Below are 57,671 nucleotides of genomic sequence, written 5' to 3'. Positions count from 1 at the left end.
TAATATTAAAAAGGTCTGATGCTTATATAGGCGTGCTGATAGACGACTTGGTGACTAAAGGTACTGAAGAACCTTACAGGATGTTGACATCCCGTGCCGAGTACAGGCTGTTATTGAGGAATGATAATGCAGACATAAGACTGACGGATATAGGTTACAGAGTTGGATTGATAACAGAGGAAAGATATCAAAAATTCATAAAGAAAAAGATAATGATTGAAGAAGAGATAGAAAGATTGAGGTCGACAAAAGTGACGCCTACTTCAGAAGTAAATATGGCTTTGGAAGAAATCGGATCAACGCCATTGAATACCCCTGCGACTCTGGAAGATCTTTTAAAAAGGCCAGAAATAAGTTATGAGCTTTTAAAAATTATTGACAAAGAAAGACCCGAACTGCCGAATGAGGTAATTGAACAGGTGGAGATAATGGTTGCATTCGATGGGTATATAAAGAGGCAGTTAAAACAGGTGGAAAATTTCAAGAAGATGGAAAACAAAAAAATACCTGAGGATATAGATTACGATAAAATTTACGGTCTTAGAATGGAGGCAAAAGAAAAATTGAAAAAGATAAGACCGGAATCCATTGGACAGGCATCGAGGATTTCCGGAGTAAATCCTGCAGATATTACAATCTTATTGATATACCTTGAAGCGGAAAGAAAGAGGAAGAAGCATGAAAAATAACTTTAAAAAAAAATTGATCGAAATAGCTAGATGGGTAAATATCGAAATAGAAGAAAATAATGCTGCGAAATACGAACAATACAGAAACGAAATTGAAATTTGGAACAAGAAAGTAAATTTAACTTCTGTAAAAGACGAAGAGGAATTTATGGTAAAGCACATAATAGATTCGTTAATGGTATTAAAAATGATTGAAATTCCTTTTGGTGTAAAAATTATAGACATAGGGACAGGTGCAGGATTTCCCGGAATACCGATCAAAATATCAAGAAGGGATTTAGAAATCTATTTATTGGATTCAAATAAAAAGAAGACGATTTTTCTGGAAAATACAATTAAGAATTTGGGATTAAAAGAAACTTACGTTTTATGTGGGCGAGCTGAAAATTATGGAAAAAATATGCAATTCAGAGAAAAATATGATTATGCCTTTGCGAGGGCTGTATCAGCTTTAAATGTTCTGTTGGAATTGTGTTTGCCTTTTGTAAAATTAGGAGGATTTTTCGTGGCATTAAAAGGTAAGGAGCCGGAAGAGGAAATTGTGCAATCAAGGGGTGTATTTGAAATATTAGGAGGAAGGTTAGAGGATGTAATATATTACGAACTGCCGATTGGAATTAAAAGGAGTCTTGTGGTTGTGGAAAAGGTTGGAAAGACGCCGATAGAATACCCAAGAAGAGAAGGAATACCTGAAAAAAAGCCTCTTTTTATGAAATAATTTCCAAAAAAAGAAGGAGTTTGAAAAAGTTGTATAGAATAATACACTAAAAAAAAGAGGCGGTGGTTGTTTGTGTGGGGGGGAAGGAAAAGCGAGATTATAAATATTCCTGTAGATGCTATAAAACCAAACCCTTACCAGCCTAGAAAAAATTTTGACGATAAATCATTGCAAGATCTAATTGATTCGATAAAAATATACGGAGTACTTCAACCTATAGTGGTAAGAAGGATGGGGAAAAACGAATATGAATTAATTGCTGGGGAGAGAAGATGGCGAGCATGCCTGCAGGCGGGACTAAAAGAAATCCCAGCAGTAGTGCGCGATGTTAAAGAAACTGACTCAGCAATTATGGCATTAATTGAGAACTTGCAGCGAGAGAATTTAAATTTTATAGAAGAGGCGGAAGGTTATAGGCAACTGATTGACGAGCACGGACTAACACAAGAGCAGCTTGCTGAGCGATTGGGAAAAAGCCAATCGACCATAGCAAATAAGATTAGAATATTAAAAATGCCTGAAGATATTTTAAAAATTATTTCCCAGGAAAATTTAACAGAAAGGCACGCAAGAGCTTTGCTGAAACTACCTGAAGAAAGTCTTCAAAGGGAAATACTGAAGAAAATAGTTGAAAAAAAATTAAATGTCAGGCAGACTGAGGAATTAGTGGAAAGAACATTACAGAAATTACATGAAAAAAAGGATAAGATAGGAAATAAAAGGATGTTGAAAGTTGCAATAAAAGATATAAGAATATTTATCAATTCCGTTAAAAAGCTTGTGAGCAATATCAAAGAGACAGGATATAAAGCTGAATATAAGGAATATGATAGAGGAGAATATATTGAAGTGGTGGTTCAGATCCCTAAAAGGTGATGAACCATTTTTTTGTGCCAGAAAGAAGGAAAAAAAGCGAAAAAAAAGAAATGATTAAAAATGGGAAAATAAATTTTGTAATTAATTAGAGAAGTATTCGATAAAAATTCGCGGGAGTGATTTGATGGCAAAGGCAATAGCTATTGCAAATCAAAAAGGTGGAGTTGGTAAAACTACGACGGCTGTAAATCTAGCTGCTTGTATTGCATCTTTCGAGAAAAAGGTTTTGCTGATTGATATTGATCCGCAGGGGAATGCAACAAGCGGTTTAGGGTTAGATAAGTACAAAACGGAAAATTCAATCTACAAGGTACTTGTTGACGAAGAGAGCATAAAAAAGAACATAGAAAAGACAAGATACGAAAACCTTTTCATACTGCCTTCAAATATTCAACTTGCAGGGGCAGAAATTGAACTAGTTATGATGATATCAAGAGAATATAGGTTAAAAAATGCTATAAAAGAAATAAAAGATGAATTCGACTATATTTTTATAGACTGTCCTCCGTCGCTTGGACTGCTAACATTGAACGCTTTAACGGCTGCAGATACAGTTTTAGTTCCAATACAGTGTGAGTATTACGCTTTAGAAGGCTTGGGGCAGTTGATGAATACTATAAGTTTGGTAAAAAAGCACTTGAATAAAAACTTAGAAGTAGAAGGAGTATTACTTACAATGTTTGATCCCAGAACTAACCTATCCATACAAGTAGTAGAGGAGGTAAAAAAATATTTTAAGGATAAAGTTTACAGGACAATAATTCCTAGGAATGTAAGGTTAAGTGAGGCTCCTAGCCATGGAAAACCTATAATAATTTATGATTCTAAGTCGAAAGGAGCGGAAGTTTATATGGAACTTGCAAAGGAGGTGTTGGGAATTGAGTAAGAAAGGATTAGGGAAGGGGTTGGGAGCTCTTATTCCGATGATTGATGAAAAAGATGAAGGAAGCATACAGGAGGTTGATATAGAAGAAATAAAGCCGAACAAAATGCAGCCTAGAAAGGATTTTGATGAAGAAAAGATAAGGGAACTGGCTTCCTCAATAAAAGAGCACGGAGTCCTACAGCCTGTGATTTTAAGAAAAGCTAAAGAAGGATACGAACTGGTGGCTGGTGAAAGGCGATGGAGGGCAGCAAAATTGGCCGGGATAAAAAAGATTCCGGCGGTAGTAAAGAACTTGACGGATGCAGAAGTAATGCAAATTGCTTTAATAGAAAATCTACAAAGAGAAGACTTGACACCGATGGAAGAAGCAATGGCGTATAAAAGATTAATGGAAGAATACGGAATGACTCAGGAGGAACTGGCGTCTAAGATAGGGAAAAGCCGCTCTCAAATTGCAAATACGGTGAGGCTATTAAATCTTGAGAGCGAAATCCAAGAAATGATAAACCAGAAGAAAATAACAGCAGGACATGCTCGGGCGATTTTGGCGATTGAGGACCCTAAAGAAAGGATAAAAATCGCAAAAAAAATTATTGAGGAAAATATGTCAGTAAGAGAAACGGAAGAAGTAATAAAAAGAATATCTATTAAATCCGGAAAAACTATGAGAAAGAATAATAAAAATGAAATTAATCCGGCACTGATCCATGTAGCAGAGCAACTCCAAAGGGCACTGGGCACTAAAGTAAGGATTAAGGGCAGCGAAAGAAGAGGAAGGATTGAAATCGAATATTACTCAGAAGACGAACTGGAGAGGATATTGGAAGTAATTGTGAAATTTTAGATTTTTAATAACGCAATTGTTTCACGTGAAACATCTTATTTCAGTTGGAGGGATTTTAATGCTGAGCATTGGAATCGTTGGAGCGGGCAAGGGAGGTACGGCTATTTTGAAAGCGGCAGCGGGCCTGCCGGATATAAAAATAGCAGGCATCGCGGATCTAGATTATAATGCACCAGGGATGCTGCTCGCAAGACAATTAGGAATACCGACATTTCATGACTGCATGGAACTTATGCGGGTGCCGCATCTTGATCTCGTGGTTGAGGTGACGGGGAATCAAAAAGTTCGTGAATCAATAGAGGCTAGCAAGCAAAACAATACATCGGTTTTGGATGCTCAAGCTGCACGGTTGATGATGGGCATAATCAACGCAAAAGAGGAGATGATGGAGAAACTTCAGGTCCATGCTCAGGAACTTGCTACCACGGCGGAAGAGCTAGAAAATGCGATTTCCAGAATAGCGGGAGCGACTAAAGAACTCGCAAAGGTAGCCGAAGAACTGGCGTCAAGAGGCCAGGTGCTCAGTGATGCTGCAGGAAACGCTAAAAATCATTTAAGTAAAATAGGTGATATACTGTATTTCATCAAAAAAGTTGCAGCCCAAACTAATCTCCTCGGCCTTAATGCGGCTATAGAGGCTGCGAGAGCCGGCGACTATGGGAGGGGATTTTCCGTGGTAGCTGGAGAAGTCAGGAAGATGTCCACCGATAGCGCAAAAGCAGCCGAGCAGATAGGTGAGACCTTAAGCAACATAGAAAAATCAGTAGGTGAGATAATAAATGGGATACTGGAAACCAGCCAGGTAACGGATCGCCAGGCGTCTGCAACCCAGCAAATTGTCGAGAAAGTAGAGCAAATAAGACAGGTAGCAGAAAATCTGGGAAAGGTTGCCGGTAGATTGGACGCGCTGAAATGATAATGCATATTGATTTTTCAGATTAAAAATAATATAATAGAAAAAAATATACTATCAGGGACCCTGACGCAAGGGGAGTCCTGAGCGAAGGGGGGAAGGCCAAAGAATAGTGGGTTTTGCTGCTTTTCCTCCGGGAAAAGCTTTTTATTTTCTTTTTTCCACCGGGATTTGACAGTGAAGGTGGAATTTTTAAAAGACAAACTCGTGATTATTTTCACTAAAAGGGAGATGATAAAATGTATATCAACAAAAACAACAATTTGGAAGAGCTTAAGGCAGATTTTATTGACGATGAAGCCATTCATAAAGCTTTGGAATCCGGGAAAAAGGCTTCCAGAGAGGATGTAAGGGAAATCTTTCATAAAGCCAGAGAAGCAAAAGGCCTCGACGTGGAAGATGTCGCAAAGTTGCTATATTGTGAAGATGAGGAACTCCTAGAGGAAATGTATTCTACTGCAAAAGAATTGAAGGAAAAAATTTATGGAAAAAGGATAGTAATTTTTGCCCCCCTTTACTACAGCGATTACTGCATAAACAATTGCCGCTATTGCGGCTATAGAAGGGACAACAAGATTGCTCGAAAAAGGCTTACGATGGAAGAGGTAAGGCGAGAAGTGGAGATTTTGGAGGAAATGGGTCACAAAAGATTGGCCCTTGAAGCTGGTGAAGATCCTGTAAACTGTCCCATCGAATATACGCTCGAAGTGATAAAGACAGTATACGACACGCGGTTGAAAAACGGGAGCATCCGCAGGGTAAATATAAATATCGCCGCGACGACGGTAGAAAACTACAGGAAATTAAAAGATGCTGGAATAGGTACCTATGTCCTTTTCCAGGAAACCTACCACAGGCCAACGTACAAATTTATGCATCCTTCAGGTCCGAAGAGTGATTACGATTATCACACGACGGCAATGGATAGAGCGATGGCTGGCGGTATCGACGATGTCGGACTGGGAGTCCTATTTGGCCTTTACGACTACAAATACGAGGTTCTCGCCCTTCTTCAACATGCAAAACATCTAGACGAAGCTTACGGTGTGGGACCCCATACCATATCTTTCCCTAGGATCAAACCGGCTTTGGGAGTTAACGTAAAGGAATTTCCATACCTTGTATCTGACAGTGAATTTAAGAAAATAGTAGCAATAATGCGCCTTGCCGTGCCGTATACCGGCATGATTCTTTCAACAAGAGAACGTCCGGACTTCAGGGAGGAAGTCATATCGCTCGGTATATCGCAGATAAGTGCAGGTTCATGCACGGGTGTCGGTGGATACTATGAAGAAATAGCAAATAAGGGAAAAAAATCAAATACACAATTTCAGGTTGAAGACCACCGCACTCCAAATGAAGTTCTGCTTTCGCTATGCGAAAGGGGATATCTTCCCAGCTACTGCACGGCATGCTACCGGAGAGGGCGAACTGGAGACAGGTTTATGGAACTTGCGAAATCTGGAAATATTCAGAACTTCTGCCAGCCCAACGCTATACTGACATTTAAAGAGTTTATAATGGACTATGCTGACCCAATACTTAGAGAGATAGGGGAAAAGGTAATAGAAAAAAGTCTTGATGACATTCCCAACCGAACTGTAAGGGAAAAAACAGCAGAAAGGCTAAAGAAAATAGAAAGAGGAGAAAGAGACCTTTTCTTTTAAATAAATTTTTGAATGGTATCTGCGAAAGTGCTTTTCGCAGATACTTTTTTGTGGTAAAGTAATTATTGATTTTAATATAAAGGGGTGCTGCAGATGGCGTATTTCGATAATGCGGCTACTTCATGGCCTAAGCCTGAAGAGGTATACAAGACGGTTGAAGATGTAATGAGGAAGTTCGGGGGAAACCCGGGCAGGAGCGGGCATAAAAAGGCTTTAGAAGCTGCACGGCTTATTTATGATGCAAGGGAAGTCATGGCGGATTTTTTGAATGCTGAAAGTCCGAGCAATATAGTTTTTACGATGAACGCCACTGACGCACTCAATATTGCCATAAAGGGGGTCCTGCGCCCGGGAGACCATGTCATAACGAGTTCCATGGAGCACAATTCTGTGGCGAGGCCCATTTACGCCCTGACAAAATGCGGTGTGGAATGGGAGATAGTCAAGTGTGCAAAGGATGGCACACTGGACCCCGAAGATATTTTAAAGGCAATAAAGCCAAATACCCGCCTTATTGCCATAACCCATGCCTCTAACGTGACCGGAACCGTAATGCCCATCGAAGAAATAGGCAGGATTGCTCGAGAAAGGGACATCTTATTTCTTGTGGATGCTGCTCAGACAATAGGCATTCTCGACATAGACGTTAGAAATCAAAATATAGACCTGCTTGCTTTTCCCGGGCACAAAGGCCTTTATGGCCCTCAAGGTACTGGTGGGCTTTACGTCAGAGAAGGGATTAAGCTGACGCCGCTAAGGCAAGGAGGCACCGGAAGTTTTTCTGAGGAACTTTCGCAGCCTGACATACTTCCTGACTTGCTGGAGTCCGGAACTCTCAATACGCCCGGTATCGCTGGTCTGGCTGAAGGAGTGCGGTTTTTAAAAAAGTTAGGCCTTTCGCATGTACGTTCTCATGAGGAAATGCTAACCCGGAGGTTTTTAGAGGGCTTAAAGAAAATCGAGGGGATTACTGTATACGGCTGCCCGCATAAAAAAAGCGAAGTAGCCGTGATTTCATTGAACGTAAGAGGACTTGATTCATCCGAGCTGGCCTTCTTGCTGGACAGCAAGTATGACATTCAAGTTCGGCCAGGACTCCACTGCAGTCCATTGGCACACGAGACTATTGGCACAATTGATAAAGGGACTGTAAGGTTTAGCTTTTCAATATTCAATACGATCGAGGAGATACAAAAGGCCCTTTCTGCATTAGAAGAGATATCTAGCAAATCCCGATAACTTTTAAATATATGAAAGGATGGTGCCATGATTTGCTCGGTACAGTGATAAACTCTATTGCTATCATAATGGGTGCACTTTTAGGCAACCTTTTAAAGGGTCGTTTTTCTGAAAATATGAGCACAACTCTTATGCAAGGCTTAAGCCTTGTGGTGATGCTGATAGGATTGTCTATGGCATTAAAAACGGAAAATTTTCTGATATTGACCCTCAGCATTGTAAGCGGGGCGGCACTGGGCGAGATTATGAAAATTGAGGAAAAGTTGAACCGGCTGGGAGAAGCGCTCGAAAGGCGCTTTGGTGGTGGTGACGGAAATTTTACAAAAGCTTTTGTGTCCGCAAGCCTCATCTATTGCGTAGGGGCAATGGCCATAATGGGGGCAATTGAAAGCGGTCTTACGGGAAATCACAGTATATTACTTGTAAAATCCATATTGGACGGCGTGTCCGCAGTAATTTTTTCATCGACTTTAGGCATTGGCGTCGCTTTTTCTGCAGCAACGGTCTTTCTTTATCAGGGGAGCATAGCCATGGCGGCTGGGTTCATAAAGTCTTACCTTACTGATGTCATAATTGCAGAAATGACTGCAGCGGGCGGACTTTTAATTTTTGGGATTGGAATAAATATGCTGGAAGGCAAATCAAGGGTGAAAGTGGGCAACTTGCTACCTGCCATCTTTACCGCTATTGCGTTTACAATACTGATTTCAAAATTTCCGAAACTGTAAAAAGAGCTGGAGGAATCCTGCGATGACGCAAAATTTTTTTAATTTACTACATGGTTTTTTTAAAGCGAACTTGGACAAGGTTTTAATACTGCTGATTGCGATTTCTGCTGTGAGCCTTATTGTGTTTATAATCATAAATATCAAGTTGAATAAAATTACAAAGAATTATATAGCACTAATGAGAGGTGCTGGTGGTAAAAATTTGGAAGAATTGCTTATAAAATATTTTCAAAGTGTAAAACAGGCTATGTCGGAGGTAGCCGCAATAAAGGAACGAATTAATATCTTGGAAAAGGACATGCTTTTTGCGGTCCAGAAGGTACATATAAAAAAATACAATGCTTTTGCAGATATGGGCGGAAACTTGAGCTTTTCGATGGCATTATTAAACGGTGAAAATAGCGGGGTCATTATCACGAGTATTTATGGCAGAGAAGAGAGCCGCGTATACCTAAAACCGGTGGTAAAAGGGGACCCAGCCTGTGCCTTGAGTCCGGAAGAAAAAGAAGTTCTCGAAAAGGCGATAACAAAAGAAGGATTTTTGAATGCAAAAGGCGAATTTTAAAATTTCGTATAATATCGGCAGAAACCTGAAAGGGGGGCGGTAAATCGGTGAGAAAGGGCAGGAAAAAGCTTGTCACATTTATGATCATACCTCATTCGGAGAAATCAATTTATTCCATCTCTCTTACTGATTCAATTTTAAAGGCAATAAAATACATAGCTACCGCGTCTTTGTTTTCACTGGTAGCGGCTGGTATAGGTTTTTTCGCATCTTATATAGAACTTAAAGCGAAAAATGAGGAATTGTCGTCAAAGGTTCAATGGTATGCAAAGATTGAAGAGAAGTTAAATTATTATGAGGAAAAGACAAAAAGCATGGAACAAAAGGTAAAAGAAATGGAAAAGCTGGATTCAAGCTTGAGGCAACTTTTAAAAGACGACCCAATTTTAAAGGACAAACTCGAGAAAATTAATTCTAGAAGTTCGCCTTCAGAGCTTGCAAGCAGGAGCGGAGTTAACAGAGAAACGGCATTGGAAAGTCTGGAAGACCTAGAAATGAAGTTAGAAGAACAAAAAGGCAGCATAAAGGAACTTATTTCTGTAATAGAGCAAAGAAATTTGAGACTTGCTGCGACGCCTTCTCTATGGCCAGTAAAAGGGAGGATAACTTCCCGCTTCGGATATAGGCGCTCTCCTTTTGGAAAAAGTACAGAATTTCACGATGGGGTAGACATTGCAGCTCCTTATGGAAGCAACGTGAAAGCGGCAGCAGCCGGACAGGTTGTATACTCTGGCTACAAGTCAGGTTACGGCTACACTGTAGAAATAAATCACGGGTACGGATATGTGACATCATACTGCCACCTTTCAAAAATACTTGTAAAAAAAGGCCAATACGTTGATAAAGGTCAGACTATAGGGAGAGTGGGAAGCAGCGGAAGAAGTACGGGGCCTCATGTTCATTATATGGTAAAAGTAAATGGTTCTGTTGTAGATCCAATTGAATTTTTGGAATAACTGAGGGGGTAAGCATGTTCGGAAGAAAAAATGAAAAGATAAAGGTTAATCCTGAAGCGGTAGATACCCTTATAGGGAAGGGTACTGAAATTAAGGGTACGGTGAAAGCTACGGGCGTTCTTCGTATCGAGGGCAAGGTGGAAGGAGAGCTGGAAAGCACAGGGGACATAATAGTTGCCGAAACAGGTGTGGTTAATGCTCAGCTTAAGGCGAGAAATGCGGTAATTGCAGGGGAAGTAAATGGAAATATTTTTCTTTCAGGGAAACTGGAGATTAAGTCTTCCGGCAAGGTGCTGGGGGATTTGAGGGTAGAAGGTATAATAGTTGAAGACGGCGCGTTTTTCCAAGGTAGGTGCGAGATGGACAGAACTAAGGAGGATGAGAGTTGAAAGTTTTTTTTGTAGTTAATCCGAACGCTGGGAAGAAGAAAGCTTTATTACTTTGGAGCGGCTTAAAAAGATTTATAGACATTCCCTATGAGTTTGCGATAACTAAAGGCCCTGGACACGCCACAGACATTGCAATAGAAGCAGTAAAAACGGGCTACAAAAAAATTGTTGCTGTTGGAGGAGATGGTACAGTTAGGGAAGTGGTCCAGGCCCTTGCGTACAGCGAGTCGTTGTTAGGTGTGATTCCTGCAGGAACGGGCAACGATTTTATAAGGTCCGTAGGGATACCTCGAAAACCGGAAAAAGCGTTGGAAATAATAAAAAATGGGAGCGTAAGTTGTATAGACTTATTGAAGGCCGGAGGCAATTTTTTTGTAAATGTGGTCGGAGCAGGATTAGATGCCGAAGTAGCAGATGCAGTCAATAAAAGTATGAGGCTTTTTAACGGCACCATAACTTACGTGGCACAGCTTATAAAGGTTCTGACATTTTATGCGCCTAAAGATGTAATCATAGAAATAGACGGTAATACAATGAAGCGAAGGGCATGGCTGGTCTCCGTAGGGAATGCCAAGTACTACGGCAGTGGTATGATGATATGTCCTGATGCTCGAGTTGACGATGGCTTCCTCGATGTATGCATAGTAAACGAGTTGAGTAAAGCGGAGCTTTTAAGGTTTTTGCCTAGAGTGTTTTCAGGAAAGCACAAAAATCACCCGGCCTACGAAGTCATAAAAGGAAAAAAGGTAAAAATAGAATTTACTCCTTGTGCCAAAGTCCACGCTGACGGAGATGTCATAGGGAACACTCCGGTAGAATTTTCGGTTGAACCTGGAGCTTTAAAAGTGATGACATCAAAAGTATAATTCTGCCAGCTTCCGAGAAAAATAGAATTCGGAGGTGGCAGGATGAAAAGAATAATAGCGGTGGAAGACGGCCTTGAAGACCTTATAGAATATTTGAGAGCGCGGGGGTTTGTAGCCATGCCGTGGAACGAGGCAGTTGGGGAAGTGGATGCTGTAATATATAGAGGAAGGAAACTTAAAGAAATGGCGTCCCTGTCAATTGAAAATATGATGGATAACATGGGTGGGAATTCTTTCGGAGTACTTCTCGTAAATGCTGAAGGCAGAACTAATGAACAAATATATGAGATAATAAAAAACAGAATTTATGATCATTTTATTTAAAAAAGCTGCCCTTAGGCAGCTTTTTATGCAAAGAATTGCTCCATTCCCAAAGCAATTCCTTCGGAAATTACCTTCGCCATCTTCATTACCAAAAATAATCTTGTATTTTGAAGGACGAAGAATTCCATAAATCCACCGACGTTTACTACGCCGGTAACATGGAGCTGACCGACTTCAGGCAGATTTTTTCTGACTCCAGCCCCCGGCTTAATAGGTCCTTTGCCAATCTTTACCGTGCCAACGTTTTCAGAGCGGCCTAGAGATGCATCTACCGCAATAATGTAAGGCTTTTTCAAAATGTCGAGCTCTTGGAGGACATTTTCGAGATTGCCGGCGTGGACTGGTTCGGCAAGGCAGCCTTTAACCTGGGCGTTGAGAAAATTTTTTTCCTTTAGCATGTTTCCCACTAAAGGACCTAGAGAGTCACCGGTAGAGCGGTCAGTGCCTATACACAGGAAAACTATCGGCGAGGGAGGGCAATATGTTTCAGATAAAATTGAGGTGAAACCGTAAGCGATAGCTTCTACCGCATTTGGAGTATCTATGTGAACTCTCATGCCATAAGGTCTTAGTGCGTGGGGGTCTAAAAGCATTATTTTTCCTCCTGAAAACCTTTTTTTACATTATATGTAATTTTTTTGGGTAGTATGCATAAGCTATTTGAAATAAAATTAGAAAGAAAGTTTTTTCGGAAAGAAAGGGGGAATCGGTTATGAATTGGATGGACATACTGCTTTTATTTGTTTTCTTAAAAAGTGCGATAGAAGGTTACACCAAAGGATTTATCCTTTCGGCATTCAGAATTCTAGGTGTTCTGACGGCTATATATGCAGGCCTTTTTTACAGGGATACGGCGGCTAAATACATAGAAAAAAATACAAATGTCAGTGAAGCCCTCAAACCGTTGCTAAATATTACAAGTTCTAAATCGAATCCTGGAGCCCTCCCGGCAGGGGCGGCTATCGATTCACTTATTCAAATGGCCCTATCAGGATTAAGCTTTCTAATAATTTTTTTGGCCGTTCAGCTTCTCTTTGCCTTGGTAGGATTTTTTCTGAATGGGATGTTCAGGTTTTCAGGGCTTTCCCTGACAAATCGGGTATTAGGAGTTTTACTGGGGCTTTTATCTACTTCATTATGGGTTGTGCTGATAAATTCGGTTATTACTCCTTTCTTGATGACATGGCCTGGAAGTGTTCTTGAAAAAGGTATCTCTGGATCGTATATCTTTCAAAAATTAAAGTTCTTGGATTTCATAACTCCAGTTGTGATAAAATTGATATAGGGGGGATGAAATTGGCAAAAGAAGTGGACTGCAGAGGGAAGAAATGCCCCGAGCCGGTTATCATGACGAAAAAGGCTTTAGATTCCATTGAGACGGGACGGGTTGTCGCCATTGTGGACAATGAAGTGGCAAGGGACAATATAATTAAAATGGCAAAAAACAGTGGATGTAATTGCTTTTACGAAGAAGAACAAGGGGAGTACCGTATCTACATCGAAAAGACCCCAGCGGCTAAAAAGACGCCTAAAACAGAAATAAGAGAGGTTAATGAAAAAACGGATTCCTATGTGGTTTTAATTGCGGGCGATGCGCTAGGCAAAGGTTCGGAAGAGCTAGGAAGGCTTCTGATGAGAAATTATATTTATACTTTGAAAGATATCGAGTATTTGCCTGAAAGCATAATATTTTTAAATAAAGGAGTTTATCTTACCACCAATGGCTCGGAAGTTTTGGATGTCTTAAGAGAATTGGAAACTAAGGGAGTGGAAGTGCTTTCCTGCGGAACTTGTTTGGATTACTATGGATTGAAGGAAAAACTTGCTGTGGGGAGCGTAACCAATATGTATGCGATAGCAGAAAAACTATCTAAATTTAGGACTGTTGTAATATGATTGGGAGGACGCCTCCGCTATGAATTTTCAAAGTATGTTGCGCGTAATTTACGAACTTCCGGAAGTTTACAGGTACATTTTCAAAGCATTAATTATTCTAATTTCAGCCGCAGCAGCAATAAAAGCTGGGGCTAGCGTCATAGATAGACTTTTTGCAATGAAGTTTAAGAGGTTGCCAGTTGACGAAAGCAGAATGAAGACCCTGGCAGGACTCTTAAAAAGCGTCCTGAGATACACCGTATACCTTATAGCAGCAGTAGTTATGCTGGATACTTTTGGCGTAAAGACATCATCCATAATAGCAGCAGCAGGCATAGGTGGCCTTGCAATTGGATTTGGTGCTCAAAGCCTTGTGAAAGACGTGATTTCCGGCTTTTTTATAATTTTTGAAAATTATTTTCAGATAGGCGATTACGTTGAGACTGCAGGAGTCTCGGGCGTCGTAGAGGAAATGGGTCTTAGGACCACAAAGCTTCGAGACTTCGGCGGTCAGATACATATAATACCCAATGGAGAAATCACCAGGGTTACTAACTATTCTAGAGGTAACCTCAGAGCTCTGGTGAACGTGAGGATATCCTATGAAGAGGACTTGAATAGAGTGATAGAAATTCTCGAGGAAGTTGCCGAAGAGGTACGCCAAAAAAGGAACGACATTGTGGAAGGGCCTACTGTTCTTGGAGTCAGCGACTTCGGACCTAGCGAGGCTGTTATTACAATATGGGCCAGGACTTTGCCCATGCAGCAGTGGAGCGTTGAAAGGGAATTGAGAAAAGCGATAAAAGAAAGGTTTGACAGGGAGGGGATAGAGATTCCCTACCCCAAGATGATCGTTATAGATGAAAAGAACAAGGGGGCGAAAAATTGAAGTTCCATATCGGCGACGTCGTAGAAATGAAGAAAAAACATCCGTGCGGCAGCTTTGAATGGGAGATCTGGAGGATGGGAGCCGATTTCGGGATAAAGTGTCTCGGCTGCGGGCGCAAAGTAATGATACCCAGGTCCAAGTTCGAAAAGAGCGTCAAAAAGATAGTAAAATGCGTACAGCTTGAAGACCTTGAAAATCCTCCGGATAAATGATATAATACGCAAGAAGCATCTCTGCTCTAGATAAAAATCTAGGGCCGTAAGTCCGAGGAGGTGAAAAAAATGAGGGAATATGAAACGATGTACATTCTCGACCCCACCCTTGACGAGGAAGCAATTAACGGAATGGTGGACAAGTTTAAAAATCTCGTCGAGGAAAGAGGGGGAGAGGTGAAGGAAATCGACCGGTGGGGGAAAAGAAAGCTGGCTTATCCCATCAAGCACCAGAAAGAAGGCTATTATGTGTTGATGAATTTTGCGGCCGACGCCCTAACCGCAAGAGAGATGGAAAGGGTCTTCAGAATAACCCCCGCTGTGCTAAGGCATATTGTCATCCGCAAGGACAAATAAAGGGGTGAAAACTTTGAACAAGGTTATATTGATTGGGAGATTGACCAAGGACCCCGAATTGCGGTTCACCCCTGCTAGTGGAATCGCGGTGACTACTTTTACATTAGCCGTTGACAGGCCTTTCCTAAACCAAAAGGGGGAGAGAGAAACGGACTTCATCCCCGTTGTGGTTTGGAGGAAATTGGCGGAAACCTGTGCCAATAACCTCAAGAAAGGCCGTCTTGTGGGTGTGTCGGGCAGGCTCCAGGTGAGGTCCTACGACACTCCTGGAGGTCAGCGCAGGTACGTAACCGAAGTAGTTGCCGATGAAGTGCAGTTTCTAGACAGGCCGAAATCTGTAGAACAAGATACCGTCTTGGGTGATAACAACGAAGGGATCGGAGATATAGATTTTGATTTCAATTTTGATGATGAAAATTTAAGTGAAGGGGACGATGTACCTTTTTAATGAAAAGGAGGGAAAGAGTTGAAGTCCAGAAAGAACAAGAAGAAAAAGGTCTGCAGTTTTTGCGTGGATAAAATAGATTATGTCGACTACAAGGATGTGGCGAGGCTCAAGAAATTTATAACCGAGCGGGCTAAAATTCTGCCCCGTCGAATAACTGGCAATTGCGCAAGACACCAGAGACAGCTTACGGTTGCTATAAAAAGGGCTCGAAACATGGCACTTTTGCCGTTTACGACTGAATAGGGAGGGGTAACCCCTCTCTTTTTTATAGAAGCGAGGAGGGAAAAATGCACCGCTACAGTACGAAGGCAATTGTTGAAGGGGCACTGCTTTCGGCCATAACAGTTATACTAAGCTTCTTTTCGATATACGTTCCGGGAGTAGGGCTATTGGCTGACTTAGTGCTCCCAGTGCCGGTGATTATCCTTGGAATGAAGCACGGCCTCAGTGTAAGCTTACTTTCTGTGTTGGTTTCAGGTGCCGTTATTGCTGCGTTTTCAGGACCTATCAGGGCGATAACTGGAGTTTTGAGTTTCGGGCTTGTAGGGATGGGCATGGGCTGGGCCTTAAAAAGAAAATACTCTCCATTTAAAGTTTTCGCCGTGGGTACTGGAGCGTCGTTAGTATCAAATATTGCCCTTTTCATGCTTTCACTGGCAATAATGGGTATCAATCCATTTTTGCAGGAGATAGAAATATACAGGGAAAGCCTTAACTCCGCAGCGAAAGTTTACAGCCGCATAGGCGTTGACCCCGAAACCATAAAACCAGCCCTTGAAATGTACGGGAAGATATTAGACTTGATGCCGCTATTGATACCGGCGATGTTAGTTTTGGCTTCGGTGAGCAGTTCGTTTTTATGCTTTCATATTTCAAAAATGATTTTGAGGCGTCTGGGCTACAGCATGGAGGATTTTCCTCCGATTTGGCAGTGGAAAATGCCTCCGTACACACTGCTATTGTTCCTAATGGGACAGCTATCCGTCTTGGTGGAATCTTACTGGCCGGTGGGAATTTTAAAACAAATAGGACTCAACCTTCAGATGATTTTTTCTATCGCGTTTTTTATACAGGGGCTTGCCGTTCTAGCTTTCTTCCTTGGCAAGTACAATGTATCAAAAGTTTTGAGGGTTTTTGTAATTCTATTTCTCTTCTCCAATCCATTTATGGCACAGTTGATATTCCTTCTCGGAATGATAGATACGGCATTTAATTTTCGCAGATTGTAATGGCGGGGAAAGACATGCAAAGACATTTCAACTTCATTAAAAAAAACAGCCTCTTCCTGGCAATTATAATATTACAGCTTTTTGCAGCGTCTTTAATAAACCTTAAGATTGCGTTAGGATTGGGAGCCATTATTTCCTTAGTTTTAATCGGAGCCTATATTTTTTCTAAAAAGAAATTGAAAGAGGAAGGAGAAAAGCTCGAAGAATCAAAGGAGGAGCCCTTTAAATTCCCGGCAAACTCCGGTGTAGCTATTATGTACATTCAGATTGACAATTATGACGAAGTTCTGGCTGCCACACCAGAAGAAAACAGGCCGGAGTTTCTTGCAAGGATTGACAAAGTCATAACTCAATGGGTTCAAAGCTATGAAGGATTTATAAAAAAGTTTGATGATGATAAGTTCTTATCCGCGGTGACTGTAGAAAAATTCCGCCAAATTGAAAAAAACAAATTCAATATCCTTGAAAAAATAAAGGAGATAAAGACTCCCAATGCGCTTGCCGTCACTTTGAGCATAGGCGCATCTTACGGTAAAGATAGTCTCCTAGAACTCAACAAGATGGCGCAAAACGCACTGGAACTATGTCTGGGCAGGGGAGGAGACCAGGCAGTAGTAAAAGCTGAAGGCAGTACTCATTTTTATGGCGGCAGGGCGAGGGAAATGGAAAAATACACTAGAGTGAGGGCACGGGTCATAGCCCATGCCCTTCGCGATTTGATAGAAGAGGCAGATAAGGTGCTAGTGTTGGGACACATATTCTTAGACATGGATGCCTTGGGCGCCGGTATCGGTATGGTAAAAGCTGCAAGGTGCTTAAAAAAGGAAGGGTATTTTGTCTTATCTCCCGATCAGGGCCATTCGGTAGAGGCACTTTTAAAGCTTTTATATGAAGACGATGAAACGCAAAGGTATTTTATGCCAGAGAAAGAAGCCTTAAAAGTTCAAACCAGGGATACTTTGGTGGTTATAGTAGACACTCATAAGCCCTCCTTCTGTTATTCCCAGAAAATCTTACAGCGGGCTGAAAAGGTGGTTTTGATAGACCACCACCGGCGGGGGGAAGAGTTTATCGACAAGGCTATTCTTGTTTATCTTGAGCCGTACGCGTCATCTACCAGTGAAATGGTGACCGAAATGATCCAGTATATGGGTGAAGAGATAAAATTAAGTCCCCGGGAAGCAACAGCCCTTTTGGCCGGCATAAGTGTGGATACCAGAAATTTTTCGTTTAAAACAGGGGTCAGAACCTTTGACGCGGCTTCTTATTTAAAAAGGCACGGTGCAGATCCGACGCTGGTATTCAAACTGTTTCAGGAGGACGTAGGAGAATTTCATAAAAGGGCAGAAGTAGTAAAGCGAATGCAGATTCTTCCCGGTAACATTGCCCTGTCTTATTACGATAAAAAATGCGAAAACCCTCGCCTTACCGCAGCCCATGCCGCTAACGCGCTCCTCGAGATAAAAGGCGTTCACGCTGCTTTTGTACTTGTACCATTTGAGGATGGTGTGGCCATAAGTGGCAGGTCCTTAGGGGAAATTAATGTCCAGAGGATCTTGGAAAAACTGGGCGGGGGAGGGCATTTGACTGTGGCCGGTGCCCAGATTTCCAATGTGACGGTGGAAGATGCGATGAAACGATTAAAGGAGGCCATAGACGAATTCTTGAAAGAGGGGGATGTGAGTTGAGGGTAATACTCCTTCAGGATGTAAAAACCCTTGGTAAAAAAGGAGACCTGGTAAATGTCGCCGATGGATATGCCAGGAATTTTCTTTTCCCCAAAAACCTAGCCGTTGAAGCAACCCCTGGAAACCTGGCAAAATTAGAAGAAGAAAAAAAAGCAAAGGAGAAGAAGCTTGCAAGGCAAAAGATGGAAGCAGAAGAAATGGCAGAAAAAATTAAAAAATGCAGTGTGACGTTGAAGGTAAGAGCGGGGGCCCAGGGGAAACTGTATGGCTCCATAAATTCGAAAAACATAGCTGATGCTTTAAAGGAGCAATACGGCATTGATATAGACAAAAGAAAGATTCAGCTTGACGAGCCGATTAAAGCTTTTGGTAGTTATGAAGTGCCGGTTAAACTTCATCCCGAAGTCGAGGCAAAGCTCATCGTAAGAATAGTCGAAGGGTGATATATATGAGCCTTACAGCGCCTAAAGTTCCTCCGCACAGCGTCGAAGCGGAACAGTCAGTTTTAGGCTCTATGCTCCTTTCAAAAGAGGCCATATACGTGGCGCTAGAGCGCTTGAAAAGCGAGGATTTTTACCTGGAAGCCCATCGAACGATTTTCAATATCATAACGGAATTGCACGAAGGCAGGGAACCGGTGGACTTAATTACGGTAACCGAAACCTTGAGAAACAGAAAGATGTTAGAAAGTGTGGGCGGTGTCACCTATCTTACAACACTCACCGAAGTAGTGCCCACACCGGCCAATATTGCCCAGTACTGCAAGATAGTCGAAGAAAAGGCCCTGCTCCGGCGGCTGTTGGAAGCCACATCAAAAATACTTTCAATGGCCTACGAACCAAGGGAAGATGTAGAAGAGCTTCTGGATGAAGCAGAACGCAGGATTTTTGCCATAGTCCAGAAAAAAAGAGTGGACAACTTCCATCACATAAAAGACGTACTTCTTTCTACCTTCGAGCGCATCGAACAGCTTTATAATTCTAAAGGCGGGATAACTGGTGTGCCCACTGGGTTTCCCGACCTGGATGCCATGACTTCTGGCCTGCAGCCTTCCGACCTTATCTTGGTGGCGGCAAGACCCAGCATGGGTAAAACCGCCTTTGCTTTGAACATAGCACAAAACGCCGCAATAAGGCATAGAATACCTGTTGCGATTTTCAGCCTTGAAATGTCGAAGGAGCAACTGGTACAGAGGATGCTTTGCGCTGAATCCAATGTGGACAGCCATAAGCTCCGCACCGGGAGGCTGGAAGAAGACGACTGGCCCAGACTTGCGAGAGCTATGGGACCTTTGTCTGAAGCCCCTATCTATATTGATGATACGCCGGGCATCACCTGCCTGGAGATTAGGGCAAAAGCGCGCAGGCTTAAAGCGGAAAAAGGTCTGGGGCTGGTGGTTATAGACTATCTTCAATTGATAGCGGGCAGGGGCCAGTCTGAAAATCGGCAGCAGGAAATTTCGGAAATCTCAAGGTCATTAAAAGCCCTGGCAAGAGAATTGAATGTGCCGGTGTTGGCTCTATCCCAGCTTTCAAGGGCGCCGGATGTAAGGTCCGACCACAGACCGGTGCTCAGCGACTTAAGGGAATCGGGCAGCCAGGAGCAGGATTCGGATTTGGTAGCGTTTCTCTACAGGGAAGATTATTACAATCCCAATACGGACAGAAAAAATATAGCCGAGGTCATAATAGCGAAACAGAGGAACGGCCCCACCGGGAAGGTGGAACTGTTATGGCTTTCTCAGTACACCAAGTTCGTTAGCATCGAAAAGTACCGCCAGAGCGAAGAGGCGAGATACGCTTAATTGCGGGGAGGAAAGCGCATTGCCCGAAAAGAAAGATTTCAATCTGGCGCTCGAGGATATTTTAAAGAAAGTTTATATATTTTCCGAGCTTTCCGACGAAGAGCTAGTAAAGGTAAAGAGACTGGTTAATACTAAAAATTACAAAAAAGGCACTGTTATTTTTTTTGAAGGAGATCCTGGTGAAGCGGTGTTTTTTGTAAAATCCGGTAAGGTTAAAGTGTATAAAGGCGATGACGAAGGAAGAGAGTTTATATTGCATATTTTCGATGAGGGGGATGTATTCGCAGAAGCGGTACTACTGGGGGGAGGCACTTATCCCGCAACGGCCGAGGCTGTGGAAGACTCTGTGGTGGGCTTTATAAAAAACGAAGATTTAGAAAGTTTTATTAAAAAAAGTCCCGACCTTGCCATAAAGATCATAAGGATAATGGCTGCAAGGCTGAGAGATTCCCAGGAGAAGATAAAAGACCTTGCTTTGAAGGATACTTACGATCGCACGGCCTGTATGCTTCACAAGATATCCTTGGATTACGGCCAGAGGACATCCCGGGGCATTGAGATTGACCTTCCGGTTACGAGGCAGGAGCTGGCAGCTTTGGTTGGCACTTCTAGAGAAACGGTGACGAGGATTTTAAGTCAGATGAAAAAGAACGGCATTATAGATATAGACAGGCAAAAAATCATAGTGCTGGACGAAAGAAAATTGATGAGATGTAGGAAAGATTAAGCTTGCGCGGCTTTTCGCCGCGCTTTTTAAATTATAATTCGTGCATTTTCAAAAATGCCAAATCGATTGTACGGATATATACGAATATTGATGTATAACAAATTTAAAATTATACGCATAAAAAATTGACATTCACCATGTAATTTGCTATTATTATTTAGGTTATAGCATATTCACATTTTATTGTTGTGAGAATAATGTTTTTTAATGTGCTGCCTTTTTTAATTTTATCTTGTCAGGTGGTGTGGTGAAATGTCAAGACATTACGATGTGATAATAATCGGTGCTGGACCAGCAGGAATATTCACCGCCTTGGAATTGGTGGACAAAGGTGGAGACCTCAATATTTTGATTCTTGAGAAAGGCAAGGACATTGAGGCAAGACTCTGTCCTTCTAAGGAAAAGAAAGTAAAATGCTTGAATTGCGATCCGTGCTCCATAGTGAACGGTTGGGGAGGAGCGGGAGCTTTTAGCGACGGCAAGTTGACCTTGACTACCGAATTTGGCGGGTGGCTCGACGAGTACATTCCGAAAGAGCAGGTGGCAGAGCTCATAGGTTATGTAGACAGGATATTTTTGAGCTTCGGCGCTACTGAAATTGTCCACGGAACCGACCAGGAGAAAGTAAAAAAATTGCAACAAAAGGCAGCGACGGCCGATTTAAGACTGATTCCCGCCAGAATAAAGCACCTAGGGACTGAAAAATGTTGGAACATTTTGAGAGAAATGAGAAAGTACCTGGACTGCAAGGTGGATATAAAGACAATGACGGCTGTCAGGACGATCCTTGTCCGGGATGGAGCAGTTTACGGTGTAGTCACGGAAAGAGGTGATGAATACACGGCTGATTTCGTTGTGGCGGTGCCGGGTAGAGAGGGAGCCGAGTGGTTTGCTAAAGAAGCCCAGCGCCTTGGACTCGATATGGCGATGAACCCCGTCGATATAGGAGTCAGAGTGGAAGTTCCGGCTGTTGTTATGGAGCCTTTGACGGACGTGGTTTACGAGTCGAAATTGGTGTACTATTCCAAGTCATTCGACGATAAAGTAAGGACTTTTTGCATGAATCCTTACGGAGAGGTGGTAATAGAAAACAACAGCGGACTAATCACCGTTAACGGCCACAGCTATGCCGACAAAAAAACCGAAAATACAAATTTTGCGCTGCTTGTCAGCAAGACTTTCACGCATCCTTTTAAAGAACCTATTTCCTACGGAAAGTATATCGCCACATTAGCAAACATGCTGGGGGGTGGGGTGCTGGTTCAGAGATTGGGGGACTTTCTTGCCGGCAGGCGCTCTACCCCTGAGAGAATAAAGCGCGGGCTGGTTGATCCCACGTTGAAGGAAGCCACTCCGGGGGACTTGAGCCTGGTATTTCCTTACAGGCACATGGTGAGTATACTTGAGATGCTGCAGGCGATGGATAAATTGGTGCCGGGAGTCTATTCCCATCATACTCTGCTTTACGGAGTAGAGGTGAAATTTTACTCGGCAAGACCGGCTCTTAGCTCGAGCTTAGAAACCCAGATTAAAAACCTTTTTGCCGCTGGAGACGGAGCAGGGGTCACCAGGGGATTGGCACAGGCCTCGGTTTCCGGAATAATGGTGGCGAGAGAGATTCTAGAGAGGAAATTGAATTGAAGCCCACGATAAAGGAGTGATAAAATGCCAGGACTTGTGGTGGTAGGAGCCCAGTGGGGAGATGAAGGAAAGGGACGCATAATTGATTACTTGGCAAAGAGGGCGGATGTTGTTGTACGCTATCAGGGCGGCAATAACGCAGGACATACGGTGGAAGTTGACAACGTTAGGTACAAACTCCACCTGATTCCTTCTGGGATTCTCCATCCGGGCAAGATATGCATCATAGGTAACGGCATGGTAATTGACCCCATAGCGCTGGTCGAAGAAATTAGATATTTAGAAAGTTATGGAATAGACATCAGACCTCGACTTAAGATAAGCGACCGCGCCCATATAGTGATGCCGTATCACAAGTTGTTAGACGAACTGGAGGAGGAAAGGAAAGGTAAGTACCAGCTTGGCACCACGCGGAGGGGCATAGGGCCGGCTTACGTAGACAAGGCCCAAAGGATTGGAATAAGAATGAGCGACCTCTTGGATGAAAAAATTTTCGAAGAGCGGCTAATCATGAACCTGGAAGAAAAAAATTTTATTTTAGAAAAAATATACAAAGTCAAAGGATTCGAGAAAAGCTCTATCATGGAAAGTTATTTGAAAGCAGCCGAAGAATTGAAAGATATGGTATGCGATACTTCAGCGATTATATACGAAGGCTCCCAAGAGGGCAAAAAAATCCTCTATGAAGGGGCTCAGGGGACCTTCCTGGATCTAGACCTGGGAACATATCCCTATGTAACGTCATCCCACCCGATAGCAGGAGGGGTTTGCATAGGTGCCGGCATAGGACCCACCATGATAGATAAGGTGATAGGTGTGGTAAAGGCGTATACCACCCGGGTGGGGAAAGGCCCATTTCCTTCGGAACTTTTGGATGCTACGGGGGATTATATAAGGGAGAGAGGGTTTGAGTACGGCACGACTACAGGCAGGCCCCGTCGCTGCGGGTGGCTTGACGTGGTGATGCTGAAATACGCCATCCGGGTAAACGGTATTACCCATCTTGCTATTACTAAACTGGATACTCTGGGGGGCCTTGAAAAAGTAAAAATCTGTACAGCCTATGAATATAACGGAAAGCTCATCGAGGATTTCCCCGCCAGTTTGGAGGTTTTGGCCAAATGCAGGCCGGTCTATGAAGAACTCCCGGGATGGGAGGAAAACGTATCGGAAGCGGCCGAATACGATAGACTGCCGGGCAATTTGCGAAGGTATGTGGAGAGGGTAAAAGAACTTGTGGGTGTCGATATATGCTTTGTATCGGTGGGTCCAGGAAGAAACCAGGGTTTTGAGCTGATAGAGGTAATATGATGTCAATTTTTTTAGGGGGTTGACATATTCACCTTTTTATAGTAGTATATATCTTGCTGTTTGCATTAAAAAGCAGCACATTATTGTGAGCCATTAGCTCAGTCGGTAGAGCACCTGACTTTTAATCAGGGTGTCCCGCGTTCGATTCGCGGATGGCTCACCACCTTTGTGGCCCCGTGGTCAAGTGGTTAAGACACCGCTCTTTCAAGGCGGTAACAGGGGTTCGACTCCCCTCGGGGTCACCATTTTTATTTTTATCTTGACTTACATTTTTAGCTTAGCTATAATTATAATTAGAACGAGCGGAAGTAGCTCAGGTGGCAGAGCATCGGCTTCCCAAGCCGAGTGCCGCGGGTTCGAATCCCGTCTTCCGCTCCAGCGTTGGAAAATCTAGCTTTCACGGACTTGCCCTCCCAAAAAGAGTCCGAAGTATCTGGGGAGGGTTTTATTTATGCATAAATTAGTGAAGTTTAAACATCAAAACGGATTAGCCCCGCCTAAGAAGCCCGATACAAAAATAATTGAAAAAGCGCCAATTTCATAATAATATAAAATTAGCTTTTTTAACTTTATGTACACAATTGTGGATAACTTGTGGATTATGTGTACATGACAGAATTGAGGAATATCTAGTAGATATTGTAGTATATATAATAATATCTTACAAAACTGGGGCGATGTATTTGAATAAGAAAAGGTTATCGGTCGTTCTCGTGCTTTTTTTCGTTATGGCCCTTTCGATTACTTATTGCCTGGTTAAAATTAATCTGGAAACTGAATATTTTTACGGCTCGAAGGCTGAAGAGGCGTTAAAAACTGCTCCGAGCTATATTATTGATGCGATATTTTATCCCGAAAAGGAAATGGTACATGCTGTTCAGACCGTAGTATTTCGCAATCGCACCCGCTGTGAACTTTCGGAGATTATTTTTCACGTTTATCCCGAAGCCTTCAAATCTCTAAAGACAGCGCCGTTTCCTATGGAAGAGCTAAAATACGCTTACCCGGAGGGATTTTCGGAAGGGTACATAAATATTTCCAGCGTAACTTGCAAAGAGGAGAAATTGGATTTCAAAAAAGAAGGGACGCTCCTTAAGGTCAATATACCAGAACAGCTAAAACCCGGTGAAGAAATTGAAATAAAAATAGAGTTTCAAGAAAAGGTGCCCTTTTCCCCCGGACGGTTCGGGCACGGCAAAAACACATACAATTTTGGCAACTGGTATCCTGTGCTTTGCGTTTACGATGAAAACGGGTGGAACCTCGACCCTTATTATTCCATAGGGGACCCGTTTTACAGCGATATCGCAAACTTCAAAGTAAGCATAACAGCTCCAAACAGCTTTACAATTGCTGCTACCGGAAGACCGGCAAAAAAGATTACTGAAGGCAACACCACCACCTGGGTCTTTGAAGCCAAACTGGTTAGGGATTTTGCCTGGGTTGCAGGCACTGATCTAAGGGCGATTTCCGGAAAGGTGGGCAGGACGAAAATCAATGTCTTTTACTTTGGCGACAATGAGGATGCGGCAAAGAAAGCGTTGGAATACGGAAAGCAGGCCCTCAGGTTTTTCAATCGATATTTCGGGCCCTATCCTTACGATGAATATTCCATAGTTATGTCCGACTTTTACATAGGAGGCATGGAATATCCGAACTTGGTGCTCATAGACCATAACTTGCTAGACGATGAGGTCCTTCTGGAATACGTGATTGTCCACGAAACCGCCCATCAGTGGTGGTACGGCCTTGTAGGTAACAACCAGGTTAAAGAACCGTGGTTGGACGAGGCGATAACGGAGTACTCCACAGTCCTATATTTTGAAGGGGTTTATGGCAGGGCAAAAGGAAGGGAAGTATACCAGGATTTTATACTTTACCCATACCGGTTTTTTGAATTGGGCAACAGCCCAGGACCGATCCTGAGGCCGGTTTCCCAGTTTAGGAGCTGGGGGGAGTACGACGCTATTGTCTATAAGAAGGGAGCTATTATGCTTAAAGAATTGGAAAGCAGAATCGGTAAAAGTAAAATGAGAAAAGCATTAAGAATATATCTTAGAAAGAATGTCTTTGGCAACGCCACCACCGATGATTTTGCAAATGCCGTAAACTGCGTGATGGGAACGGACTTTAAAGAAGTGATTTACGAAATGCTCAAAAAACCGGGTAGTATAGGAAAAGAAAAAGCTGCTTAGTTTAAAAGAAAGAAGGGACATTTTTGAAAGAAGAAAAAAAAGGACTTGTTCTTTCGGCTTTGGGAACATTGTTTTTCAGTACAAGCCCGATACTCACAAGGTTTGCAAGTGAATTGCCGGTGGCAGAAATCGCATTTTTCAGGATGTTCATTGGCAGCCTCTTTATACTTATTGCGGCAAAAGCCGCAAAAGTTGACCTTTCGGTCAATAAAAGGGAACTTGCAAGATTTCTTTTGTACGGCCTTGTAACTTCGTTTCATTTTTTATTTTATATAGGCTCTGTTCTCTATACTACAATAGCCCATTCTCTTAGTTTGGTTTACACAGCTCCTATCATGATAACAGCGCTGACATCATTTCTGTTGAAAGAAAAAATCCCTAGGTACAAGTACATAGGTATATTTTTGGTGATTTTGGGAATTATTATCCTGACGGGATTTGAAACAAAGCTCACACCCAAAATGGTCATGGGGGACATAATGGCCCTATTATCCGCCCTAGCCCTCGCGATATATTCTGTGATAGGAAGAAGCGAGAGAAAAAACTTCCCGCTTTTGAAATACGTGTTCTGGGTTTATTTCACATGCGCTTTATTCTTGCTGATAGTGGCTTTGCCGTTTTTTAAAATGCCTTCATCCTGGACTAGCTGGGTTGCACTTTTGCTTCTCGGTTTGATGCCGACTACGTTGGGGCACACCTTATACAATGCTGGCATCAGGTACATCCACCCGACGTATGCCAATTTGATATCTACCCAGGAAGTTACCGGCGGGGTGATTTTAGGAGCGTTAATTTTCGGTGAGGTTCCCAGCATATCGGCGATTTCAGGCATTTTTGTCATGTTCCTGGGTTTGAGCATAGTTTTGTTAGAAAAAACCACAAAAAATCAATGAAATTGTAGAAGGAAAAACAAAAAATACGTAGAATAAAATTAGAGTGTGTTACAGTTTTGTTACAAAGAAGTTACAATTTAATAAAATTTTGCATATTGAAAAATTAACCGGGAAAGGAGTGGGGGGATGAATTTACCGGACCTGAAAGGCCTGAAGGGCAAAAGGCTGACGGCAGCGGCCGGTGCCCTAGCAACGGTGGTTTTAATAGCCCTGTTTTTTGCATTGAACGGAAGGGTCTACGCGGTAAGTGTCGAGGGCAGGTTTATTGGCAATGTAAAAAACAAAAAGGTTATTGAAAAGGCAAGGCAAAGGCTCGTTGAAAAATACACGGAAAAATTGGGCCCGGAAATCCGGTTGGCTCAGGAAATTAAGGTGAGTTCAGGGGAACCGGTGAGGGATGGCTTGCTAAATGAGGACGAGCTTCTGAGAAAGCTGGAAGAATCGATTGCTATAGAGGTCAAGGCGGTTTCGGTAATGATAAACGACAAAGAAGTGCTGGCGGTGAAGGACAAAGATACGGCCGAGTCGGTCCTGCAGGCTGTAAAGGAGCATTACATAAACGGGGCGCCGGGAGAACTGGTCCGGGTAGAGGTCCCCGATAGAATCAAGCTGGTAGAAAAATATGTAAATGCCAATGAAGTACTTTCAAAAGATGAAGCAAAGGATTTGATTTTGAAAGGTACACTTGAAATGAAGACCCACACTGTGCGTGAAGGGGAAACCTTGTGGGATATAGCAAAAAAGAACAATATTCCTTTTACAAAACTAGTGGAGGCCAATTCCCAGTTAAAGTCGGTGGATAAGCTTTCGCCGGGAGATGTAATATATCTTCAGGAGATAAAACCGCTGCTTAACGTGACTGTTGTAAAGAGAGTCACAAAGCAGGAAGCTATACCTTACGAAACGAAAATAGTAAAGGACAATTCGCTTTTAGAGGGAAAAAGGATTGTAAAGCAGGAAGGTAAAGAAGGGCTAAAGCAGGTTTTGGCAGAGGTTGTGTATAAAAACGGCTTAAGAATGTCTGAGAAGACTTTAGAGGAAAAGGTAACGAAGGAACCCGTTGCCAGGATAGTAGCCCAGGGGACGAAAGCGGTCGTTACATACCGCGGGAGCGGAAGGTTCTACTGGCCGGTAAGCGGAAGGATTACGTCGCATTTCGGGAACCGGGGAGGCGAATTCCATACGGGGGTTGATATAGCCAATGCTGTAGGCACTCCTGTGAGGGCTGCAAATTCTGGGGTTGTGACTTTTGCAGGAAGAAATGGCGGATACGGAAGGCTTGTTATAATAAGCCACGGAGGAGGATTTGAGACTTATTACGCCCATTTGAACAGCATAAATGTCTCGGTAGGAGAGCAAGTATCTAAGGGGCAGGTCATAGGCAGTGTGGGAACGTCGGGGAGGACTACAGGTCCGCATCTTCACTTTGAGGTAAGGGTCAACGGCACTCCCAAAAATCCGCTGCTCTATCTGGGAAACTAAGGTAAAAAGCTGCGAAAACGCAGCTTTTTTTTGTCTACATGTTATGTTAAAAATGCTCCTGTAAAGTTGCTTTGTATCAAATTCGCCGGTGCACAAAGGCAGTGGCGACGATTTGCCATATTATGCCACCACACAATTTTTTTGTATAATAAAAGTGGACAAAATTCTGTGATGGATATTTGAAGGAAAACGCCGCGATATATCGAATATTAAGAATTAGATAAAGAAGAGGTGAGTTTTATGGGGCAGAAAATTTTGGTAGTAGATGATGAAAAGCCTATAGTAGATATTTTAAAATATAACCTCGTAAAAGAAGGATATGAAGTGCTTGCCGCTTATGACGGAGAAGAGGCCATAGAAGTTGCCATCTCGCAAAATCCGGACCTGGTATTGCTCGACATAATGCTGCCGAGACAGGACGGATTTTCCGTTTGCAAAAAGCTAAGGGAAAAGCTCGTATGTCCGATAATAATGCTGACTGCGAAAGGCGAAGAAGTGGACAAAGTGCTGGGATTGGAACTGGGAGCCGATGATTATGTTACAAAGCCGTTCAGCATGAGAGAACTAATGGCCAGGATAAAGGCGAACTTGCGCAGGCTTACGCTTTCGAATCCCGTTGAAGGACAAAAGATAATAAAAGTAAAGGACTTGGAGATAGATTTATCGAGCTTTCAGGTGAGGAAAAACGGCAAGTTGTTAGAACTCACACTAAGAGAATTTGAGCTTTTAAAATTTCTGGCAGCCCAGGCAGGTCAGGTTTTTTCGAGGGAAAAGCTACTTGAAGAAGTTTGGGGTTATGAATATTATGGCGATATCCGCACTGTGGACGTAACAGTGAGAAGGCTCAGAGAAAAAATAGAGGATGACCCGTCGAATCCAACTTACATATTGACCAAGCGGGGAGTAGGTTACTACTTTCCCAAAAACTAGGGTGATTTTAATTGTTTAAGAGCATACAGGCAAAGCTGGTAACTATTTACATACTCCTTATCCTTCTTGCCATGGAAGTGGTGGGCTTTTACTTGATGCAGTCTCTTGAAAGATATCACGACAGAAAGCTCACCGAAAGCCTAATAGTAAATGCCCAGCTTATATCGGATTTTTTGCTGGTAAGGTATTTGCCGCCGGAAAGAAAATTATCAGTTAATGATTCCACAATCCAAGAGTACATAAAACAAGTGGCTCCTAGCAGTATAAAATATATAGCGGTGATGGATGAAAAAGGGACGGTAGTTGCTTCGACGGATGAAACAAGGTTTAGCAGGGGCACCAGGATATTGTCGCCGGAAGTTATGCAGGCCACTTTCGGCAAGCAGGCTGAGGACATAAGGCAAGACCCAAATACTAAAAAGAGATATAAGTACTTAGCATACCCGATAAAAAACGACGGTGCTGTGGTAGGGATACTTTACCTGGTGGCTTCTTTGGAGGATATATACGAGACACTGAACAATATAAGGTTAATCCTGCTCACGGCGACATTACTTGCGCTTTTGATAACGGGATTTTTGGGTTATGCTTTGTCAAATACCATAACGGGGCCCATTCGTGAAGTTACGAAACGGGCGGCACTTCTGGCTGAAGGAAACTTTGACCAGAAGATAGAGGTGAAATCTGACGACGAAATAGGAAAGCTTACTGACATGTTTAATTTCCTGACTAGTCGACTTAAGGCGACTCTTGAAGAAATCTCAGAGGAAAAGGAAAAAATGGAAGCCATACTTACAAACATGGCAGATGGGGTTATAGCTTTAAACGGAAGAGGAGAGGTTATCCACATAAATCCGGCAGCGATGCGTATGCTGGGCCTTGAAGGAGAACGGCTAGAAGGAGCTTTAGAAGATAAATTAAAAGATATTTTAAAAATCAACCCGGAGGATTACCAAAAAGCAACGAGAGCACCTCTGGAAGTTTTAGTAAAGGTAAAAGATGGTGCGCTGAAGGCCATCTTTGCACCATTGACAGGAGAAACAAGAGAAACAGGTTATATATTGCTATTGCAGGATGTCACAAAGCAACAGCGTTTGGAAGAAATGAGAAAGGAATTCGTCGCTAACGTTTCCCACGAACTTAGAACTCCCCTTACAACGATAAAAAGTTATGCGGAAACTCTGCTTGACGGGGCAATGGACGACACTTCTGTAGCCCGCCAGTTCATAAGCGTCATAAATGACGAAGCGGACAGAATGACAAGGCTAGTCAATGACCTTTTGGAACTTTCCAGATTGGACAATAAGGAGATTAAGTGGAATAAAAGGCCTGTTAGAATTGACTTGCTCCTTCGCGATGTAATATCAAAAATGATGATGAATGCTATGAAAAAAAAGCTTTCCATGAAGCATGAGATTGAGGAAGGTCTCGAGGCATTTGCTGACAGGGATAAAATAGAGCAGGTTTTTCAAAATATACTTTCTAACGCGATAAAGTATACTCCCGAGGGAGGCGAGATTTTTGTAAAAGCCGGAAATGCCGGCAATCAAATTTACATCTCCGTTAAAGATACGGGGATTGGAATTCCGAAGGAAGACCTCCCGAGGATTTTCGAGCGTTTTTACCGGGTTGATAAGACCAGAAGCCGCGAACTTGGCGGAACGGGGCTTGGACTTTCTATAGCCCGCGAAATAGTGCTCGCCCACGATGGCGAGATAAACATTATCAGCGAACAGGGGAAAGGCACGGAGGTTATAATAAGGCTCCCGACGCTTGTGTAAATCAAACGTAACGTGGATGTAATACTTCTGTAATATTTTTGGGTTAAACTGTAAAGAGAGGTATTTTATAAAAAAGGAGCAAACTATTATGAAAAGGCTCATCGGGATAGCGATATTGTCCCTTTTTATAGTTTTCTTGCTTTTCTTCATAGCCGACGCTAAGGAAGCATTTGTGCTGAACCGTCCCAAGGAAGACTTTGTGACAACCCAAAGCTATGTAGTTGTTTCCGGAGAGACAGTCGCTGATACTTCTGTTGCGGTTTTTGTTAACGGGGAAAAGAAGGAGATCCTTAAGGTGGGTGCTTCGGGGCTCTTCGTGACCCAAGCTGACGTTGAGCTTGGGAAAAACGTAATAAGTGTAAAAGCAGTATTTCCCTCTGGGGAAGAGGAGGTCGTTTCTCGAAACGTTTACAGGCTTGACAATGATACGAATTTAAAAAGTTTGAGCTCCATACTCCAGGCGTTAAAACTTCTCATACTGCAATAAAAGGCGGTGCAGCCGTGAAGAATAGGGATTTCCTTCTCGGTTTGTTTCTCGCTTTGCTGGTAGGCACCAGCCTTTTTCTGTCAAGTATAACATGGTGGCGATTTTACGGTGAATACGATGATATTAAGGCTGAAAACTCAACTTTGAGCGTTGTAGACCTGGCCGATGTAATCACTCCTGATAGGATTGTGCTGCATTTCGGACAGGATATGCATAGTATCCTTTATCCAAAAGCACCTTTTTACGCGGAAAGCTGGGACTTTGTAAGGATGCTAGTCCAGGGTAAGGAGCTTATCGAGGTTAAAAACGCAAAGTTTGACGACGAAAATTTAAGGCAAAAAGTGGGGATGGAATTAAACTTCCCCGTGCCTTTGCCCGTTGATTTTTTGACAAAGATTTTCAATATGAACACAGCTCAGCAGGCCATCCCTCAGGGAAGATTGGTGAATTCTATAATGGTAGTTGAGGATGATGGCCTTTCCGTGTTTTTTGTGGGAGAAAGCGGCGAATTTTACAGTTTAAAATCCAGAGAAAGCAGTTTTGAATTTAAGAGGTTATTAGATAGGGCGCGAACGGAAGACCTGCCCGTCTATACGTACCTTCCGCCAGCCAAAATAAATGTCAAATTGGAGGAAGGCTTATACGTGCCAGTGTCGCCGGGACAAAATGAACTGCCGGTGCTTTCAATGAGGCACGAAAAAATCCCCTCCCAGAGCACTATAGCTCAGTTTTTCCCTGATTTTTCTGCAACCCGCAAAATTGAAGAAAAAGACGGCGCAGTGGTTTATACTGATGGAAACCGGGGGCTTCGCATATACCCTTCTGGTGCCCTTGAGTACAGCAGGCCGCTAACAGGAGGGCTCAAAGCGGGCTCCGATTTTTACGAAGCCTTAAAAATTGCTGCTAATTTCATCAACACCCACGGGGGTTGGCCCCAAGATGTATATCTTTCGGGCTACAAGGTTGTACAAAATCAAAGGACAACGTATACTTTTAATTTCAACATAAGAATAAGAGGTTTGCCGCTCTTGAGCAATAGTGAATATCTTACCGTTACTGTTGAGGAGAATCAGGTTTCCAGGTTTTTTAGAAACATTGTAAAGGAAAACAAGGTGCTTTACGAAGTTCAGCCCATATCTCCTATACAGGCCCTGGACGCTGCAATTGCTGCTTTCAATTTAAAGGAAGTAACATCGCTTAAACTATCTTACCTCGTTTTTGATTATGAAATAATTCCGGTTTGGACCATTGAAACCCAGTACGGCAGAATTTTTATAAATGCTAAAAACGGTATGGCTGTCAATTTTTAGCCGAAGAGGGAGAAAGATGGATTGGAGAAAGGCCATTGGGATTCTTGCCATTTCTTTTTTTGTACTAAACATCGTTTTAATAATAAATCTTTTTATGAATACCCTTCCGGAGCAGTGCCTATATTTAGGGGAAGATAAAGACCAAGCTATAAGAAGTTATCTGGAAAGCAGAGGGATAAAACTTACGATCCAATTGCCGGCCAGAGGGGTTCCTTTGCCTTTTCTAGAAGTGGGCAGAGAATCGTTAAAAACGGAAGAAATCTTAAAAATCTTCTTACCAGAAAAAATAGAAAAGGTCGAGGATATAGAGGACGGGAAAAAATACATTTCAGGAGGTAGGCGGCTGATATTTACGGAAAGTGGCTCAGTCATCTTCGAAAACGATGAAAAAGCGGAAAATATAAGCAATCTCGATGAAACTAAGGCAGTGGAGATAGCGGAAAGATTCATAAAAGTACACGGAGGTCTGCCCGAAGATGCTAGCTTAAACTATGTAAAGTACAACCCTGAAATTAATGGCTATGAAGTGGAATACATAGGCAATTATAAGGGATTCTTTATAGCCAATAGGTACATAAGACTTTCAATAACTCCTCACGGCGTCGTTAAATTTCAGAGAAGTTTTTTAAAACCCGTTGCTTTTAAAGGGAAAAGACGGCAGGTTATACCTCCCTTGACAGCTGTTTTGAAGGTGGATGCTGAAAGAAAAAACAAAACTCCGATGATAGTGAAAAAAGTTGAACAAGGTTTTTACTCGCAATTTTACAATGCAGAGCGCTGGTCGGCGGCACCAGTTTGGAAGGTAGAACTAAATAACGGCGAAGTTTATTATGTCAATGCCTATACGGGTGAATTAGAAAGATAATCGTTTTTGCATTGGCAAAATCCAGAAAATGAAGTAGAATATAATAAAACCGTTCTGAAGGAGCAGGTGTTTATGAAAGTGGCAACTATTGAATTAAAATACGGCCGCAGAACGATGAAACTTGAAATCCCCAAAGATAACTTGATATCCGTTTTAATAGCGGGGAATATCCCGGCAGCACCAGATGAAAGACAGGCTGTAATAGAGGCCTTAAGATCCCCCATTGGCTCTTTGCCGCTTTGCGAAATTGTAAAAGAGGGCGACAAAGTAACAATTATTGCCAGCGACATAACGAGAAACGTTCGAAATCAGGTGGTAATCCCCGCGCTAATAGATGAGTTGAGGGAGGCGCACATACCATACGAGGATATAACCATTGTGGTGGCGACGGGGACACATCGCGGGCATACTTTTCAAGAGCTGGAATATCTTTTTGGTTCCGAAGTAACGAGGCGCGTCCGCATCGTAGATCACGACAGCAGGAACAAGAACGGCCTCGTGTATGTAGGGACCACTTCCAGGGGGACGCCGGTATGGATAAACCGCTTAGTGGCCGAGGCCGACAAGGTGATAATCACGGGCGGTATTGTGTATCATTCGATGGCCGGGTTTGGCGGTGGAAGGAAGGCTATTTGTCCGGGTGTTTCAGGGTTCGATACTATTCAGCACAACCACAAGCTTATGTTGAATCCTCCAGAAGAAGGCGGAGGCTTGAAAGAAACCGTTGGGTGCGGAAAGTTAAGGAACAATCCCATGGCGGAGGACATGGATGAAATAGCCGCCATGGTGAATCCCTCCTTTATGGTGAACGTGATTTTGAATGACGAAGGGAAGATTGCGAAGGTTGTGGCGGGGGATTACCGGAAGGCCTTCGAAGAGGGCTGCCGGATTGTTGAAAAGTTCTTCAGCTTAAAAGTTGGAGAAAAAGCCGACGCCCTTTTTATTTCGTGCGGCGGATTCCCCAAGGACATCGACCTTTATCAGGCCACCAAGGCCGTGGAAAACAGTATTGGGGTGCTGAAAGAAGGCGGAGTGGTGGTGCTCTTTGCCGAATGTCCGGAGGGAGTAGGCCACAACGATTTTTATAGAATAATATACGAATTCAAGACCCGCAGGGAGAGGGAAGAGGAGCTCTGGAGGGAATTCACCATTGCAAAAGCCGTTGGCTATATGCTCACACTGTCGTGTGAGAAGCATCGGGTGATTTTGGTGTCGAATTTCGCTCCTGAAGAGGTTTTGGAAATGGGGATGATACCGGCGGAAGATGCCGGGCATGCCCTAGGAAAAGTAAGGGAAATTCTGGGTAACGAGTTCAAGTCTTATTTGGTGCCGGAAGCCTCTTCAAGCGTGCTTTTCCTGTCGGATGACGGCGAATTATTTCCCGGGAAATAATGTTTTGTAGATGATCCGCAAAGGGGATCAGTTGTTTTTCGATATTTACAGAACTATAGCGCGGGAAGCGTTGCCCTAGACGAAATATCGAGGTTGCTGTGCGGCCGTCTGTCAAAGGCCGAGAAGTATACGGCCGGGCGAGTTGCGGAGATAATAAAAGAAGGGCGTCGGTAAAAATACTTCGAACTTATTAAGAAAACGAGAGGGAAAACAGCGAATATCTTTTCTATTATGCCGACGGAAAATCAACTTTATACGAAATAGCTCAGAAAATCTACTGGGAGTCGAGCGAGGAATCCCTGGAGTTTCTGTTAAAATGTGCCAACATCCTGGAAAAACTCGAGCTTATCAAACTACTCCTTAAAACGGGCAATAATTGATAAGGAAGGAGGAAACTCGTGAAAAGTAAAATATTTTTTGCTGATGCAAGGGTAAAAAGCTACGACTACAAGTACAGCCTAGTTGCCAAATTTGAGCAGATTTTAAAGATGGTCGATTTCGGCTCTTTTATAGAAAAAGGCGATTATGTGGCGATAAAGACCCATTTCGGTTCTTACGGCGCCCATCGCATCGTAAGGCCCATTTTTTTGAGAAAAGTGGTGGAAAGGGTTAAAGAAGCGGGAGGCATGCCCTTTGTTACCGACACGGTGAGGATACCGGGGCTGGAATACCTGGAAGTTGCCAACATGGAAGGCATCAACCATCTCTCGGTGGGAGCGCCCGTGGTTTTGGCAGATGGAGTTTTCGGACGGGACCAAATAAAGGTCAAAGCAGGCCCCATCCTGGGAGAGATAGGAGTAGCGTCGGCCATTTATTATGCCTCGGCCATGATAGTCGTATCCCACTGCAAGGGCCATATAGGCTCCGGCTTCGGGGGAGCTATCAAAAACCTCGCCATGGGATGCATAAGCTGCAAGGACCACCACGGCAAGGCAGAAAGGGGCAGGATACACTTTTACGAAGGAAAGCACCTTGAATGGGTTGAAGTCCGGTGCACCCGCTGCGGTCAGTGTGTCCGCGTATGCCCGCACCAGGCTTTACAGCTCGTCGACGACAGCATAGTCATAGACAGGAGCATCTGCGTGAAATGCGGAAGGTGCGCGCGGGTGTGTCCTTCGGAGGCCATGGTGGTGCCCATCGACGAAGTGACTTTCCAAAAAGGCCTTGCCGAGTCGGCGTATGCGGTCGTTTCCACCTTCGAAAAGGGAAGGATCCTTTATATAAACTTCATAACCGAGGTGCAGCCCGAATGCGACTGCATGCCAATGGCGGACACTCCCCTGGTACAGGACCAGGGCGTACTGGTCTCCCACGACATAGTGGCGATAGACCAGGCGTCGCTGGACTTAATAAACGGTGCCGAGCCCCTTCCTGGATCAAAAGCGGCGGATAAAAATGTAAAGAAGGGAGAAAACATTCTGAAGGCCGTAACCGGCAAGGACGCCCAGCTTCATATCGACGCAGCTTACGAGCTTGGAATGGGAAATAAGGAATACGAACTAATAGAGGTTTCTGAAAAGGATATTCCGGAAGATGAGAAAACACAATAAACTCATTAAAGCGCCGAAATTGTAGAGGAAGACAATAGGCTATGAATATCACCATACTGGCAGTGGGGAAAATTAAGGAAGGCTATTTAAGGGAAGGTATAAAGGAATACGAAAAACGACTAAAACCATACTGCACCCTGCGGATTATAGAGGTGGAAGAAGAAAGGTCTCAGGATGAACCGGGACCTGCCGAGAAGGAAAAGGTGCTGAAAAGAGAAGGAGAGCGGATTTTAGGCAAAGTCCCCCGGCAAGGTTTTAAAATCGCCCTTTGCATCGAGGGGGAGAGATTTTCATCGGAAGGGATGGCCTCGAAAATTGAAGAACTTGCCCTTAGGGGCATTTCCGACATTACCTTTATAATTGGCGGTTCTCTGGGTCTTTCCGATGAGGTAAAGAAGGTTTGCGACATAAAGCTTTCTTTTTCTGACTTTACGCTGCCTCATCAGCTTATGCGCCTTTTGCTTTTGGAGCAAATTTACCGGTGGTTTAAAATAATCCGGGGCGAGCCTTATCACAAGTAGCCGCTGAAAAACATTAATCGTAAGGGGGTGGTGCTGGTGGATCCCTTGCCTCGATTATGCTTCTTGCTTTTTACAACTGTAAACGGCGAAAACAAAACCGGGGGTAGTCCGCCGGCGCCCCTCCTTGCCGGTGCTGCCCCCGAACTTTAGGGGGTGCTATTGTGGACATTGAAAAAACAAAAGAATATTTTAGACAAATGTTGAGAAGAAAGGACTTCATGGCATTAAAAGAAGAAATGTCAAAGCTTGCAGTACAGGATGTGGCCGAAATTTTAAACCAAATGGATGAAAAGGAAAGTCTTCTTGCCTTTAGATTGCTACCTAAAGATAAAGCGGCCGAAGTATTTTCATATCTATCTGACAAGATAAGAACTGCCTTTTCCCAAATGATAGAAGAAGATGAATTGAAAAGCCTGGTAGAAGATCTATTTTTTGATGACAAAATAGATTTTCTGGAAGAAATGCCCGCCAACGTTGTAAAAAAAATACTTCAGCGAACGCCGGAAAGCGAGCGAAGGCTTATAAACCAGTTTTTACAATATCCTGAACATTCTGCCGGCAGCATAATGACAATAGAATTCGTAGACCTGAAGACCGATATGACTGTGGAACAAGCTCTTTGCCATATACGCTATACAGCGCCAAAAAAGGAAACCATTTACACTTGTTACGTTATCGACCAACAAAGACACCTTTTGGGAGCAATTTCCTTAAAAGATCTAGTATTAGCTGATCCGAGTAGTAAAATCGAAGATCTGATGGACAAAAATATAATCACGGTTAGAACCGATGATGATCAGGAATATGTGGCATCCCTTTTTAAAAAGTACGACCTTTTGAGCATGCCCGTCGTTGATCGGGAAAACCGACTGGTGGGCATAATCACGATAGATGACGTAGTGGATGTTTTGGAGGAAGAAAATACCGAAGATATTCAGAAGATGGGAGGAATAAGCCCCAGTGAGGAATCATACTTAAGCCAAAGTCCCATCACTATGGCTAAAAATCGTCTACTCTGGCTGATAGCGCTTATGGTCTCGGCCACCTTTACTGGCCGCATAATACAAAAATACGAGGACCTTCTTCAAACCATGGTAATACTGGCGGCCTTTATCCCCATGCTGATGGATACGGGGGGAAATGCCGGCTCCCAATCCTCCACCATGGTTATTCGCGGTTTGGCATTGGGGGAAATACGAACCCGAGATGCTTTTAAAGTGGTGGCAAAGGAGTTTATGGTAAGTATTATTGCAGGGATTTCCCTTGCAGGGCTGAATTTCATCCGGCTTATCGCCATCGAGAAGGTAAGCACTTCAATAGCCTTGGTGGTAAGTATTACATTGATAGCAGTAGTAGTAATGGCTAAAGTGGTCGGCGGATTACTGCCTCTTCTGGCCAAAATTGTAAAAATCGATCCAGCGATAATGGCAAGTCCCTTAATTACCACCATAGTAGATGCAATGGCACTGGTGGCCTACTTCAACATAGCCAAATTATTTCTTAAAATATAAAGAGAAGTTTCCTTTAAAGAGGAAGGAGAAGTCAAAATATGAAAGTTTACCGGACGGCCTGCACCCGGGACTGCCTTGACTGCTGCTCTATGTTAGCTTATGTGGATGATGATGGAAAGCTCGTCAAAGTAGCAGGAGACCCGGACCATCCCATTACCAGGGGTTACCTTTGCCCCAAGGGGAATTCTTATGTGGAACTGGTGTACCATCCCGACCGTCTCCGCTATCCGATGATGAAAAAAGACGGGCGATTTTTAAAAGTTACATGGGATGAGGCCTTGGATTTTGCAGCAGAAAAATTGGAGGAGGTTCTCGAAAAATATGGCCCATTAGCCGTTCTCCATTACCACTATAGCGGCTCGGAAGCCCTGACCAAACACATAGATACCAGGTTCTTCAACACTTTAGGCGGCGTCACCGCTGTAAAAGGCGACCTTTGCTTCAGTGCAGGCCTGGCCGCGCAAATTTACGACTTCGGCGGCCTTTCGCAAAACAGCATGGAAGACCTGCCGAACGCCAGAGGCTGCGTGCTATGGGGAAGAAACGTGAAATCCACCAACGTCCACGCTCTGCCCTTTATTGCTGAATGCAAGAGAAATGGCGGTAGGCTAGCCATAGTAAATCCCCTCTCCACCGGCCTTGAGGATGTGGCTGACCTGGTGGTAAGGCCAAAGCCCGGTACCGATGCTGCTCTTGCGTTAGGGGCGTGCCGGTACCTGGTGGAAAGGGAAATGTTAGACCGAAATTTCATAGAAAGGTACACTTTTGGCTTTGACCGGTTCAAAGAAGTGCTGGAGGATTATCCTCTCGAGAAGGTTTCGCAAATAACCGGAGTAGATGTAAAAGACGTTGCAAACCTAGCGCGGTTTTATGCCGATAATAACCCGGTTACCACTCTACTCGGCTTTGGACTTCAAAGATACCGAGGCGGCGGCAACGCCGTAAGAGCTATAGATGCCCTCGCAGCCGTGACAGGAAATATTGGAAAACCAGGAGCTGGAGTGTCGTACTGCAGCGACATCTTCTGGGAAGTAGGAAACCATGTAAAGGGCATCTCCTCGGCGGGCAGGACCTTTAACATTTGGAGCCTGGGTGAGGATATATTGAATGCAGACCCGCCGGTAAAAATGGCCTTTATTACCAACGCAAATCCAGTGGTCAATGCACCTGACAGCGCGAATATCATAAATGCCCTACGCAGCATAGAAACGGTAGTGGTAGTGGACCTATTTATGACCGACACGGCAAAAGAAGCCGATGTGGTTTTTCCATGTACTACTTTTTTTGAGGAAGAAAACATAAAGGTTAGTTCTTGGAGCCCGTGGATTTACTACTGCCCGAAAGTCATAGAACCTGTAGGTGAGTCGAGGCCCGACGAAGAAATATTCATAGAGCTTGCGAAAAGAATAAAGCTAAAAGGATTTCCGTGGGAAAGCCGGGAAGAATTTTTCGAATATGCAGCAGACGCATTCAACAAATTTGGCGTAAATCTTGATCGACTCAAACGAGAAGGGCACATAAAAAATCCCCTTTCGCCGGAAGTTGCATGGAAAGATAAGAAGTTCCGGACACCATCGGGTAAGTTCGAATTCTATTCGGAGAAAGCAAAAGCTGAAGGTCAATCACCGGTCGCATTTTATATGCCGCCGGAAAGTCAAGGCAACCGATTCAATTACCATCTTATAACCCCTCATTCCCTCTATCGCATCCATTCACAATTCCAGGTGACAAATTATATAAAAAGGTTAAATCCTGTTCCCAAAGTCCTTATCAATTCTGAAGAGGGAATGAGGTTAGGATTGAAAGAAGGGCAGGAAGTGGAAATCTACAATGACGCAGGGAGCATAAAAGCCAGAATTCATTTTGACCCAGTGATGAGGAAAGATACCGTGAGTTTAGAATCGGGGTGGGAAGTGGGAAGCGGCTCCTGCCCCAACTTCCTGGTGCCTCCCAGGGCAAGTGAGATGGGAGAATGTGCAGCCCTTTATGACGTGAAGGTGAACATAAAAGCGTAAGGTAGCACATTGAAAAATTTACCATTATATGTTATAATTTTTTCACAATAATAAAAACGAGAAAGCTATGGGAATTGGGCCAGCCGGAGGTGCTTTTATTTTGTCGGCAGATAAAAGCAAATTCATCCCCCTTCGGCGGCCCGAGTTTTTAGTAAGGAAAAAAGACTAAAAGGAGTGAGCCAATATGGATTTAAAAGGTAAAAAAATAATGGTCCTTGCGGAAGAAGCCTTCGAAGACCTGGAACTTTGGTATCCGGTCCTGCGGTTGAGGGAGGAAGGTTGCGAGGTAACTATAGTTGGTACAGGAACCAGTGACATGTATAAGGGCAAACACGGAGTACCAGTTAAGGTTGATAAAAACGTCGGAGAAGTTTCGGCAGATGATTACGACGGTGTTGTCGTTCCCGGAGGTTGGGCGCCTGATAAATTACGGAGGTATGAAGCGGTAAAAAAGCTGGTCAGACAGTTCGCCGAGCAAAAAAAGCTTCTGGCTACTATTTGCCACGGCCCGTGGGTTCTGATTTCGGCCGGTGTTGTAAAAGGCTATACTATGACGTGTGTTGAGGCTATAATCGATGATGTAGTTAACGCAGGGGCCGTATATGTGGACCGAGAAGTGGTAGTAGACAGGAATATAATAACTTCAAGACGGCCTCAAGATTTGCCGGCCTTTATGAGAGAGATAATAAGATATCTGAAACATAATTAGCAAAAAAAACATTTAAAGATTTCTTAAAAAAATTTGATTAGAAGTGGATACAAAAAACAAGATAAAAAAAGGGGGCTCGCCAATGTACAAAAACGTAAGTATCGAAGATGTGGCTGGCAAGTTGGTGGAACAGCTTAAAAAGGGCGCTTTTTTGACGGTTAAAAGCCAAGACAAAGTGAATGTCATGACGATTGCCTGGGGAACTGTAGGCTATATATGGCAAAAGTATATATTCATTACTCTAGTTAGACAATCCAGGTACACCTTTGAGCTAATAGAAAGAGCCACAAGTTTTACCATCAGCCTTCCTTTAAATGGGCAACTAAAGGAAGCATTGAGCTTTTGCGGAACCAGGTCGGGGAGGGAAGTGGACAAATTCGATAAATGCGGCCTTTCACTTTTGCCTGCTGAAAAGGTAGACACACCAGTTATAGATGGATGCGACCTTTATCTGGAATGCCAGACCATCTATAAGTTGCCGATGCAGCCAGAGCTATTGCCTGAACAGCTCAAAAAGTCATTTTACAGCAACGATGACTATCACGTCCTTTATTTTGGGGAGATAGTAACAGCAAGGATGAAGGAATGATATTAGTATCTGATAAGGATAATTCCCAGTATGACGAGCATGGTACCTAAAATTTTCTTTAACGTTATGCTCTCGTTCAGGAAAAGAAAGGCCAGGGCGAGCGTGATCAGAGGGAAAGAAGAACTTACTGGAACTACCTTCGAAGCTTCGCTGTTCTTTAGGGCGTAATAATAGGCAAGCTGCCCCAAAAGTGATGCCATAATGCCTTCTGCTGCAATAAATATAAAAGACCTTGCATCCACTTGGAGGTTTTTAAAACTGCCCGAAATAAGGCCTGCGGCGAGTAATATGATACTTATTGTGAAAGAACGGAGCGACAATGCAAGAAATGGCGGCAGCTTTGCAAGACCCATCTTGCCGAGTATGGGTGCCGCTCCCCAGCACAAAGCTGTAAGAAAGGCAAATATAAAGGATTTCATACCAATCTCCTCCTTTGTAGGGATTTTGCTTAAAAATAATTATACCAGTGAAAATCCCGATTTCAAAATCATAAAATATTGTGGTAAAATAATAAGTGAAAGCTGTGAATTAAGGAGGGTTATTATGCTGACCCCGACCCTAGAGTCTGGGGCTTCCCTTAGAAATAAGATATACCAATATCTGAAGAACGCTATACTGAATGGTGTATACAAGCCGGGGGAAAGCCTCATAGAGATGAAAATAGCGAAGGAACTGGGCGTAAGCCGCACTCCGGTGAGGGAAGCCATAAGGCAGTTGGAGTTAGAAGGATTGGTTTCTAGTATCCCCAATAAGGGAGTAATAGTGGAGGGTGTCACGGAACAAGATGTGGAAGATATTTATACCATCAGAAAAATGATAGAAGGCCTAGCTGCCAGGTGGGCTGCAGAAAAAATAACTCCTGAGCAGCTCAAAGAACTTAAAGATGTGGTAGACCTTATGGAATTTTACACAAAAAGAGGAGAAATAGACAAAGTATCAGAACTAGACACGAGGTTTCATGATATCATATTTAAGGCGTGCAAGAGCAGGCCATTGGAGTCGGTACTAACTAATTTCCACCATTTCATTCAGAGGGCCCGGTTGGTTTCAATAAAAAGCGGGGGGAGGGCTCCTGTCTCATTGGAAGAGCACAAAGAAATATACACTGCCTTGGAGGCTAGAGATCCCGAGGCAGCAGAAAAGGCAATGATAAAGCATGTAGAAAAGGCGAGGAGAAACCTCCATCCTTATCTAGAAGGGCATAAATTATACCAACCTAACCTGGAAAATCCTTGCTAGGACAGCAAGGATCTTATTTTTTTTCAAGCAGCTTCATAAGCACAGCTCTATTTGACACAGGAAACAAGGAGGAAAGTACGGCGCGTTCAGATGTGATACTGTCGACAGTCAACTCTTGCAGACTTTGTTCGAATACCTGAATTTTTTCTTTTATGGATTTTAGGTCAAAACCGCTTTCTTTCATCTGCTTTATCCTCATAAGTCTTAGCACGTCGCTTTCCGCATAACGCCTCTGACCACCGCTTGTGCGAACAGGGCTTATAAGTCCCAGGCTTTCGTAATATCTAATTTGTCTGGCCGATAAGCCCGTTTTTTTTTCCACGTCGCCTATGGAATAGAGGTTCCTGCCTTCAGGAGTCATTATCCCACCCCCCAACATGTTAATACTATTCTAACAAAAAACAATAATTTAGTCAATAAAACCTTACATTGATTTGACGCAATCTTACATTTATGGTATCATCCCGATAGAAGTAAAAACGGAGGAGGAACTTATGGAAAAATTAACTAAGGAAGATATAATTAAAAGGGCAGAAGAACTTGATGTCAAATTTATACGCCTTCAATTTACCGATATCCTTGGGATAATTAAAAATGTCACCATAACGGTGGACCAGTTGGAAGAAGCTTTAGATGGAAAAGTCATGTTTGACGGCTCTTCCATTGAAGGATTTACAAGGATCCAGGAGTCAGATATGTACTTAAAGCCCGATTACGACACCTTTACAATCTTGCCGTGGAGGCCGAGAAAAGGCGCCGAGGCAAGGCTCATGTGCGACGTTTACTTGCCCGACGGCCAACCTTTTATTGGTTGTCCCAGGACAATATTGAAGAAAGTTTGCGAAAAAGCCAGGAATATGGGTTACGAGTTTTACGTGGGCCCTGAACCGGAGTTTTTCCTGTTCCAACTGGATGAAAACGGACGCCCGACAACTATTACAAACGATAAGGGTAGCTATTTTGACCTTTCGCCGGTAGACCTGGGGGAAAACGCCCGGCGCGATATAGTACTGGCCCTGGAGGAAATGGGTTTTGAAGTGGAAACTTCTCACCACGAAGTGGCGCCGGGACAGCACGAGATCGACTTTAAGTACGCTCCCGCCCTCAGAGCCGCCGACAATATAGTGACATTTAAATTTGTAACAAAAGCCATAGCCATGGAGCACGGACTTTACGCCACTTTCATGCCCAAGCCAATCTTCGGCGAAAACGGCTCCGGAATGCACCTTCACATGTCCCTCTTCAAAGACGGAGTTAATGCGTTTTACGATGAAAACGACGAAGAAACGGGGCTTTCTCAGGTAGCTAAATATTTCATCGGCGGAATATTGCACCATGTAAAAGGCTTCACCGCTATTACAAACCCCACGGTGAATTCGTACAAGAGGCTTGTCCCGGGATATGAGGCGCCCGTATATATTTCGTGGTCCACGAAAAATAGGAGCGCTCTAATAAGAGTTCCCTCTTCCCGCGGAAACGGCAGCAGGATAGAATTGAGAAGTCCTGACCCATCGGCAAATCCATACCTTGCATTGGCCGTAATTCTCGCTGCGGGGCTTGACGGCATAGAAAACAAAATAGACCCGGGCCCCCAGACCTTCGACAACATTTACGAGATGACTCCGACAGAGAGGCTGGCAGCCGGTATTGAAAGTCTGCCGGGTAGCCTGAAAGAGGCATTGGAGTACCTTTCCAAAGATGAGGTCATAAAACAGACGCTCGGCCCTCACGTCTACGAGCATTTCGTGAAAGCCAAACTTATCGAATGGGAAACTTACAGGATTCAGGTCCATCAATGGGAACTTGACCAATATCTTGGAATATTTTAGCTTGAATTGAGCCCTTAAAAAAGGGCTCTTCTTTTTTGTTAAAAAATTATCGATATAAAAGAATAAAGAAGCAAGGTATTATATAGAAAAAGAAGAAGATGTGCTCACCTACGCATTATTCCCGCAGATAGCCATCAAATTCTTCCAAGAGAGGCAGGCGAAAAAATATCAGTTTGTTCACAATCTAGTAGGTGAAAACGATTACAATAAAGGCTTATACATATCGCCTTTCAGGGGGTCTATGCGATACTCCTCCAGGAGTTCTGCAATGCATCCGGCAAGCAGTTTTATCCCATCTTCGAGTTTTTCTGAAGGAATTTGGGCTATGCTGAGCCTGAAGCTCGTAGAGGGGCTGCGATCGGGGTAAAAAAAGTCTCCGGGTGTAATCAGAATCCCGTTTTTTATGGCCTTGCCGTAAAGGTTCATGGAATAGCATCCGTCGGGGAGTGTTATCCAAAAGTAAAGCCCCCCTGCTGGCTTTGACCAGGAGACACTGTCAGGAAAGTATTTTTTCATGACCTTTAATGTAATATTCCGCCTTTCGCGGAAAATTTCCCGCATTTTATCGGCGTGGTCGCAAAAAGAGCCGTCCTTCAGCATAACATCAAGGGCTCTCTGGGCAAGTTCTGATGATGTAATATCGGAAAAGTACTTTACTTCGGCCAGTTTTTTTAAAAAAGGTTCCGGCGCGACTATGAAGCCCAGCCTCAATCCGGGCATGAAAAGCTTTGAAAAGCTCTTTATATAAAAGACTCGACCCTCGGTGTCCATACTCTTTAGAGGTAAAGGCTTTTCCTCGTAATAGAGTTCACTTGTATGGTCGTCTTCTATAATTAAAAAGTCGTACTTTCGAGAAAGGGCAAAAAGCTCTTTCTTTTTTTGTTCCGAATAAGAATACCCCGTTGGGTTTTGAAAATTGGGCATAGTGTAGAAAAGTTTTGGAGGTTTCAGGCGGAGCTTTGCCGCCAGCTCATCCATGTTCGGGCCGTCCTGGGTTAGTGGGATTTCCACAATCCTTGCTCCCCTGGATTTAAAAGCATCTATGGCGCCAGGGTAAGTGGGAGATTCGACAAACACAATGTCGCCGAAATCCAGGAGAGCTTTTGAAATAATATCGATCCCCTGTTGGGCGCCTGAAACGACGTGAATTAAGTGCACTGGCACATCTATGGCATACTCCTTGGCAAGATATTTTCCCAAGGAATGCCTAAAAGGTAGATATCCTTGGCTTTCACTGTAGGAAAAGGCATAGCCGCCGTCACGATCAAGCACCTTGTTTATAGCTCTTTTAAAATCTTCCACCGGGAAATATTCAGGCGAAATGAAAGCACCGCCGAAATCGTAAGGGAATTGATGCGCAAAAGACCTTTCTTCTTCGATATCTTCACTAATGTTGCCTTCGGTAACTAGGTTCACCGCCAGCCTTACGTAAGTACCGCTTCCTACGCGGGACGTAACGTACCCGTCGCGTTCGAGCAGGCGATAGGCATTTACTACTGTTACTGGATTCACATTGAGTATAGACGAGAGCTTCCTGATAGTAGGGAGTTTTTCGCCGGGAGATAGCTTTTTCTCTTCTATCATTTTTACAATGCTTTCATACAACTGAAGATATAGGGGTTTGTCCGAGTTTCGTTCTAAATGTATCGATACAAATTTATCCATTATCGCACCTCCACTGCCATAACAAGAAAATGTATTGACAAACAATCGGGAATAGTGGGATAATATAAACGTACAATTTCCCTCTATCAAAAACAATGTTACGATACAATATTATACCAAAAAAACTTTTTTCCAAAACATTATTTTTTAAAATAATTTTTATTATAATGGGGAGGAATAGAAAGGATGCAAGAAAAAAACACAATGAACACAAATGCACATCCCGACCGCTACAGCCTGAACAAAAACCTGGCCGAGATGTTGAAGGGCGGAGTGATAATGGACGTGACCACTCCGGAACAGGCCAGAATCGCGGAAGAAGCCGGTGCAGTAGCGGTCATGGCCTTGGAGAGGGTGCCCGCTGACATCAGAAAGCAGGGCGGCGTTGCGCGCATGTCGGACCCGAAAATAATAAAAGCCATAAAGCAGGCGGTAAGCATACCGGTAATGGCAAAATGCAGGATAGGCCACTTCGCGGAGGCGCAAATCCTTGAAGCGATAGGGGTGGACTTCATCGACGAAAGCGAGGTTTTAACGCCTGCCGATGAGTTTTGCCACATAGACAAGAAGAAATTTAAAGTGCCCTTCGTTTGCGGTGCCCGGGACCTGGGCGAGGCCCTGCGAAGGATTGCCGAAGGAGCGGCCATGATAAGGACAAAAGGTGAAGCAGGTACTGGAAACGTAGTGGAGGCGGTAAGACATATCAGGACGATTAACGCCCAGATTCGAAAGCTGCAGAATATGCCGAGGGAGGAACTTATCACAGCAGCTAAGGAGATGGGAGCTCCTTACGAGCTCGTGCTTTACGTGGCAGAGCACGGCCGACTGCCGGTAGTAAACTTTGCGGCTGGAGGCGTGGCGACACCCGCCGATGCTGCTTTACTTATGCAGCTCGGTTGTGACGGAGTGTTTGTGGGTTCGGGTATATTTAAGTCTGAAAACCCCGAAAAGAGGGCCAGGGCTATAGTGAAGGCCGTTGCCCATTATGACGATCCGGAGGTACTGGCGGAAGTATCTGAGGACTTGGGCGAGCCCATGACCGGTTTGGAACTGGAGCGCCTGGAGAACCGTTACGCCGAGCGCGGGTGGTAATATGAAAGTCGGAGTGTTGGCCTTCCAGGGCGCGGTGCGGGAACACATTAACATGCTTAAAATGGCAGGCGCATATCCGATTCCTGTAAAAAAAGAAGAAGAGCTCAATGATGTGGATGCTTTAATCTTGCCTGGCGGAGAAAGTACCGTAATAGGTAAATTCTTGAGGGAGACAGGTCTCGGGAAAATCATTGTAGAGAAAGCCAAAAACGGCATGCCGATTTGGGGAACTTGTGCAGGTATGATCCTCTTAGCAAAAAAGATAGTAAACGAGGACTACGTTCATCTCGGTTTGATGGATATATGGGTAAGGCGCAATGCCTATGGGAGCCAGCTTGACAGCTTCATTGTGAGAAAAGTAGTTCCGGCTGTCTCAGAAAAACCGCTGGAATTGATATTTATAAGGGCGCCTTATGCCGAAAAAGCGGGTCCTAATGTGGAAGTATTACTTGAACTTGACGGGAAGATAGTCGCAGCAAGGCAGGGAAACCTTTTGGCTACTGCATTTCATCCTGAGGTGACGGGCGACCCTAGTTTTCATAAGTATTTTTTGGATATTGTTTGCTTGAATTAAAGGTTTATGGCCGCTTTGAAAAATCTCCGGTATTACCGGAGATTTTTTTTATTAAACCGAAAAAATTTTTTTTGTACGGTAGGAATTTTAAAATTGCTGTCGAATGTATTCTATTGAAAAGTTAATTAACTTAAAAAAGTAATTTTAATATAGAAAAAAATTGCTGTTAAATACGCGGACAAAGGTGATAAATATGCGAAAAGAGCCAGGTAATAGTAAATACGTTAAAAAAGTTAATAGAATGACAGTTTTGAATTTAATTAGAAAAAAGGAAGTCATATCCCGGCAGGAGCTTGCTGAGATTACAGGTCTCACACCTCCTGCAATAACGGGAATTATAAGGGAACTCCTGGACATGAATCTGGTAAAAGAAGTTGGCCTCGCAAGTTCGAGAGGAGGAAGGCGTGCTGTTAAGTTAAAGTTTAATTCCGGTGCGGGTCATGTATTGGGAATAGAAGTGACCAGGTTTGAGACAACCATAGGGGTTTCCGATTTAAAAAATTTGCCTGAAGATATTGAGTCGGTCGAAATGGATTTGCAAAGTCCAGAAGAAGGGGTTCCTTTATTGATAGAGCATATAAAAAATATTTTAACAAAGGGACGCCAACAAAAGAAGAATTTTATAGGAGTAGGGGTGGCTTTTCCGGGCCTGCTGAATGTGAAAAAGGGGATAGTCGAGCGTTCTGTGAATTTGGGTCCCAACTGGAACGGTTATCCTATAAAGGATGTCCTAGAAAAAGAGCTGCAACTCCCGGTTTTCGTAGAAAATAACTCCAATGCCTCAGCGCTCGCCGAAAGGTGCTTTGGAGGGGGTACCAACTGCAAGGACCTCGTATATATAAACTTGGGAGAAGGAATCAGCGCTGGTGTAATTTTAAATGACGAAATCCTGCAGGGATTTCAGGGACATGCGGGAGAGATAGGACATATCGTAATGGTAGAGGGAGGCCCGCTCTGCAATTGCGGAAACAGAGGGTGTCTTGAAAGTTTATATGGGATACCGGCCCTCTTGAGAAGGGTGAATCAGGAGATAGCTCTTATAGGGGACGATGACCCCATAAAAAAGATATGGAAGGAAAAAGGAAAAGTGAGTTATAAAGACCTGTTGAATTGTGGTTGCAATGAGGGCTCTTATGCTTTTGAGATTTTAAAGCAGATGGCTAAAAGCATAGGTCACGCAGTTGCCATAATAGTTAATTTACTCAATCCGCAAATGGTTTTTATAGGTGGCAAGATGTCAAAGGGGATGGAATTATTCCTTAGTGAGATAAGAGAAACGGTACATTCCCATTCATTCCCTGAAATTGCGAGGACCACGACCATAAATATTTCCTCATTTGGGAAAAATTCTGCGGTAATCGGGGCATGTGCTCTGGCGTTAAGGGAGCTTTTCGGGTCTTCCGATTTGCTTGATCAGATTAGTTTAAGCCAAAATCTTTTAGTTTAGATTATGACTGAAAAAAGGGGGTGGGGAATGAAGCTGATTTTAAATCTATAACAACAAACAGCAAATCAAAAAAAATAGGAGGGTTGCTTGTGCCGAGTTATTTTGTGAAAAAAATAGCGATTTTATTGTGCCTTATTTTGCTAGCCTTTACTTTTACGGGGTGCGGGCAAAAAGCGAATAACTCCGGAAGCCAGCAAGGTGCAGGGAAAAGCGAACCTCAACTGGTATTGAAACTGGCAGAAAATCAGCCCGAAGATTATCCTACTACAATCGGGGACAAAGAATTTGCGAGGTTGGTTGAAGAAAAGACAAACGGAAGGATAAAAATCGAAGTTTATGCCGGTGGACAGCTTGGTGACGAGAAAAGCGTTATTGAAGCCATCCAACTGGGCGGGATAGATTTTGCAAGAGTAAACGCCCAGCCCCTTTCGGACTTTGCAAAGCCCCTTCGGGTGCTTTCCCTACCTTACCTTTTTGACAATGAAGAACATCTCTGGAAAGTCTTGGATGGTCCTATAGGTGAGGAGCTCCTCGATACGCTGAAGGAATCGAATATGATAGGACTTGCTTATTATGATTCCGGTGCGAGGTCGTTTTATAACAGCAAGCGCGAAGTAAAGACTCCTGCAGACCTAAAGGGATTGAAGATAAGAGTTCAGCAATCAGAACTAATGGTCGCACTGGTGGAGGCTCTAGGAGCTTCGGCGACGCCTATGCCGTACGGCGAAGTTTATAGCGCCCTTCAGACTGGTGTAATCGATGGGGCAGAAAACAACTGGCCGAGCTACTATTCTACATCGCACTACGAAGTGGCAAAGTACTACACTCTAGATAACCATACGAGGACACCGGAGGTACTTATAGCATCTAAAGCGCTATGGGACAAATTGAGTGAAGAAGATAAAAAAATAATAAAAGAGGCAGCGAGAGCTTCTGAAGCAGTACAGAAAAGGGCTTGGAAGGAATATGAACAAAAGGCAATCGAAGCCGTAAAAGCAAAAGGAAATGTCATTACCGAAATAACGGATTTAAAGCCGTGGCAGGATGCGGTACAGCCTTTGTACGAAAGGTTTGGAGCAGAATACAAAGACCTGATTGAAAGGATAAAAGCTGTAAAATAGAACTTCAACGGGAAGGGAGGGGATAAATCCCTCCCTATTTGAAGTAAAAAGGAGTGGAACGGGTGAACAACAAGTTCGACAGAATTTTAAATTCAATTGTAGAGACAATAAGCATGTCCTTATTGGTTCTGATGACATTGATAGTCTCTTGGGTTGTTTTCTCTAGATATTTCCTCCACAAGACTCCTGCCTGGGGAGAAGAGGCTTCGCTTCTTTGCATGGTATGGTTTGGCTTCCTCAGTATGGCAATTGGTGTAAGGGATAACCTGCACCTGAGCATAACCATACTGGATCAGTTTTTGTCCGCAGGAGTGTTGAAGATTTTAGACTGGATAAAGAGGGTAATGATTTTTGGCTTCTCTATATTCATGATAAAAGAAGGCATCAAAATGAGTCAAGTAGCTACCGGGAATTACATGCCGGGCCTAAAACTGAACTCGGCCTTCCTTTATGCGGTTATTCCTATCTCAGGCATCGCTATGATATATTACGTTCTAACTGAGGCAATTGCGGAACTAAAAAGAAAGGGGGTTGTTTGATGAACGCGGTAGCAATTGCGCTGCTTCTTGGAGGGTTTATTCTTCTAATCCTGTTTAGAGTTCCCATTGCGTTTTCCCTTGGGATTTCCGCCGTAATTACCGCAGCTTACCTGGGTATTCCGCTTGCTATGTTGGCACAGGCGATGGTTCGCGGTATAAATTCTTTTTCCCTTCTTGCCATACCGTTTTTTATATTAGCCGGCGAAATAATGGGGGAAGGAGGCATTTCTCAAAGGCTTATAAACTTCTCGAACGTAATAGTAGGAAGAATAAAAGGTGGGCTTGCGCTCGTAAATATTCTTGCAAGTATGTTTTTCGGTGGGATATCGGGGTCATCGGTTGCAGACACTTCGTCCATAGGCTCAATATTGATACCGATGATGAAGAAAAAGGGCTATGATACTGACTATTCAGTAGCAGTAACTGTTACTAGTTCAAGCCAGGGTATACTTATACCACCTAGCCACAACATGATAATATACTCGCTGGTGGCAGGCGGTGTTTCGGTGGGAAGACTTTTTTTAGCGGGAATGATACCCGGCATCGTTTTGGGACTTGCCTTAATGATCCTTTCTTATGTGATAGCCGTCAGGAGAAATTATCCAGCGGGAGATCCTGTGTCGCTTAAAGAAGCACTTGTTGCCACAAAGGATGCTGCCCTTGGTCTTTTAACGGCTTTGATAGTAGTCGGCGGCGTTATTACGGGATTTTATACTGCGACTGAAGCTGCGGCGGTAGCGGCGTTTTATGCTTTTTTAGTAACATTCTTTATTTATAGGGATATTCCTCTATCTAAATTTCCCCATATCCTGCTGAAGAGCCTGAAGACTCTTGCTATAGTTATGGCTTTGATTGCTACATCCAATGCTTTCGGCTGGATGCTAGCGTATCTCAAAGTGCCTGCCCTTGCGACAAAAGCTCTGCTTTCAATTTCCGGCAACAGGTATGTCGTATTGTTCGTGATAAACGTATTGCTTTTGCTGCTAGGGTGTATCATGGATATGGCACCATTGATACTTATTACAACCCCAATCTTACTTCCGGTGGCGGTGCAGATTGGGGTTGACCCGGTGCACTTCGGCATAATTATGATGCTAAACCTTGCTATAGGTCTCCTTACACCTCCAGTAGGAAGTACTTTGTTTGTGGGTTGTGCCATCGGCAACATTAGCATAGAAAAATTGTCTAGGACGATGATTCCTTTTTATCTTACGATGATAGCTGTTTTATTGTTAATTACTTATGTTCCGGGAATTGTAATGTTCATGCCCAATCTCCTGATGGGAAAATAGAAAAAAGAAGGTGGTTTTTTGGCTTGGTCAAAGCAAGAATTCGAAATTAAGGTCGGAAGAATAAAAAGCCTTATGGCCGAGGAATGCATTGGAGGGGTTTTAATAACGACAAAAACAAATTTCCGGTGGCTTACAGGAGGACGGCCTTATGTAAATGAAGGTTCTGAGCGAGCTTGTGCCGACATTTTGATTACCATAGAAGGTATATATTTAATATCCAATAATATAGAAGCCGAAAGGTTGATAAGAGAGGAATTTGGAGCGCTTCCAGTAGAGAAAGTCGAATATCCTTGGTGGAAGCCTTCTGAATACGGCAAATTGTTGCTCGAAATTGCGAAAGGAAAGAAAATAATGACAGATGTAGAATTGGGCGATAAATTTTCAAGGCTCAGATGGGAACTGTTGCCCGAGGAGATAGATAGATTCCGCGAAGTATCAAGGTGCGTTGCTAATATTTTGGAAGAGGCGGCGTACAAAATTGTCCCAGGGGAAACCGAGGAAGATTTGGCAAGAATGGTAAAGAAAATAGCGTCGGATTATGAAGTAAATCCATGGGTAAATCTGGTAGCATCGGATGAAAGGGCTTTTATGTACCGCCACCCCCTTCCCACAAAAAAGAAGATAGAAAAATATGTTCTAATGGCAATATCCGGAGAAAAATACGGCCTTTTTGCCTCTGCCACAAGGTTGGTACATTTCGGCAAGGTGCCGGATGAGTTGAAAAAAAGACACGAAGCTGTTCTCAGGGTGGATGCCGCATTTATAGCGTTGACCCTGCCTGGAGTTAAAGTTGGGGATATTTTTGAAAGGGGCAAAAAGGCTTATGAGGATGCAGGGTATAAAGATGAATGGGAAAATCACCATCAGGGTGGTCTTGCAGGATATAACTCTAGAGAGTTTAAAGCGAACTCTGATTGTGAAGAAATTGTAAAAAAGGGTCAGGTTTATGCGTGGAACCCGACGATTGCAGGGGTAAAGTCGGAAGATACGATTCTGGTAAAAGATGGGTTGTCCGAAATATTGACTGTTTCCGATAATTTCCCAACGAAAGAAGTTGAACTAGATGGAATTAGCATAAAAAGACCGGACATATTGGTCAGGTGATAAAAAATTAAGCGCTATAGGAGGGAGTTAAATTGAATAATTTTATACCTTATATCGAAAAAAACGGCTACAGAGAAATAGTTAAGGCGGGAGTAGATACACGCTATACGGGCCTCGGACTTCTCACTTTAGAGAGTGAAGGAGTTTTTAGAGGGCAAACGGGGAATAAAGAGGCAGTAATTGTAATATTAACAGGAAAGTGCAGGGTAAAAATAGGAGACCTTCTTTATGAAAACTTAGGAAATAGGGAAAGTGTTTTTTCGGGCAAGGCGACGGCAGTGTACTTGCCGGTAGAGTGCGAATACGAAATCCAGGAAACCGCCGGTGGTAAGCTTGAAATAGCTATAGTTTATGCGATGGCGGAAAATAGGTATGAACCTTTTGTCGTCATGCCTGATGATGTAATTGTAAACCGGCGCGGGCTTCCCGGCTATCAGAGGGAAGTTCACGACATTATAGTTGAAAATACAAAAGGAAAAGTAGACCGCATAGTGGTTGGAGAGACCTATTCCTTTCCTGGACAGTGGTCCAGCTACCCTTCGCATAAGCACGACAAATTTGAACCGCCAGTAGAGACGGAAATGGAGGAAATATACTTTTTTAAAGTATTTCCAAAAGAAGGTTTCGGCGTGCAGGTAATATATAACGACGACCTTTCGGTGAGAGAGGCTTATATGATAAAAAATGGAGATACAGTGATAATAAAGGAAGGGTACCATCCGGTAGCTGCTGCACCAGGCTTTAATGTCTATTACCTGTGGGTCATGGCAGGACCTTACGGAAGAAAACTTACACCTAGAGATGACGAAAAATTAGTTAGTGCAATGAGAGAAGCTGGCAAATTTTAAGGAGGAATGCCTCATGGAAAAGCTCGACAGAAAACTTTTCGAAAGCGGCTTTAATTTCCCCAAAGACCTCGAAGTGCCCGCGCCTATGTGGGACTTGCCAGAAAAGGTAATCCAGTTTGGAGAAGGGAATTTCCTACGGGCCTTTGTCGATTGGATGATTCACCAGATGAACAAAAAAGGCCTTTTTAACGGGCGAGTAGTGGTGGTGCAGCCAATTGCCGAAGGATTGGTGGACAAAATAAACGAGCAGGACGGGCTCTATACCCTCATATTGAGGGGGTTGAAAGATGGAAAGCCTACAGAGATAAAGGAAATAATAAGCTCCATAAGCCGCGGCATAAATCCATACCGGGATTGGGACGAATTCCTAAGATGTGCGGAAAACCCGCAAATAGAATTTGTAATATCCAACACCACGGAAGCGGGAATATCTTATGACAAAGAAGACAGAATCGAAATGAAGCCGCCCCGGTCATTCCCCGGCAAACTTACGTCATACCTTTACCACAGGTTTAAACACTTTAACGGCGATCCCGAAAAGGGCATGGTGGTAATTCCCTGCGAACTAATCGACAGGAACGGGGATAACCTGAAGAAGATAGTGTTGCAGCTTGCCGAGGATTGGGGATTGCCGGAAGGATTTAAAGTGTGGGTGAAAGAGCACAATATCTTTCTTAATACATTGGTGGACCGAGTAGTAACGGGATATCCAAAAGATGAAATAGAACAGATGAGGGAGAAATTGGGATACGAAGACCAGCTTTTAGACACAGGAGAGCTGTTCCACCTTTGGGTAATTGAAGGTCCCAGGGAGCTTTCTGAGAAACTTCCTTTTACTGAAGTGGGATTAAATGTAATATGGACTGATGACATGACTCCATACAGGACGAGGAAGGTTAGGATATTAAACGGGGCTCATACCTCATCGGTACCTGCAGCGTTTTTGTATGGCCTTGATACCGTAGGCGAGATGATGGAACACGAAGTAATGGGAGAATACGTGAGGAGCATCATATTTGACGAAATAATACCGTCGATAGACCTGGATAAGGATATGCTAGTAGGATTCGCCGATTCCGTCATAGAAAGGTTCAAAAATCCATTTATTAAACACTACCTGATAAGCATACTTTTGAACTCCGCCTCCAAGTATAAAGCGAGGGTACTTCCTTCGATTATAGAGTATCATAGAAAATACGGTAAACTTCCGGAAAAATTAACATTTTCCATGGCCGCGCTGATAACTGTATATAAAGATGGCAAACTAGAAGGAAGTGCAATGAAAGCGCGTAGAGAAAAAGGGGAATTCATAATGAAGGACGACCTCCCTGTGCTAGAATTTTTTGAAAAGACATGGAAAAATTTTGACGGCAGCCGGGAATCTGCAATCGAGGTGGCAAAAGCAGTTCTAGGAAATAAGATGATGTGGGACGAAGATTTAAATGAGATTCCTGGCTTCGCTGAAAAGGTAGGGGAATACCTCTACGATATAACTGTCCTAGGAATAAAAGATACTGTAGACCGGCTGGTAAAGGGAGGGGTCAGTAGATGAAAGCCTTAGTTATAAATAAGTCTGATAGTGTGGCAGTAGCACTTGAACGAATAAACAAGGAGGAGGCCCTTAAAATAGGGGCTTCCTCTGTTATTGCATTGGAGGACATAAAGCAAGGCCACAAAATAGCGATAAAAGATATAAAGAAAGGGGAAAACGTGATAAAGTACGGGTTTCCCATAGGACATGCCACAAAGGACATAAAGGCGGGAGAATGGATCCATACCCACAACCTCGAGACCAACTTGGGGGAAATTCTAGAATACGAATACCGCCCAAATAATATAGAAATCCAGTACGAAAGGTGCAATAGGACTTTCATGGGCTATCGCAGGAAAAGTGGCAGAGTGGGAGTGAGAAACGAGATTTGGATAATACCGACGGTGAGCTGCGTAAACAAAAATGCGGAACTGATAGCAGTAAAGGCGAAGGAAAGGTACGGGAATGTCTACGGGATAGATGGGATTTTTGAATTTAAGCACCCCTACGGGTGTTCTCAGCTTGGGAACGACCACAAGAACACCCAAAGGATTCTTGCCGATTTAGTAAACCACCCGAATGCGGGAGGGGTGCTGGTACTTGGACTGGGATGCGAGAACAACAATGTGGAAGAATTTAAAAAGGTCCTAGGTGAATACGACCCTGAAAGAGTAAAATTTTTGGTAGCCCAGGAAGTGGAAGATGAAATAGAAGAAGGGATAAATCTAATCGGAGAACTTATAGAATATGCGTCTTGTTTCAAAAGGGAAGAATGTCCAGTTTCCGAGCTGGTAGTGGGTTTAAAATGCGGAGGGTCCGATGGGTTTTCTGGAATTACAGCAAATCCACTTGTGGGGGTATTTTCGGACAAATTAATCTCCAGCGGCGGGAGCACTGTGCTGACCGAAGTACCTGAGATGTTTGGGGCTGAGACCATACTGATGGACAGAGCTAAAGGCAGGGAAGTTTTTGAGAAAATAGTAAGGCTCATCAACGACTTTAAAGAATACTTTATGAGCTATAACCAGCCTGTGTACGAAAATCCTTCTCCTGGAAATAAAGAAGGTGGAATAACCACCCTTGAGGAAAAGTCCCTGGGCTGCGTTCAAAAGGGTGGGAGGAGTCAGGTAGTTGACGTGTTGGAATACGCAGGAGTGGTTAAGGAAAAAGGATTGAACCTGCTTTGCAGTCCTGGAAATGACATGGTTGCATCTACAGCACTTGCTGCTGCGGGATGTCAGATAATACTTTTCACCACAGGAAGGGGAACTCCTTTGGGGACGGCCGTTCCAACTATAAAGATTTCTACGAACAGCGAG

Annotated in this window: 59 protein-coding genes and 3 tRNA genes (2 of these 62 cut by a window edge); 58 read left to right on the top strand and 4 right to left on the bottom strand. The window is 43.5% G+C overall.

Features of this window, described 5'->3' with window-relative positions:
- The 14 genes from mnmG to BUB66_RS02050 all read left to right on the top strand — a co-directional run.
- Positions 1-689, top strand: partial view of a tRNA uridine-5-carboxymethylaminomethyl(34) synthesis enzyme MnmG gene (mnmG, locus tag BUB66_RS02115; RefSeq protein WP_073253922.1) — the 3' portion only. The gene continues 1,201 nt to the left of window position 1, outside the view; the window shows 689 of its 1,890 coding nt (coding positions 1,202-1,890); its start codon lies beyond the left edge, outside the window; the stop codon is at positions 687-689.
- A complete protein-coding gene (rsmG, locus tag BUB66_RS02110) occupies positions 679-1,407 on the top strand; it encodes a 16S rRNA (guanine(527)-N(7))-methyltransferase RsmG (RefSeq protein WP_073253918.1) in 729 nt (242 codons plus the stop codon). The genes mnmG and rsmG overlap by 11 nt, the downstream gene beginning before the upstream one ends.
- A 72-nt stretch (positions 1,408-1,479) precedes the next feature.
- Positions 1,480-2,283, top strand: a complete 804-nt coding sequence (gene noc, locus BUB66_RS02105; protein ID WP_073254231.1) for a nucleoid occlusion protein — start codon at positions 1,480-1,482, stop codon at positions 2,281-2,283.
- Between the two features lie 124 nt (positions 2,284-2,407).
- Entirely contained in the window at positions 2,408-3,169 is a 762-nt protein-coding gene (locus tag BUB66_RS02100; RefSeq protein ID WP_073253915.1) for a ParA family protein, read from the top strand.
- Positions 3,162-4,013 (top strand): ParB/RepB/Spo0J family partition protein, encoded by an 852-nt coding sequence (locus BUB66_RS02095; RefSeq protein ID WP_084098587.1) that lies wholly within the window; start codon positions 3,162-3,164, stop codon positions 4,011-4,013. The genes BUB66_RS02100 and BUB66_RS02095 overlap by 8 nt, the downstream gene beginning before the upstream one ends.
- 58 nt (positions 4,014-4,071) lie before the next feature.
- Positions 4,072-4,929, top strand: a complete 858-nt coding sequence (locus tag BUB66_RS12270; RefSeq protein WP_191088083.1) for a methyl-accepting chemotaxis protein — start codon at positions 4,072-4,074, stop codon at positions 4,927-4,929.
- 236 nt (positions 4,930-5,165) lie between these two features.
- Positions 5,166-6,593, top strand: coding sequence for a [FeFe] hydrogenase H-cluster radical SAM maturase HydG (hydG, locus tag BUB66_RS02085; RefSeq protein ID WP_198409331.1), 1,428 nt, complete (start codon positions 5,166-5,168; stop codon positions 6,591-6,593).
- Positions 6,594-6,686: 93 nt separating this feature from the next.
- On the top strand, positions 6,687-7,832 hold the full coding sequence (locus BUB66_RS02080) for an aminotransferase class V-fold PLP-dependent enzyme (RefSeq protein WP_073253909.1): 1,146 nt from the start codon (positions 6,687-6,689) through the stop codon (positions 7,830-7,832).
- 32 nt (positions 7,833-7,864) lie between these two features.
- Complete coding sequence (locus BUB66_RS02075) at positions 7,865-8,560, top strand: DUF554 domain-containing protein (RefSeq protein WP_073253906.1); 696 nt, start codon at positions 7,865-7,867, stop codon at positions 8,558-8,560.
- Positions 8,561-8,582: 22 nt separating this feature from the next.
- Positions 8,583-9,125, top strand: coding sequence for a DUF4446 family protein (locus BUB66_RS02070; protein WP_073253903.1), 543 nt, complete (start codon positions 8,583-8,585; stop codon positions 9,123-9,125).
- A gap of 47 nt (positions 9,126-9,172) precedes the next feature.
- Positions 9,173-10,081 (top strand): M23 family metallopeptidase, encoded by a 909-nt coding sequence (locus tag BUB66_RS02065; protein ID WP_244269712.1) that lies wholly within the window; start codon positions 9,173-9,175, stop codon positions 10,079-10,081.
- A 14-nt stretch (positions 10,082-10,095) separates the two neighbouring features.
- The gene (locus BUB66_RS02060) at positions 10,096-10,470 is read left to right on the top strand and encodes a bactofilin family protein (RefSeq protein ID WP_073253900.1); all 375 of its coding nucleotides are present in this window, start codon (positions 10,096-10,098) and stop codon (positions 10,468-10,470) included.
- Complete coding sequence (locus BUB66_RS02055) at positions 10,467-11,336, top strand: diacylglycerol/lipid kinase family protein (protein WP_073253896.1); 870 nt, start codon at positions 10,467-10,469, stop codon at positions 11,334-11,336. Before BUB66_RS02060 ends, BUB66_RS02055 begins: the two co-directional genes overlap by 4 nt.
- A gap of 42 nt (positions 11,337-11,378) precedes the next feature.
- On the top strand, positions 11,379-11,660 hold the full coding sequence (locus tag BUB66_RS02050) for a YkuS family protein (RefSeq protein WP_073253893.1): 282 nt from the start codon (positions 11,379-11,381) through the stop codon (positions 11,658-11,660).
- 23 nt (positions 11,661-11,683) lie between these two features.
- Here the strand turns inward: BUB66_RS02050 and yyaC are convergent, their stop codons facing one another.
- A complete protein-coding gene (gene yyaC, locus BUB66_RS02045; protein ID WP_073253890.1) occupies positions 11,684-12,253 on the bottom strand; it encodes a spore protease YyaC in 570 nt (189 codons plus the stop codon).
- Positions 12,254-12,372: 119 nt separating this feature from the next.
- Here yyaC and BUB66_RS02040 point away from each other — a divergent pair, with 119 nt between their 5' ends.
- The 32 genes from BUB66_RS02040 to BUB66_RS01885 all read left to right on the top strand — a co-directional run bounded on the left by BUB66_RS02040 (position 12,373) and on the right by BUB66_RS01885 (position 42,071).
- Positions 12,373-12,945: a CvpA family protein gene (locus BUB66_RS02040; protein ID WP_073253887.1), complete on the top strand. Its 573-nt coding sequence runs from the start codon at positions 12,373-12,375 to the stop codon at positions 12,943-12,945.
- A gap of 11 nt (positions 12,946-12,956) precedes the next feature.
- Positions 12,957-13,556 carry a sulfurtransferase-like selenium metabolism protein YedF gene (gene yedF, locus BUB66_RS02035; RefSeq protein ID WP_143156182.1) on the top strand — a complete coding sequence of 200 codons (600 nt, stop codon included), beginning with the start codon at positions 12,957-12,959 and terminating at the stop codon, positions 13,554-13,556.
- A gap of 19 nt (positions 13,557-13,575) precedes the next feature.
- Complete coding sequence (locus tag BUB66_RS02030) at positions 13,576-14,424, top strand: mechanosensitive ion channel family protein (RefSeq protein WP_073253880.1); 849 nt, start codon at positions 13,576-13,578, stop codon at positions 14,422-14,424.
- Between the two features lie 26 nt (positions 14,425-14,450).
- Positions 14,451-14,636 carry a DUF951 domain-containing protein gene (locus BUB66_RS02025; RefSeq protein WP_342039303.1) on the top strand — a complete coding sequence of 62 codons (186 nt, stop codon included), beginning with the start codon at positions 14,451-14,453 and terminating at the stop codon, positions 14,634-14,636.
- A 69-nt stretch (positions 14,637-14,705) separates the two neighbouring features.
- Positions 14,706-14,993 (top strand): 30S ribosomal protein S6, encoded by a 288-nt coding sequence (gene rpsF / locus BUB66_RS02020; protein WP_073253874.1) that lies wholly within the window; start codon positions 14,706-14,708, stop codon positions 14,991-14,993.
- A 13-nt stretch (positions 14,994-15,006) separates the two neighbouring features.
- Entirely contained in the window at positions 15,007-15,441 is a 435-nt protein-coding gene (locus tag BUB66_RS02015) for a single-stranded DNA-binding protein (RefSeq protein WP_073253872.1), read from the top strand.
- Between the two features lie 18 nt (positions 15,442-15,459).
- Positions 15,460-15,684, top strand: coding sequence for a 30S ribosomal protein S18 (gene rpsR / locus BUB66_RS02010; protein ID WP_073253869.1), 225 nt, complete (start codon positions 15,460-15,462; stop codon positions 15,682-15,684).
- A 44-nt stretch (positions 15,685-15,728) separates the two neighbouring features.
- Positions 15,729-16,670, top strand: coding sequence for a YybS family protein (locus BUB66_RS02005; protein ID WP_073253866.1), 942 nt, complete (start codon positions 15,729-15,731; stop codon positions 16,668-16,670).
- Positions 16,670-18,358: a DHH family phosphoesterase gene (locus tag BUB66_RS02000; RefSeq protein WP_073253863.1), complete on the top strand. Its 1,689-nt coding sequence runs from the start codon at positions 16,670-16,672 to the stop codon at positions 18,356-18,358. The genes BUB66_RS02005 and BUB66_RS02000 overlap by 1 nt, the downstream gene beginning before the upstream one ends.
- A complete protein-coding gene (gene rplI / locus BUB66_RS01995) occupies positions 18,355-18,801 on the top strand; it encodes a 50S ribosomal protein L9 (RefSeq protein ID WP_073253860.1) in 447 nt (148 codons plus the stop codon). The genes BUB66_RS02000 and rplI overlap by 4 nt, the downstream gene beginning before the upstream one ends.
- 5 nt (positions 18,802-18,806) lie before the next feature.
- The gene (gene dnaB / locus BUB66_RS01990; protein ID WP_073253857.1) at positions 18,807-20,162 is read left to right on the top strand and encodes a replicative DNA helicase; all 1,356 of its coding nucleotides are present in this window, start codon (positions 18,807-18,809) and stop codon (positions 20,160-20,162) included.
- Between the two features lie 19 nt (positions 20,163-20,181).
- Positions 20,182-20,889, top strand: a complete 708-nt coding sequence (locus BUB66_RS01985) for a Crp/Fnr family transcriptional regulator (RefSeq protein WP_084098577.1) — start codon at positions 20,182-20,184, stop codon at positions 20,887-20,889.
- A gap of 252 nt (positions 20,890-21,141) precedes the next feature.
- Positions 21,142-22,530: an NAD(P)/FAD-dependent oxidoreductase gene (locus tag BUB66_RS01980; protein ID WP_073253854.1), complete on the top strand. Its 1,389-nt coding sequence runs from the start codon at positions 21,142-21,144 to the stop codon at positions 22,528-22,530.
- Positions 22,531-22,554: 24 nt separating this feature from the next.
- Positions 22,555-23,841: an adenylosuccinate synthase gene (locus BUB66_RS01975; protein ID WP_073253852.1), complete on the top strand. Its 1,287-nt coding sequence runs from the start codon at positions 22,555-22,557 to the stop codon at positions 23,839-23,841.
- Positions 23,842-23,928: 87 nt separating this feature from the next.
- Positions 23,929-24,004: transfer RNA gene (locus BUB66_RS01970), tRNA-Lys, on the top strand.
- A gap of 7 nt (positions 24,005-24,011) precedes the next feature.
- A tRNA-Glu gene (locus BUB66_RS01965) sits at positions 24,012-24,086 on the top strand.
- A 57-nt stretch (positions 24,087-24,143) separates the two neighbouring features.
- Positions 24,144-24,219, top strand: a tRNA-Gly gene (locus BUB66_RS01960).
- 299 nt (positions 24,220-24,518) lie between these two features.
- Positions 24,519-26,036, top strand: a complete 1,518-nt coding sequence (locus BUB66_RS01955) for a M1 family metallopeptidase (RefSeq protein ID WP_073253849.1) — start codon at positions 24,519-24,521, stop codon at positions 26,034-26,036.
- Positions 26,037-26,059: 23 nt separating this feature from the next.
- On the top strand, positions 26,060-26,929 hold the full coding sequence (locus BUB66_RS01950; protein ID WP_073253846.1) for a DMT family transporter: 870 nt from the start codon (positions 26,060-26,062) through the stop codon (positions 26,927-26,929).
- Positions 26,930-27,055: 126 nt separating this feature from the next.
- Positions 27,056-28,411, top strand: a complete 1,356-nt coding sequence (locus tag BUB66_RS12590; RefSeq protein WP_073253843.1) for a M23 family metallopeptidase — start codon at positions 27,056-27,058, stop codon at positions 28,409-28,411.
- Positions 28,412-28,651: 240 nt separating this feature from the next.
- The gene (yycF, locus tag BUB66_RS01940) at positions 28,652-29,341 is read left to right on the top strand and encodes a response regulator YycF (protein ID WP_073253840.1); all 690 of its coding nucleotides are present in this window, start codon (positions 28,652-28,654) and stop codon (positions 29,339-29,341) included.
- A gap of 11 nt (positions 29,342-29,352) precedes the next feature.
- Positions 29,353-31,122: a two-component system histidine kinase PnpS gene (gene pnpS / locus BUB66_RS01935; protein WP_073253837.1), complete on the top strand. Its 1,770-nt coding sequence runs from the start codon at positions 29,353-29,355 to the stop codon at positions 31,120-31,122.
- 88 nt (positions 31,123-31,210) lie between these two features.
- On the top strand, positions 31,211-31,609 hold the full coding sequence (locus BUB66_RS01930; protein WP_073253834.1) for a hypothetical protein: 399 nt from the start codon (positions 31,211-31,213) through the stop codon (positions 31,607-31,609).
- A 14-nt stretch (positions 31,610-31,623) separates the two neighbouring features.
- The gene (gene yycH, locus BUB66_RS01925) at positions 31,624-32,919 is read left to right on the top strand and encodes a two-component system activity regulator YycH (RefSeq protein ID WP_073253832.1); all 1,296 of its coding nucleotides are present in this window, start codon (positions 31,624-31,626) and stop codon (positions 32,917-32,919) included.
- A 16-nt stretch (positions 32,920-32,935) separates the two neighbouring features.
- On the top strand, positions 32,936-33,784 hold the full coding sequence (yycI, locus tag BUB66_RS01920) for a two-component system regulatory protein YycI (protein ID WP_073253829.1): 849 nt from the start codon (positions 32,936-32,938) through the stop codon (positions 33,782-33,784).
- A gap of 72 nt (positions 33,785-33,856) precedes the next feature.
- Complete coding sequence (locus BUB66_RS01915; protein ID WP_073253826.1) at positions 33,857-35,176, top strand: nickel-dependent lactate racemase family protein; 1,320 nt, start codon at positions 33,857-33,859, stop codon at positions 35,174-35,176.
- 398 nt (positions 35,177-35,574) lie between these two features.
- Positions 35,575-36,726 (top strand): DUF362 domain-containing protein, encoded by a 1,152-nt coding sequence (locus BUB66_RS01910; RefSeq protein ID WP_073253823.1) that lies wholly within the window; start codon positions 35,575-35,577, stop codon positions 36,724-36,726.
- Positions 36,727-36,767: 41 nt separating this feature from the next.
- A complete protein-coding gene (gene rlmH / locus BUB66_RS01905) occupies positions 36,768-37,247 on the top strand; it encodes a 23S rRNA (pseudouridine(1915)-N(3))-methyltransferase RlmH (RefSeq protein WP_073253820.1) in 480 nt (159 codons plus the stop codon).
- Between the two features lie 161 nt (positions 37,248-37,408).
- Positions 37,409-38,758, top strand: coding sequence for a magnesium transporter (gene mgtE, locus BUB66_RS01900; RefSeq protein WP_073253817.1), 1,350 nt, complete (start codon positions 37,409-37,411; stop codon positions 38,756-38,758).
- A gap of 38 nt (positions 38,759-38,796) precedes the next feature.
- The gene (locus tag BUB66_RS01895; RefSeq protein ID WP_073253814.1) at positions 38,797-40,773 is read left to right on the top strand and encodes a molybdopterin-containing oxidoreductase family protein; all 1,977 of its coding nucleotides are present in this window, start codon (positions 38,797-38,799) and stop codon (positions 40,771-40,773) included.
- A gap of 184 nt (positions 40,774-40,957) precedes the next feature.
- Positions 40,958-41,482 (top strand): type 1 glutamine amidotransferase domain-containing protein, encoded by a 525-nt coding sequence (locus tag BUB66_RS01890; RefSeq protein WP_073253812.1) that lies wholly within the window; start codon positions 40,958-40,960, stop codon positions 41,480-41,482.
- Between the two features lie 82 nt (positions 41,483-41,564).
- Positions 41,565-42,071: a flavin reductase family protein gene (locus BUB66_RS01885; protein ID WP_073253809.1), complete on the top strand. Its 507-nt coding sequence runs from the start codon at positions 41,565-41,567 to the stop codon at positions 42,069-42,071.
- Between the two features lie 2 nt (positions 42,072-42,073).
- On the opposite strand, the gene BUB66_RS01880 is transcribed toward BUB66_RS01885, so the two are convergent.
- The gene (locus BUB66_RS01880; protein WP_073253806.1) at positions 42,074-42,490 is read right to left on the bottom strand and encodes an EamA family transporter; all 417 of its coding nucleotides are present in this window, start codon (positions 42,488-42,490) and stop codon (positions 42,074-42,076) included.
- A 124-nt stretch (positions 42,491-42,614) separates the two neighbouring features.
- Between BUB66_RS01880 and BUB66_RS01875 the strand changes: the two genes are divergently transcribed.
- Positions 42,615-43,310: a GntR family transcriptional regulator gene (locus BUB66_RS01875; RefSeq protein ID WP_073253804.1), complete on the top strand. Its 696-nt coding sequence runs from the start codon at positions 42,615-42,617 to the stop codon at positions 43,308-43,310.
- Between the two features lie 13 nt (positions 43,311-43,323).
- Here BUB66_RS01875 and BUB66_RS01870 read toward each other — a convergent pair whose 3' ends face one another.
- Positions 43,324-43,671: a MerR family transcriptional regulator gene (locus tag BUB66_RS01870; RefSeq protein WP_073253801.1), complete on the bottom strand. Its 348-nt coding sequence runs from the start codon at positions 43,669-43,671 to the stop codon at positions 43,324-43,326.
- Between the two features lie 133 nt (positions 43,672-43,804).
- Here BUB66_RS01870 and glnA point away from each other — a divergent pair, with 133 nt between their 5' ends.
- Positions 43,805-45,139: a type I glutamate--ammonia ligase gene (glnA, locus tag BUB66_RS01865; protein ID WP_073253799.1), complete on the top strand. Its 1,335-nt coding sequence runs from the start codon at positions 43,805-43,807 to the stop codon at positions 45,137-45,139.
- 201 nt (positions 45,140-45,340) lie between these two features.
- On the opposite strand, the gene pdxR is transcribed toward glnA, so the two are convergent.
- Positions 45,341-46,804, bottom strand: a complete 1,464-nt coding sequence (pdxR, locus tag BUB66_RS01860; RefSeq protein ID WP_073253797.1) for a MocR-like pyridoxine biosynthesis transcription factor PdxR — start codon at positions 46,802-46,804, stop codon at positions 45,341-45,343.
- Positions 46,805-47,008: 204 nt separating this feature from the next.
- Between pdxR and pdxS the strand changes: the two genes are divergently transcribed.
- From pdxS to BUB66_RS01810, 10 genes are all read left to right on the top strand, one after another.
- On the top strand, positions 47,009-47,896 hold the full coding sequence (gene pdxS / locus BUB66_RS01855) for a pyridoxal 5'-phosphate synthase lyase subunit PdxS (RefSeq protein ID WP_073254216.1): 888 nt from the start codon (positions 47,009-47,011) through the stop codon (positions 47,894-47,896).
- 1 nt (position 47,897) lies between these two features.
- On the top strand, positions 47,898-48,470 hold the full coding sequence (gene pdxT, locus BUB66_RS01850; RefSeq protein ID WP_073253794.1) for a pyridoxal 5'-phosphate synthase glutaminase subunit PdxT: 573 nt from the start codon (positions 47,898-47,900) through the stop codon (positions 48,468-48,470).
- Between the two features lie 241 nt (positions 48,471-48,711).
- On the top strand, positions 48,712-49,917 hold the full coding sequence (locus tag BUB66_RS01845; protein ID WP_244269710.1) for an ROK family transcriptional regulator: 1,206 nt from the start codon (positions 48,712-48,714) through the stop codon (positions 49,915-49,917).
- An 89-nt stretch (positions 49,918-50,006) separates the two neighbouring features.
- Positions 50,007-51,038 carry a TRAP transporter substrate-binding protein gene (locus BUB66_RS01840; RefSeq protein WP_073254214.1) on the top strand — a complete coding sequence of 344 codons (1,032 nt, stop codon included), beginning with the start codon at positions 50,007-50,009 and terminating at the stop codon, positions 51,036-51,038.
- Positions 51,039-51,100: 62 nt separating this feature from the next.
- A complete protein-coding gene (locus BUB66_RS01835; protein WP_198409329.1) occupies positions 51,101-51,577 on the top strand; it encodes a TRAP transporter small permease in 477 nt (158 codons plus the stop codon).
- Positions 51,577-52,869 carry a TRAP transporter large permease gene (locus BUB66_RS01830; RefSeq protein ID WP_073253785.1) on the top strand — a complete coding sequence of 431 codons (1,293 nt, stop codon included), beginning with the start codon at positions 51,577-51,579 and terminating at the stop codon, positions 52,867-52,869. Before BUB66_RS01835 ends, BUB66_RS01830 begins: the two co-directional genes overlap by 1 nt.
- An 18-nt stretch (positions 52,870-52,887) precedes the next feature.
- Positions 52,888-53,973, top strand: coding sequence for a M24 family metallopeptidase (locus tag BUB66_RS01825; RefSeq protein WP_073253782.1), 1,086 nt, complete (start codon positions 52,888-52,890; stop codon positions 53,971-53,973).
- A 32-nt stretch (positions 53,974-54,005) separates the two neighbouring features.
- A complete protein-coding gene (gene iolB / locus BUB66_RS01820; RefSeq protein WP_084098565.1) occupies positions 54,006-54,821 on the top strand; it encodes a 5-deoxy-glucuronate isomerase in 816 nt (271 codons plus the stop codon).
- 13 nt (positions 54,822-54,834) lie between these two features.
- Positions 54,835-56,373 carry a tagaturonate reductase gene (locus BUB66_RS01815; protein ID WP_073253779.1) on the top strand — a complete coding sequence of 513 codons (1,539 nt, stop codon included), beginning with the start codon at positions 54,835-54,837 and terminating at the stop codon, positions 56,371-56,373.
- Positions 56,370-57,671, top strand: the 5' portion of a protein-coding gene (locus tag BUB66_RS01810) for a UxaA family hydrolase (RefSeq protein WP_073253776.1). It continues 186 nt past the right edge of the window; only the first 1,302 of its 1,488 coding nucleotides appear in the window; it begins with the start codon at positions 56,370-56,372; its stop codon lies off the right edge, out of view. The genes BUB66_RS01815 and BUB66_RS01810 overlap by 4 nt, the downstream gene beginning before the upstream one ends.

The sequence above is a fragment of the Caldanaerovirga acetigignens genome (assembly GCF_900142995.1).
Lineage (GTDB): Bacteria > Bacillota > Thermosediminibacteria > Thermosediminibacterales > Thermosediminibacteraceae > Fervidicola > Fervidicola acetigignens.
The sequence above is the reverse complement of the archived record's forward strand: the minus strand, read 5'-3'. Positions and strand labels throughout refer to the sequence as shown.

What these genes read in the sequence shown, in the direction of transcription:
- BUB66_RS12590 (WP_073253843.1), top strand. Translation starts at nt 27,056, where the DNA reads ATGAATTTACCGGACCTGAAAGGCCTGAAGGGCAAAAGGCTGACGGCA.
- BUB66_RS02050 (WP_073253893.1), top strand. Translation starts at nt 11,379, where the DNA reads ATGAAAAGAATAATAGCGGTGGAAGACGGCCTTGAAGACCTTATAGAA.
- BUB66_RS02040 (WP_073253887.1), top strand. Translation starts at nt 12,373, where the DNA reads ATGAATTGGATGGACATACTGCTTTTATTTGTTTTCTTAAAAAGTGCG.
- BUB66_RS01870 (WP_073253801.1), bottom strand. Translation starts at nt 43,671, where the DNA reads ATGACTCCTGAAGGCAGGAACCTCTATTCCATAGGCGACGTGGAAAAA.
- rlmH (WP_073253820.1), top strand. Translation starts at nt 36,768, where the DNA reads ATGAATATCACCATACTGGCAGTGGGGAAAATTAAGGAAGGCTATTTA.
- BUB66_RS01830 (WP_073253785.1), top strand. Translation starts at nt 51,577, where the DNA reads ATGAACGCGGTAGCAATTGCGCTGCTTCTTGGAGGGTTTATTCTTCTA.
- pdxS (WP_073254216.1), top strand. Translation starts at nt 47,009, where the DNA reads ATGAACACAAATGCACATCCCGACCGCTACAGCCTGAACAAAAACCTG.
- BUB66_RS01885 (WP_073253809.1), top strand. Translation starts at nt 41,565, where the DNA reads ATGTACAAAAACGTAAGTATCGAAGATGTGGCTGGCAAGTTGGTGGAA.
- rsmG (WP_073253918.1), top strand. Translation starts at nt 679, where the DNA reads ATGAAAAATAACTTTAAAAAAAAATTGATCGAAATAGCTAGATGGGTA.
- BUB66_RS01815 (WP_073253779.1), top strand. Translation starts at nt 54,835, where the DNA reads ATGGAAAAGCTCGACAGAAAACTTTTCGAAAGCGGCTTTAATTTCCCC.
- BUB66_RS01875 (WP_073253804.1), top strand. Translation starts at nt 42,615, where the DNA reads ATGCTGACCCCGACCCTAGAGTCTGGGGCTTCCCTTAGAAATAAGATA.
- hydG (WP_198409331.1), top strand. Translation starts at nt 5,166, where the DNA reads ATGTATATCAACAAAAACAACAATTTGGAAGAGCTTAAGGCAGATTTT.
- BUB66_RS01890 (WP_073253812.1), top strand. Translation starts at nt 40,958, where the DNA reads ATGGATTTAAAAGGTAAAAAAATAATGGTCCTTGCGGAAGAAGCCTTC.
- BUB66_RS02060 (WP_073253900.1), top strand. Translation starts at nt 10,096, where the DNA reads ATGTTCGGAAGAAAAAATGAAAAGATAAAGGTTAATCCTGAAGCGGTA.
- BUB66_RS02080 (WP_073253909.1), top strand. Translation starts at nt 6,687, where the DNA reads ATGGCGTATTTCGATAATGCGGCTACTTCATGGCCTAAGCCTGAAGAG.
- BUB66_RS02070 (WP_073253903.1), top strand. Translation starts at nt 8,583, where the DNA reads ATGACGCAAAATTTTTTTAATTTACTACATGGTTTTTTTAAAGCGAAC.
- BUB66_RS01930 (WP_073253834.1), top strand. Translation starts at nt 31,211, where the DNA reads ATGAAAAGGCTCATCGGGATAGCGATATTGTCCCTTTTTATAGTTTTC.
- yycI (WP_073253829.1), top strand. Translation starts at nt 32,936, where the DNA reads ATGGATTGGAGAAAGGCCATTGGGATTCTTGCCATTTCTTTTTTTGTA.
- BUB66_RS01895 (WP_073253814.1), top strand. Translation starts at nt 38,797, where the DNA reads ATGAAAGTTTACCGGACGGCCTGCACCCGGGACTGCCTTGACTGCTGC.
- pdxT (WP_073253794.1), top strand. Translation starts at nt 47,898, where the DNA reads ATGAAAGTCGGAGTGTTGGCCTTCCAGGGCGCGGTGCGGGAACACATT.
- pdxR (WP_073253797.1), bottom strand. Translation starts at nt 46,804, where the DNA reads ATGGATAAATTTGTATCGATACATTTAGAACGAAACTCGGACAAACCC.
- BUB66_RS01845 (WP_244269710.1), top strand. Translation starts at nt 48,712, where the DNA reads ATGACAGTTTTGAATTTAATTAGAAAAAAGGAAGTCATATCCCGGCAG.
- BUB66_RS01880 (WP_073253806.1), bottom strand. Translation starts at nt 42,490, where the DNA reads ATGAAATCCTTTATATTTGCCTTTCTTACAGCTTTGTGCTGGGGAGCG.
- BUB66_RS12270 (WP_191088083.1), top strand. Translation starts at nt 4,072, where the DNA reads ATGCTGAGCATTGGAATCGTTGGAGCGGGCAAGGGAGGTACGGCTATT.
- BUB66_RS02100 (WP_073253915.1), top strand. Translation starts at nt 2,408, where the DNA reads ATGGCAAAGGCAATAGCTATTGCAAATCAAAAAGGTGGAGTTGGTAAA.
- BUB66_RS02025 (WP_342039303.1), top strand. Translation starts at nt 14,451, where the DNA reads ATGAAGAAAAAACATCCGTGCGGCAGCTTTGAATGGGAGATCTGGAGG.
- BUB66_RS01915 (WP_073253826.1), top strand. Translation starts at nt 33,857, where the DNA reads ATGAAAGTGGCAACTATTGAATTAAAATACGGCCGCAGAACGATGAAA.
- BUB66_RS02005 (WP_073253866.1), top strand. Translation starts at nt 15,729, where the DNA reads ATGCACCGCTACAGTACGAAGGCAATTGTTGAAGGGGCACTGCTTTCG.
- BUB66_RS01975 (WP_073253852.1), top strand. Translation starts at nt 22,555, where the DNA reads ATGCCAGGACTTGTGGTGGTAGGAGCCCAGTGGGGAGATGAAGGAAAG.
- yycF (WP_073253840.1), top strand. Translation starts at nt 28,652, where the DNA reads ATGGGGCAGAAAATTTTGGTAGTAGATGATGAAAAGCCTATAGTAGAT.
- rpsF (WP_073253874.1), top strand. Translation starts at nt 14,706, where the DNA reads ATGAGGGAATATGAAACGATGTACATTCTCGACCCCACCCTTGACGAG.
- glnA (WP_073253799.1), top strand. Translation starts at nt 43,805, where the DNA reads ATGGAAAAATTAACTAAGGAAGATATAATTAAAAGGGCAGAAGAACTT.
- BUB66_RS02000 (WP_073253863.1), top strand. Translation starts at nt 16,670, where the DNA reads ATGGCGGGGAAAGACATGCAAAGACATTTCAACTTCATTAAAAAAAAC.
- yyaC (WP_073253890.1), bottom strand. Translation starts at nt 12,253, where the DNA reads ATGCTTTTAGACCCCCACGCACTAAGACCTTATGGCATGAGAGTTCAC.
- dnaB (WP_073253857.1), top strand. Translation starts at nt 18,807, where the DNA reads ATGAGCCTTACAGCGCCTAAAGTTCCTCCGCACAGCGTCGAAGCGGAA.
- BUB66_RS01955 (WP_073253849.1), top strand. Translation starts at nt 24,519, where the DNA reads ATGTATTTGAATAAGAAAAGGTTATCGGTCGTTCTCGTGCTTTTTTTC.
- BUB66_RS02030 (WP_073253880.1), top strand. Translation starts at nt 13,576, where the DNA reads ATGAATTTTCAAAGTATGTTGCGCGTAATTTACGAACTTCCGGAAGTT.
- BUB66_RS01980 (WP_073253854.1), top strand. Translation starts at nt 21,142, where the DNA reads ATGTCAAGACATTACGATGTGATAATAATCGGTGCTGGACCAGCAGGA.